We start from the raw sequence: 57,671 nt of genomic DNA on the forward strand, positions 1-57,671 counted from the left end.
GCTTTTGAAGGGAATTTTTCCGCCACCCCGTTTATGGGGTCTTAACCAGCCAGTTCAATCTTTCCAAAGTCCAGAATATTCTCTTTCGGTGACACTTTAATGGCAGCCACTTCTGCCCGCTTGTTCGCCAGGATATAGACGAAACAGCCAAAATACAGCGCAATCACCAGGGCACCAACCCACTGAATCCGCAAGAAATCCAGCTGGAACAGCATGGTCAGACCAACCATCGCCAGGAAATTGAACACCACATAGTTCACCCGCCCGAGGCGCTGGGCAGTGAGATTGAGGTTGTCGGTATAGAGCCGGATCAATGAATCCAGCGAGTTCACCACCATCAACACGCCCACCGAGATCATGGCAAGGTTGGTAAACGCCGCAATCTGCAAGCCCTCCGCATGATAGTGATAAAGCACAGTAAACCACACACCAATGGCGATGGACGGCACCACCAGCATGGCAATCAGCAACTGCCAGGTACGGATACCGCTAACGAAGCGGGCCGTAAACTGACCGATCATGATGCTCCAGGCAAACCACCAGAACAGGTAGAACTCGTGGTAGTCATTGATGGGCAGGACAAACTGATGAATGTTGGCAAAGTATTCGCCGATCAATCCGGCGGTGCCGAGGAAATCTGCCGGCGAGCCAGCCCCCATGACAAACGCCCGGAACCACATGCCCGCAATCAGAGCAATGAATAGCAGGCTCGAGCCCAGACTCAGGATACGCACATACTTGATCTTGGAGCTGGAGTAGACCGCCAGCCCAATCGCAGCAAACACGATAAAGTAGAACGCCGGTACCACGGACTCGCCGTCACCCAGCATGGGCAGATACCAGGGCAGGTTCACCAGCAACAGATAAGCGGTGAAAGCGCAGGTGCCGATGATCACCACGTTGTTCACGATCTTCACCAGCGGAATTTCAAAGAACTTCACCCGCGGCTCGATGATCGCGAAGTAAAAACAGGTCAGGAAATAGAAGCCCCAGATCAGAAATGCCCAGAACCCGAACTCAATGGCCAGCGGGTTCGCAAAACCATACTCCGGGCTGGCAGAAAGATCGCCATAACCACCAAACTCGGTGAGCGGGAACATGATCAGGCCCACATCAAGACCGGACGTGAACAGTATGGCGATAAAGGTGAAGGTGCGAACCGGCGTGACGCCAATACACTGGATGTCCCACCATTTGTACAGAATCAGGGCAATGGCGGCGAAGGTAAATATCAGACCTGCGGATAACCAGAGTGTCATAACGTCCTCCGGTTACTTTCTTTCTTTTTGATAAACAGCATGGGTGTTCCTCCTCTACTTGGTTCGAATCGGACACAAACCCAGGACTTGCCTATCCGGCGCCCGAAAACGGCAGAACACCGTCGCGCTGATAGGGAAATCCTGAGGGCTTGCAAAACCCCGGGCGCGTTGCACGCCCGGGCGGGATGACGACGCGCTATGCGAGCGCGCGCTTTGCCTGTCCCGGGCGCTGACGCACCTGCCACTGGTCGTCCATAACCACAGGGGCATCAGAAGGTTGCAGGGGCTCCCTGCCCCGAATCAGGTCGGCTGCCCGCTCGGCCACCATGATGGTGGGCGAATTCAGGTTGCCGTTGGGTATGGTCGGGAAGATGGACGAATCCACCACCCTGAGATTCCGGATGCCGTGAACCCGAGTCTCCGGGTCCACCACCGCCAGCTCGTCGGTGCCCATCTTGCAGGAGCAGGACGGGTGGTAGGCGCTCTCCACCGCCTGGCGGACAAACGCATCGATTTCTTCATCGGTCTGCACCTCTGCACCGGGCTGGATCTCCGCGCCCCGATACTCGTCCATGGCCGGCTGATTGATGATTTCCCGGGTCAGGCGCACACAATCCCGGAAGCCTTCCCGATCTGCCTCGTGCTGCAGATAGTTGAAGCGGATGGTCGGTGCCTGTTTCGGATCGGCCGATTGCACATGCACAAAACCCCGACTTTTCGGCTTGTTGTGACCAATGTGCAGCTGGAATCCGTCTCCGTTGAAGGCTTCTTTACCGTCGTAGCGCATGGCCGCCGGCAAAAAGTGATATTGCAGGTCGGGCCACTCGACGCCGGCCTTGGACCGGATAAAGCCACAGGACTCAAAGTGGTTGGTGGCGCCCAGGCCGTCCTTGCGGAGAATCCAGCGAATACCGATCTTCAGCTTGTTCCACCAGTCCAGCTTGCCGTTGAGCGACACCGGCTGCTTGCAGCGGTACTGAAAGTAAAACTCCAGGTGGTCCTGCAGGTTCTCACCAACGCCGGGTAGCTCGTGCTTTACCTCGATACCAGCCTTTTCCAGTACCTCACGCTTGCCAATTCCGGACAGCTGAAGCAGGTGGGGTGAACCGATAGAGCCCGCTGACAGGATGACTTCCTCGGCGGCTTTCGCCTCGTGCACCTTGCCGCCCTGTTCGTAACGAACACCGGTGGCGGTTTTGCCATCCAGCAACACCTTGTGCACCAGGGCATGGGTGACCACAGTCAGGTTATCGCGCTCCATGGCAGGGCGCAGATAGGCGTTGGCGGTGGACCAGCGACGACCGTTCTTCACGGTCATATGCATGGCGCCGAAGCCTTCCTGCTGGGTTCCGTTGTAATCGCCGGTTTCGAAATAACCGGCATCAGAGCCCGCCCGGATAAAGGCCTTGTAAAGCGGGTTCTGCATGTTGTTGCCGTTGTTCACACCGAGCGGGCCTTTATCACCCCGGTAATCATCGCCGCCAAACGCCCAGGTTTCGGCTTTTTTGAAATACGGCAGGACATTCCGGTAATGCCAGCCGGTGGCGCCTTCAGAATCCCATTCGTCAAAATCCCGGGCGTGACCACGGACATACACCATGCCGTTGATGGAGGAAGAACCGCCCAGAACCTTGCCCCGGGGGCAATGCATACGGCGGTTGTCCAGATACGGCTCCGGCTGGGTCTCGAACTGCCAGGCGTATTTCTTGGTGTTCATGGGAATGGACAGCGCGGTGGGCATCTGGATGAAGATGCTCTTGTCGCTGCCGCCGGTTTCCAGCAGCAGCACCCGGTGGCGTGCGTCCTCGGTCAGGCGGTTGGCCAGTACACAACCGGCGGAACCCGCACCCACAATGATGTAGTCGTATCGGTTTTCTGTCATACGCATTCTCCTCTGTGGCTTGCGGGCTTAAAACGGGGCATCCAGATCCTGCATGCCGATGTAGACGGACTTGATCTGGGTGTAATGCGCTATGGTCTCGCGCCCGTTTTCCCGGCCGATGCCGGAGAGTTTGTAGCCGCCCACCGGCATTTCCGCAGGGGAGGCACCGTAGCTGTTGATCCAGCAGATACCAGCCTGGATCTGGTGAATCACCCGGTGGGCCCGACGGATGTCGTTGGTGAACACGCCGGCCGCCAGCCCAGTGTCTGTGTTGTTGGCCCGGGCAATCACCTCGTCCTCGTCGCGGAAGGTGAGCACCGACATCACCGGCCCGAAGATCTCTTCCTTCACGATGGTCATGTCATCGGTGCAGTCGGTGAAGATGGTGGGCTCCACGAAATAGCCGCCTTTGGAATCCTCCGGCTCAAAGGCCCGCCCGCCGTGGCTCAGGGTGGCCCCTTCAGAGAGGCCTTTGGCGATGTAATCCAGAACCAGGTCCTGATGCTTCCTGGAAATCAGGGCACCAAAGTTGGTATCCGGATTCATCGGATCACCCGGCTTGATGTTCTTGCGGGTGCGCTCCAGCAGGCGTTCCATGAAACGCGGGTACAGATCTTCATGGACAAACACCCGGGTACCGTTGGTGCAGATCTCGCCCTGGGTGTAGAAGTTGCCCACCATGGCGGCAGAGATGGCGTTTTCCAGGTCGGCATCGTCAAAGATGATCAGCGGGGATTTTCCGCCGAGTTCCATGGTGACGTCTTTCAGGGTGGAAGATGCCGCAGCCATTACCTTCTTGCCGGTAGCCACTTCGCCGGTGAAGGAGACCTTGGCGATCTCCGGATGATGGGTCAGCCATTGGCCCACCTCTGCGGCGCCCTGCACCACGTTGAACACGCCAGCCGGCACACCTGCCTCGGTAAAGATCTCCGCCAGCTTAACCGCACCCATGGGGGTTTCCTCTGAGGGCTTGAAGATCATGGCGTTGCCACAAGCCAGGGCCGGCGCGGATTTCCAGCAGGCAATCTGGATCGGGTAGTTCCAGGCGCCTATGCCAGCGCAGATGCCCAGGGGCTCCCGGCGGGTGTAATAAAAGTCACCCCCCAGATCCTGCTGGTTGCCCTCGATGGAGGGTGCCAAGCCGCCAAAGAACTCGATCGCATCGGCGCCCGTTACCACATCCACGGCTTCCGCTTCCTGCCAGGGCTTGCCTGTGTCACGCACTTCGGCGGCGGCCAGCTCGTCATTCCGTTCTCTCAACAGCGAAACCGCCCGCAGCAGAATCCGGCTGCGTTCGATGGCCGTCATCGCAGACCACTCGGCAAAGCCGGCCCGAGCACTTTCAATGGCAGCCTGCTGCACGGACTCATCCGCCACTTCCACTTCGTAGATAACCTCGCCTGTGGCCGGGTTTACCACGGGGAAGGTTTCGCCGGTGCTGTTGGCCAGGAAACGGCCATGGACGAAATTCTGAACAACAGGAAGAGATGCAGACATAGTAATCAGATACCTCGGTTCGGTGTCTTCTGGCCTTGTGGGCCATTTGAATCTATCGCGGCTCAGGCGGTGGCCTGGGCCAGTGTCTCGTGGACAAATTTCTTGCAGAGCCGCTCGCCGGCTTCAAAGCTTTCTGCCGGGTCCAGGCTCAGGGCACTGCGCAGCCAGAAACCGTCAATCATTGCCGCGGTTTGCCGGGCCGCCTCGGTCGCCACAGCCGGTTCGAGCACCTGCGCAAACGAGTACCGCAGATTGCTGTAGAGCCGGGCATTGTTGATCTGCTGCAGCCGCTTCAGCCCGGGCTCATGCATCGACCGGGCCCAGAAGCTCAGCCAGGTCTTGGCGGCCAGCGCCGAGCGCTGGAACTCGGAAAAGTTTGATTCGATGATGCAGTTCAGCCGCTGCTCGGGGGAGCGGTCGGTCCTGGCCATGCGCTCCCGCAGCTCCTTGCCCAATTGATCCAGCAGATAACGCAGAGCTGCCTCAATCAGACCCTGCTTGCCACCGAAGTAGTGGCTGATAATCCCGGAGGACATGCCCGCCCGCTTGCTGATGCTCACGATGGTGGTGTTCTGCATGCCCAGCTCAGCAATCGAATCCATGGTGGCTTCAATAAGTTGCTGCTTGCGTGTGTCTTTAACCCCAACTTTTGGCATGGCGGCTTCGGCTACTCGTCTTGTTTCCGGTGTTGAAAAGCAGCGCGACTTGGCCCTGCTTTTTATTAATTGAACGTTCAATTAATAAAAAGCTTACAGAAGCAGGATAAGAAATTCAAACCTGTGTAAAAAATAGCCAATCTCAGGGCGACGCTAGCGCGACCCTGTGGTGGCTACAGGAGGGGTAAGCAAGTGTCAGCTTTGGCGGCGGTAGTCGGGATTGGTCCAGCACACAGGAAGCGCTTCACCTGAGGGAAAGGCAAGGTCCGATTTTGCAAAGGATTCCGGGTCCTGCGCCTCTTCCCCGTAATGGAGGCTGCCGCGAACCTCTTGGACATGGGGGTCAAACAGTGCCTGGGTATCCAGTACTTCAATCAGGTGCCCGGTTGCTTTTTCAGCGACAAACATGGAGGCCTCCTCGGGATAGGTTTTACCCCTTAAACGTAGCAGATGCGCCGCCATCCAGACAGGCAAGCCTGGTCACCGGGAGCCCAGGGCGCGCGCAGGAAACGCTGGAAAACTCGAAATATGAGACATTTCGCTACATTAAATATCGGTTGGCGGCTTTTCTGGCGCAGAAAGATTGATAAGCTGAACTTTGCGACAAAAAAATAAAAGCCTGCTGGCTAAATAACGGGGTCTACTGTTCGTGATCCTCAGCAATGCTCTGCGTATCCTTGTTCTGATGCTGGCCTTGAGCGTGTTCCAGTCTGTTCACGCGGATGCCGGCCCGGTTTCGGTGATCTCTGCCACACCGATTGAGAGCCACTTCCAGTACTGGGAAGACACCGGTGCCGCCGCAACACTGGCCCAGGTTCGCGCTCTTCCCGATTCCGCCTGGCAGCACAGGCCCACTGGCAAAGCGACCTTTGGCATCACAGATTCCGCCTATTGGCTGCGGGTTGAGGTGCATAACCAGACCGATCGTGACCAATTGCTGATCGCCGAGCTGGCCTACTCGCAGCTCGATGACGTGGTGTTCCACGAGCTCTCAGACGGCTCTCTGATTCGCGAATTCCGCACCGGGGATACCCGCCCCTTCTATCCGAGGGATGTTGACCATCCCAGCATGCTGTTCAGGTTCCAGGTGGCACCGGACAACCTGAAAACGCTCTACATACGGGTAGCAACACAAGGCACGATGGTGGTGCCGCTACAGATATGGCATCAGAGTGATTTTTACGAGGCCGCCGCCAACGAGCAAAAACTGCACTTTTTCTACTACGGCAGCCTGGCGGTCATCATTCTGATCAACCTGGCCGTGTTCCTGACCCTGCGTGAACGGCTGTACCTGTACTACGCGCTGGCCATATCCGGGTATTTCCTGTTTTTTGCCGCGGTTCGCGGTTACACCCTCCAGCATGTTTATCCGGAATCACCGTTTCTGCATGCCCATGTGTTGATGCTCTCCATTCCTTTCCTGGCCATGTTCTCACTGCTGTTCTGCATGGAGTTTCTGAAAGTCCGCTCACACAGCCCGCGGCTTTACCGCGCTCTGCAAGCTATGTTGGCGTTCGAGATCCTGTATTTCCTGAGCGCTCCACTCTTGAGCTACGACACCGGTATCCGGGTTGCGGCGATCTCCGCATTCGCATTCTTTTCGCTGCTGCTGGTGGCAGGTCCTGTCACCTGGGCCGCCGGTGTTCGGGCCGGCATTTTCTTCACCATTGCCTGGACACCACTCACGGTAGGAGTATCGGCAACAGCCGGTCGCGCTCTTGGCCTGTTGCCGGAGAACTTCTTTACCGAGTACGCCATGCAGATAGGATCCGGGCTCGAAGCTTTCATTCTCACGCTCGCCCTTGCCGACCGCCTTTATCGGGAACGGGAACAGAAAATCCAGGCCCAGGCCGACATCCTGCAACAGCAGAAAGCCCGCAGCGATGCCCAGACCCGGTTGAATGAAGCGCTCACCCATGACCCGGTTACCGGTCTTCCAAACCGCAACCGCTTCGAGTGGATGGTGGATGAGCAATTCCGGCAACACCCCAATGGCCGCTTCATGGTTGGCGTTACCCGGATAACCCAGCTTGAGGAAATCAACCGCACCCTGGGCCTCGACCGCAGTGAGCGCCTGCTCAAAGCAATGGCAGAACAGATGATCAAGCTGGCAGCGGAACTACCGATGGTTCACTCCACCGTCAATTCCGAAGGTCGTGAGGAGCTCGTCTACCAGCTTTCCGGAGACAGCTTTGGCCTGCTGGTGGATATCGACAAAACGGGGGACGATTTCAAGTCATTGGATAATGCCCTGAAGCAACTGGCCGAGCCGGTGTTACTGGACAACATCGCCATAGAAGCCAACCCCCGGTTCGGTGCCGCCAGCTTTCCGGAACACGGAAAAAAAGCGGCTCTCCTGATCCGCAACGCCCACGTTGGCATGGAAATGGCCCCTCACGGTCCCTATGAGACCGGTCTGTATTCGCGGAAAAACGATATCTACGACGAGAGCCGACTGACATTGATGTCTGACCTTCGAGAGGCTCTGCTCAACAACCAGACCCAACTCTACTATCAACCGAAAACCAATCTGGCCACGGGCAAGGTAGTGGGCGTGGAAGCCCTGATTCGGTGGCACCATCCGGAAAGAGGCTGGGTGCCACCGATTGACTTCGTTCCCATGGCGGAGAAAACCGGTGTGATCAAACACCTGACGCGCTGGGTGGTGGATCAGGCAATGAACGATCTCAAAGCACTCCACGAGATTGATCCGGAGCTGACCGTCTCAGTGAATATCTCCGCTCGCGACCTCGGCTCCCCAGAACTGATTGGCCTGTTTGAAACCCGCATAAAGCGATATCAGCTACAGGCGGAACAGGTCATCATCGAACTTACCGAAACCGCGGCCATGGACGATCCACACCGGGGCCTGAAAGCCCTAAATGAATTGACGGCGATCGGGCTCAAGCTCTCGATTGACGACTTCGGCGCCGGTTACTCCTCACTCTCCTACCTGAAGAAGCTGCCAGCCAGCGAAATAAAGCTGGACCGCACCCTGCTGCAGGACATCGAGTCCAGCGACAGCGCCCGGATGATTGTGGAAACCGCCATCAGTATGGGCCAGGGCCTCGGTTATCGGGTGGTTGCAGAAGGCATTGAGACCGAAAAATCGGCACGCCTCCTTGAATCGCTCGGAGCCGAAATGCTCCAGGGCTACTGGATCTGCCCACCGAAGTCTCTGGACGATCTCAAGGCATGGCTGGAGGTTGAAAGAAAGACGACGGGCCTCCAAGGACTAAGCTAAGAGTAAATTTCTTGGGAAAGGATTGTTCTTTCTATGAGCCTTGATCAGATTCAGGCCCTTATCGACACCTGGACGGGCTTGGGCATCTGGCTGGCACTCCTTGGCGCCAGTGTTGCCTGGGTGATCTACGACCTGAAAACCAGCAACAGCCATATCGCCTCCATGATGCAGTGGGTTTGGGGGCTGACCGTGCTTTACTCGGGACCGATAGGCCTTGCCATCTACCGATATTCCGGGCGCAAACAGATCCCCACGGACAGTCTTGCCCGCAAGGGTTTTCGTTCGGTGGCCCATTGCTATTCGGGCTGCGGCATAGGCGAGATTCTCGGGGTGATCATCTCGGTTGGCCTGTTTGCCATGGGCAACTTCTGGGCAGCCATCATCACCTTTACCCTCGCGTATATATTTGGCTTTGCCCTGAACATTGGCCCGATGATGCAGAACGGGATGCCCTTCAAGGAAGCCTTCAAGGGCGCGTTCGTTGCGGAAACCATCAGTATTGTGGTCATGGAGTCCGTGGCAATCACCACCGACCTGTATCTGGGCGGAGATGCAACCATGGGTGATGCCCTGTTCTGGTCATCACTTTACGTATCGCTCTCACTTGGGTTGTTTGCCGCCTGGCCGGCCAATCTGCTGTTGATCAAATACGGCCTCAAAGGCGGCATGGGCGACCCACGGGATGAGGACGCTGCTTCCCACGCGCACTGCCACTGACGGCTCCATGGCTTGGGCCTGCGTGAACCTGCCTGGGAAGCGATCAGCTTCCGGCCGCGCGCAGGGCCTGCCCCAGGGCTGAATAATAACCCTGGAATGCACGATTAACCCGTTCCCGTTGCGCGCCAACCGGATAGAGCCCCAGTTTTGCCTCTTCGGATTCCCGGGTTCCGCTTACCAGAAAGGCATTCTTTACGTCGGAATCCTGCACAAAGGCCTCAAACGCCCGGGCGCAGAGTTCTTCGGGCAGGCTGAAGTACTGAATCCCGGCCGCTTTGTCGGCCTTTATCGAGCACCGGAAGAGTTCGCTGGGCTCTGCGCCTTCTTCGTCCAGCAAAACCGCCTTGAAACACGCCTGTAGACGATCATTCAATGGATGCCTGACCGCGTCGTCCCGGCCAAGCCAGAGTTTCGAGGCAAACTGGCCTCTCTGGGCCTCACCGAACAGCTTCTCGCCGATGTAATGGTCGAAGGCGTGAAACCACTCATGGGCAATGCTGCCGGGACCTGCGTTCTTGGCCAGTGAAAAACTGCGGGTAGCCGGCGTGTAATGGGCCGACACGCCGGGCCGGCCGCCAATGCCGTACTGCAACGCCAGGGTGCCGCGCAGGGACACCAGCGACTCGGTGCCGCCAAGAATGGTCATCAGGTCGCACAGGGCATCGTAGAACAGCAACGCACTGCGTTGTTTCTCCGGCTCGGTGACCCAGCGACCAAGCTCGATTGAACGGAACTGGAAACGACGGCGGACGTCGAGAAAGGTAACCGGCGCTCCGGCACGATGGTCCGGGCCCCGACGGTAAAAGGTTTTAGCCATGGCGCTATTGTACGATGAAATTCCGGCCTGTCTTTCAGGCACCGGGAGAAACATCATTTGGCGGGATTGACCGGTTTTATGTGAATTATGACCGTCTGATTTTTCGCCGGCCTGTGCCACACTGCCAGAACCAATAATGACAATATCCCGAGTGAGTGTTTGCCATGACCGACACCCAGACCCATTACCGCACCTGCAATATCTGTGAAGCCATGTGTGGCCTCGAAATCCAGCATCGGGGTAACGAGATCCTGTCCATCAAGGGCGATAACAACGACCCGTTCAGCCGCGGCCATATCTGCCCGAAAGCTGTTGCACTGCAGGATTTCTACAATGACAAGGACCGCCTGAAAACACCCATGAAGCGCACCGCCGACGGCTGGCAGGAAATCAGCTGGGATGAGGCTTTTGAGGAAATCGCCTCCCGTTTCCGGGCTATCCAGCAGGAACATGGGCAGGATGCGGTCGGGGTGTATCTGGGCAATCCGAACGCCCACAACTTTGGCAACGCCATCATGCTACCGCGGTTCTTCAAGGCGCTGGGCACCAACAACCGCTACAGTTCCGCCTCCGCCGACCAGTTGCCACACCACGTGGCTTCCAACTACATGCTCGGCGCCGGCATGCTGATTCCGGTGCCAGACATCGACCACACGGATTTCATGCTGATCATTGGCGCCAACCCGATTGTTTCCAACGGCAGCCTGATGACAGCACCCGGCGTGGGCAAACGCCTGAAAGCCATCCAGCAACGGGGCGGCAAGGTGGTGGTGGTTGATCCACGGCGCACCGAGACCGCGAAAAAGGCCGACCAGCACCTGTTCATCCGCCCGGAAACCGATGCCCTGTTCATGCTGGCCATGGTCCACACCCTGTTCGAGGAACAGCTGGTTACCCTTGGCCACCTGGAAGACCGGATTGACGGGCTGGAACAACTGGCCGAGGCCGTCAGACCCTATTCTCCGGAATCCGTGTCGGACGCCTGCGGTATGAGCGCTAGCGCCATCCGCGAGCTGGCACGGGAGATGGCCGCTGCCAAGAGCGCCGTTTGTTACAGCCGTATGGGGGCTTCCACTCAATCCTTCGGTGGCCTCTGCCAGTGGCTGAACAACGTGCTGAACATTCTCACCGGCAACTTCGATAGCCGCGGCGGCGCCATGTTCCCCCAGCCGGCCTTTGATCTGGTGCGGGACAAAAAGGGCAAGCCCAGTTCCTATGGCCGTTACGAGTCCCGGGTGCGAAAACTGCCCTACTTCAACAACGAATTCCCCGTGGCCACCCTGGCCGATGAGATCCTCACTCCGGGCGAGGGCCAGATCCGGGCGATGATTACCATCGCCGGTAATCCGGTGCTTTCTGCGCCCGGCGGAGCCCGACTGGAAGAAGCCTTCGATGCCCTGGATTTCATGGTGTCGGTCGATATCTACCTGAACGAAACCACCCGTCACGCCGACATCATCCTGCCAGCCACGACCGGGCTGGAAGTGCCGCACTTCGATGTGTTCTTCAACTCTTTCGCCGTTCGCAATACCGCGAAATTCTCGGAACCGATGTTCGAAAAGGCGCCAAACCAGAAACACGACTGGGAAATTCTGCGGGATCTGGCCCTGCAGTTAACGGGCCTGGAAAACGATGGCGTAACGCCGGAGGTAATGCTGGATCTGAGCCTGAAACACGGCGCCTACGGAAAAGAGGGCATGAGCCTGGAGACCCTGAAAGCCAACCCTCATGGCGTGGATCTGGGACCGCTGCAGCCCTGCCTGGCGCAGCGCATCCAGACCGAAGACGGCAAGATCCGGTTAGCTCCGCAGCTGTATCTGGACGATCTCAAACGCCTGGATGCCTCAGGCCTGTTTCAGGCAGATGAGAACAGCGACTATCCGTTCACGCTGATCAGCCGCCGCCTGCCCCGCAGCCACAATACCTGGACCCAGAACTCCCACCGGCTGGTAAAAGGCAAGAACCCGTGCACTTTGCAGATAAACGCGTCAGATGCACTCAAAATCGGGCTTGAAGACGGACAACTGGCCACGGTTACGTCGGCTTCCGGGAGCATCAACCTGCCGGTGGAAATCGACGACGATATGTTCGAGGGTGTGATCAGCATGCCCCAGGGCTGGGGCCACAACCGGCCCGACACCGCCATGTCGATCGCCGAGGGACAACCCGGCGTGAGCATGAACGACGTCACTGATTCCGGGCGCATTGACGCACTGACGGGCAATGCGGCGTTCAATGGAACGAGGGTAGCCGTGCGCGCAGCCTGAAGTGAGATATGGCATGGAGAAGGTTGCGCGTCTTGCTGAATAGGGGAAGGCGGTCAGTCAGTCCTGGTTGGGACTACGGGACTGATCGGCACGCAAGTAATCGTCACTGACTTCCAATTCATAGACAGTTTTCGATTGAACCAGGCAGTCGAGCATTTGTTTGCGTGCCCTGTGATATTTTTCATCGATTACGTTGCGATCTTTCGCCCACGTTTCCCGATCAGGCCACTGAGCATAACCAACCAGGATATTCGGCTTGTCTGAGGTATGGAGTCTTGAACCAAAACTGCCACAGTGCTCATAGATCGCTTTCGTCACTTCAAGCCAGGCTTCGCGAAATGAAGTCTCTGTGCCTTCCTTGATTTCAAACTCATAAACGGCAACAAACATTCATTTTCTCTCTGAGTGCTAACGCCCGGCTCACGCGCCGGTCTGGAGCCGCGAAGCGGCGGAAAACCGGTCGCTGTGCAGCCGATGATTATGCCCTGCGCCCGATTTCTGATACAGCATTCCAGGGGCGAATATTCTTAAGCTGATCCTCCAGAGCATCTTCTGCAATCTCAGTGTCGTAGGCAGCCTGAGCTCGCAACCAGTAGCCATTGGACAAACCGAAGAAACGACAGAGTCGAAGGTCCGTGTCTGCGGTTATCGAACGCTTTCCCGCAATAATCTGGCCGATCCTCTGAGCAGGCACCCCAATCTCCTTAGCCAATCGGTATTGAGAAATACCCATAGGCTCAAGGAACTCCTCCTTCAGTAACTCGCCTGGCGTTACAGCTTCAATGTTGCGCATGAGTTACCTCCTAATGGTAATCAACAATTTCCACATCTTCCGCGCCAGCCTTGGTCCAACGGAAGCAAACCCGGAACTGCTTGTTAATTCGAATGCTGTGCTGACCTTGGCGGTCACCATGCAACGGTTCCAACATATTCCCGGGCGGTACTTTAAGATCATCCAACTGGCTTGCAGCCTGGAGTTGCCGAATTTTCCTCAAAGCAACTCGCTCATAACTGACGAAGCGTCTGACGCGGCGTCCGCTTGCCAGCTTCTCGGTATCCTTACACTTGAACGATATGATCATGAGGAAATAATGACGCAGTGCGTTATTATCGTCAAACGTTATTATTCAGAATAGTGTGTGGAGAGGGGCATAACGCCCGCAATCACGCGCTTGTCGCGTGGATTGAATTGTTATGCCAGCTGAACCAAAATATACCAATTATTGGTACTAGTGAGGTGGCACCATGCAAAAGAACACCAGCATCACTCTAGGCCATCATTTTGATGCGTTCATTGCAGAACAGCTCAAAAATGGCCGATACAGCTCAACCAGCGAGGTAGTTCGTGCAGCACTACGCCTACTTGAGGAGTCCGAAACACGCCTGACCACAATTCGTAAACTGCTCAAGGAAGGCGAGGACAGTGGTTTTGAAGACTACTCCTATGACTCGTTTATTCGCGAACTGGACAACGAAGGGCGCTGATGCCAAAGTTTAAGCTTTCCAGGAAGGCCAAAGCTGACCTCAAATCTATTGCCCTATACACGGAACGTGAATGGGGCCGTGATCAACGAAACCACTATATTCTTCTGTTTGACCAATGCTTCCACCTTCTGGGTGAAAATCCAAATCTGGGGCAAGCATGCGATGAGATAAGTCCAGGCTACCGACATTACCCTCAGGGAAGCCACATCATATTTTATCGGCTAGCCACCGAGGGTTTTGTTGAAATTATCCGCATCCTGCACAAACGCATGTTACCTGAGGGGCATCTGCTTTAGGGCATAACAGCTAATTATAAGAACGCGTTCGTATATCACCTGCTCGTAAAACTCCAATAAAAAATGCTCAAGACAAAACGAATTTATACGATAAAACAATCGTTTGAGCACCAACTACCACGGCTACCGCCGGAGTAATGCGAACGTGTTCGTATAACTCCGGCTGTTCAGGCGGGTTTACCACTCCAACTGAGCCCCGGTCTGGTATTCAATCACCCGCGTTTCGAAGAAGTTCTTTTCCTTCCGAAGGGTGGCCTGTTCGTCCAGCCAGGGCGAGACGTTCTTTGCTCCCGGGAACGGCTCTTCCAGGCCGACGGTGCGGGCACGGCGGTTGGCCACAAAGCGGAACTGTTCGCTGTGGTACTCGGCCGAATAACCGAGAATTGGGTCCCGCAGGATGTAGTCCGCATAGGCCTTCTCGGCGGCTTCGGATTCGTCCCACATCTCGCGCACGGCCTTGGGGTCGAAGGTGATGTTCTCCTCTTCCACGATCTGGTTCACCACCTTAAGGCCGAATGAGAAGTGCATGGCCTCGTCCCGCAGGATGTACTGCAGCTGCTCGCCGGTGCCGCGCATCAGGCCCCGGCGCTGGAGGGCAAAGATGGGGCTGAAGCCGTTGTAGAACCAGGTGCCCTCGAACACGGCGGCGAAGAACAGGTAAGACATGATGAATTCCTGCAGTTCGTCCTTGTTGCGCAGGTTCATTTCTGGCCGCATGGCCGCATCCAGGCGGCGGTTGGCAATCTGGATCTTGCCGTTGATAGCGGGTACCACGCGGTAGCGGTTGTAGATTTCGCTCTGGTTCAGGTTGAGGGTTTCGATGCAGTGCTGGTAGGCCCAGGTGTGCATGGCTTCCTCGTATACCTGGCGGGCCTGGTAGATTTGCAGTTCTGGCGCGCTCATTTTTTCCATCACCGCCAGGCCGATGTTGCGCATGGCCAGGATGTCGGAGGTGGTGAGGTACGCCAGTACATTTTCATACACATGCTTTTCTGGCGCGGTTAGCCGGTGATGGTAGTCATGGACGTCCTGAGCCATGTTCACGTCCAGGGGGGTCCAGTGGTTCTTGTTGGCGTTCATGAAGTACTCCCAGGCCCAGGGGTACTTGAACGGTGCCAGCTGGTTAATATCGGTTTCGCCATTGATAACGCGTTTGTCGTCCACATTCACCGGTGCCGGGGCGCCGGGATGTGCCGCTTTGGCTTCGGTTTTCGGTTCGTCGTCCCAATCGAGCATGGTTATGCCTCGCAATCGTTAAGTGAGCAGTTACTGACAGGCTTCGCAGTCTGGATCGTCGATGCTGCATACCTGCGGTTGCGGCGCGGCAACCGGGGCGGTTTTCTCGGCGCCGGTGGCACCCAGGGAACGCAGGTAGTAGGTGGTTTTCAGGCCACGTTCCCAGGCCAGCTGGTACAGGGCGTCCAGCTTTTTGCCGCTGGGTTCGGCCATGTAGAGGTTCAGGCTCTGGGCCTGGTCTAGCCATTTCTGGCGCCGTGCTGCGGCTTCCACCAGCCATCTTGCGTCGATCTCGAAGGCGGTGGCGTAGCGGGCCTTCAATTCGGCCGGGATGCGGTCGATCTGCTGAACGCTGCCGTCGAAGTATTTGAGGTCGTTCACCATCACGTTGTCCCACAGGCCTTCGGCCTTGAGGTCTCGGACCAGGGAGGGATTCACCACCGTAAACTCGCCGGAGAGGTTCGATTTCACGAACAGGTTCTGGTACGCCGGCTCAATGGACTGGGACACACCCACGATGTTGGAAATCGTGGCCGTGGGGGCAATGGCCATGACGTTACTGTTGCGCATGCCGTTTTTCGCAATCAGTTCACGCACCGGCGACCAGTCCAGCCGGGCGTTGGTGTTTACGGACAGGTCCCCTTCCCTGCGGTTCTCCTTCAGCAGGTTGATGGAGTCGATCGGCAGGATGCCCTGCTGCCAGAGAGAACCTTCGTAGCTTTCATAGGCGCCTCGCTCACCTGCCAGCGTGGCCGACGCACGGATGGCGAAGTAGCTGAGCTGCTCCATGGCCACGTCGGCAAACTCCACCGCTTCCGGGCTGGAGTACGGCAGGCCCAGTTGATAGAGCGCGTCCTGGAAACCCATGAGGCCAAGGCCGACCGGGCGATGCCTGAGGTTGGAGTTCCGGGCCTGGGGTACGGCGTAGTAGTTGATGTCGATAACGTTATCGAGCATGCGCACGGCGGTGTTCACCGTCTGTTCCAGGCGCTGCACATCCAGCTCGCCGTTGGCGATATGCGCGGCCAGGTTCACGGAACCGAGGTTGCATACGGCGATCTCTTCGGCACTGGTGTTCAGGGTGATTTCCGTGCACAGGTTAGAGCTGTGCACCACGCCCCGGTGCTGCTGGGGGGAGCGCAGGTTGCACGGGTCCTTGAAGGTGATCCAGGGGTGGCCGGTTTCGAACAGCACGGTGAGCATCTTGCGCCACAGTTGCTTGGCCGGGATTTTCTTAAACAGCTTGATCTTGCCCTGTTCGGCCAGCGCCTCGTAATGCTCGTAGCGTTCCCGGAAGGCGTTGCCATACAGGTCGTGCAGATCCGGCGCATCGCTGGGGGAGAACAGGGTCCAGTCACGGTCTTCGCGCATGCGCTCGATCAGCAGATCGGGCACCCAGTTGGCGGTGTTCATATCGTGGGTGCGGCGGCGTTCGTCGCCGGTGTTCTTACGCAGTTCCAGGAATTCCTCGATGTCCAGGTGCCAGCTTTCCAGGTAGGCGCAAACCGCGCCCTTGCGCTTGCCGCCCTGGTTCACCGCCACGGCGGTGTCATTGACTACCTTCAGGAAGGGCACCACACCCTGGCTCTGGCCGTTGGTGCCCTTGATGTGGGAGCCCAGCGCACGGACTGGCGTCCAGTCGTTACCCAGACCGCCGGCCCATTTCGACAGCATGGCGTTATCACGGATGGCGCCGTAGATGTCTTCAAGGTCGTCGCCCACCGTCGTCAGGTAACAGGACGACAGCTGAGAATGGCGGGTACCGCTGTTAAACAGCGTGGGTGTGGACGCCATGTAGTCGAACGACGACAACAGGTTGTAGAACTCGATGGCGCGGGCGTTCGGGTCATCTTCCCGCAGGGCCAGCCCCATAGCCACGCGCATGAAGAAAACCTGTGGCAACTCGAGGCGGGCCTTGTTCCAGTGCAGGAAGTAGCGGTCGTACAGGGTTTGCAGGCCCAGGAAGCCGAATTGCAGGTCACGCTCCGGCTTCAGGGCGGCTCCCAAGCGCTCCAGGTCGAAAGCGGCCAGGGCTTCGTCCAGCAATTCATAACGAATACCTGCCTCGATAAAGGCACTCAGGGCCTGTGGATAAATCTCAACCAAGGGCAGACTAATGGGCAGGTCCAGGGCGGCGGCAGTCTCCAGACGCAGCTGTTCCAGCAGTAGACGGGCGGTGACCGCGCTGTAGTCCGGCTCCCGCTCAATCCGGCTGCGGGCCGTCATGATCAGGGCCGACAGCACGTCTTCCTCGGCGATGCCGTCGTACAGGTTGGTCAGGGCATCGTCCACCAGGGAATCACCGTCAATACCCTCCAGCCCTGTGGCGGCCTGCTCCACCTGCAGTTTCATCAGGCCCAGATCCAGCGGGGCAATCTCGCCACTGGTCTTTTTCACGGTCAGGTGCGGGTGCGCCTCCACCGGGGCATGGCGGGCACGCTCGCGGGCGTGCTCTTCCCGGTAAAGCACATAGGCGCGAGCCACTTTCTGCTCCTCAGCCCGCATCAGGGCCAGTTCCACTTGGTCCTGAATATCCTCGATGTGTACCTTGCCACCCGCTTTCAGGCGGCGGCCAATGGCCTGGATCACCTGTTCGGTGACCCGATGTACGGCATCATTGATTCTGGCAGAGCCGGCGGCCTTATCGCCTTCAACAGCCAGGAAGGCTTTGGTGACGGCAACGCTGATCTTGGATGGATCAAAGCCCACGAGCGTGCCGTTGCGTTTGATGACCTGAAGGGATTCGGTGTCGGTGTGCGAGGTTGGCCGGGGTTCGGCCAGGGCTGAGGCAGACATGTGTGTTCTCCTGAATACGCGTTGAATTCCTTTCACCATCGCGTACGCAGGGGCATACCTCGCCATAGGAATGGCTGGGCATAACCGGTCTGCTCACCCTGGGTCGCGAAGGTGCAGTCAGGAGCTGTGAAGCTCCGTATCCCTGGCAGGTCTTCGGACTCAGGGGCGTGAATCGTTCGATTCGGCCTCGCTCGGCGACTTCCCGGTATCAACCAGTGTCGTAATGCCGTGCTTGTTCCCCAATACCGCTGCGCGTCAGTTCCGGAGTCTCACCGGATTCCCGATACCAGAATGTGTGGCGTGATCACGCGCCGACCGAGTTGGTTACGCACTGATCACTACATCTGGTATTTGACCAAGGATGAAAACACTATATACGGGTAACTTTTACAGGACAAGGCACTTTCCGGTAAAACATCTGTCTGCAACGGAAGTATCCGGAAAGAGGCAAGGCGCTATGAAGATAATCGCACACCGAAGATTTTGGGGCCTGCTCCTCGTTTCCCTGATGTGTTTTGTGCCGGTCAGTGCGCAGGAGTCAGTATTAACACCTTTCTCCCAGATGAAGTTCCTGAATGACGGCTGGGAACCCCTGGAATTTCCCAAGATCGATCAGCTCAGTCGGTATGAACTGACCACCGAAGACGGTCAGCAGGTTGTCAGGGCCACCACCGAAGGTGGGGCATCTGGCCTCATTGCCCGGGTACGATTGGAGCCCGCCGATTCACTGATTCTGCAGTGGCGCTGGAAGGTCTCGAACGTGTTCGAGAAGGGTGATGCCCGAGAAAAGTCCGGTGACGATTATCCTGCCAGGATCTACGTTGCGTTCGAGTTCCAGCCTGAAAAAGCAGGCTTCTTCGAACGCGCCAAACGCAAGACGGTTGAAGTGTTATTCGGAGAGTCCCTCCCGGGCAACGCTCTGAACTACATCTGGGCCAATAGCCTGCCCAAGGGCGAGATCGTGCCCAACCCTTACACCGAGAAAACCATGATGATCGCGGTGAATTCAGGATCAGATCAGGTCGGTGAATGGGTCACCGTGGAACGTGACATTATGGCCGACTACCGGGAAGCGTTTGGTGAGGAACCACCACCGGTAGTCGGAATTGCCATTATGTCGGATTCCGACAACACCGGGGAAAAAGCAACGGCCTGGTATGGGGATATCTTTCTTGATCCCGAATCGTGAAGACCAAAAGATGGCTATCGGTATTGTTCTGGAAAGCCCGGTATCACAAAGCTCTCACCGAACTTGCGTATCGGGGGCACTTCACCCTGTTCAGCCAGACGCAGGTAGGCATCGTCAAACTCTTCCCGCAAATTCGCTGCTCTGGGATTAGCAAGCGAAAACAGCCAGGTTAGGTTTCTTAGACGAATCTCTGATTCGCGAATCTTCTCGTCTTCGGACATCGCCAGAGTTTCCAGAACTGGATCCCGATGTCCGAACAAGTATTGCCCGCGGCCAAGCTTGAGCATGTCCAAAGCCGCTCGATAATTGGGTGCCTGAGTGACGTCAATTGAACTCTCGCCCTCTAGCCAATACAAAAGCCCGCCGTAGGTGTATCCAGCAATCGTGATTACTGTCTTACCCTGCAATTGATCAAAATGAGACAGTGGTTCTGTTCCCTCCAGATACCAGGCGCTCAACTGGGAAGCGAAGGGACTCACCCAGGTTTCGAGAACTTCACCCTTTAAAGCCGGGACGTTGGCTGATCCAGGCCAAACATCAATCCGGCCGTTGCGCAGATACAGGTAAACACGACTGATGGGAAGGTAGAGAAATTCCGGTTCATAGCCCGCTTCGATCGCCACTTTTCGGGTAATCTCAATGAACGTGCCCGCCGGACTGCCATCGGCTTTCTGGTATGTCATCGGTGGAAAGTCGACATAGGCGATTTTGAGCAGTTTGCTGACTGGTCCCGCTTCAGCGAGCGCGCCCGTTGTTAAAAATAATCCTGCTAGCAACGCACAAATGCGGATACTGACAAAGCGCATGGCTTCAGACATCAGGGAAAGCTGGACTGAACAGTTTCTGGGCATGGAATCCGTATTATTGTTGTGATCTGGTTAAGCCAAGATTAACAGACCCGCGCAAATCTGCACTGACACCGCCCGCAAAAATCTGAACAGAATGTCAAATATGGTTAATAACCATGTACAGGCCCACACCGCCCATTACCAGCATATAGGGAAACGCCATGATCACCATCTTGCCGTAGGACAGACGAACCAGCGGCGCAATGGCAGACGTCAGCAGGAACAGGAAAGCCGCCTGGCCATTTGGGGTCGCCACACTGGGAAGATTGGTGCCGGTGTTTATGGCAACCGCCAGTTTCTGGAAGTGATCATAGCTGATAGCACCTGCATCCAGGGCCTGCTTCACCTCACTGATATACACGGTGGCAACAAACACGTTATCGCTGATCATCGACAGTACGCCATTGGCAATAAAGAACATGCCCGGCTGCCGGGCTTCGGGAAGTGACAGAACGTAATCAATGATCGGCTTGAACAGGTGCTGTTCGTGGATCACCGCAACCACCGCGAAGAACACCACCAGCAGAGACGTAAACGGCAGGGATTCCTGGAAAGCCTTGCCAATCTGATGTTCGTCGGTGACACCGGTAAATGAGGTAATCAGGATAATCACCAGAAGGCCAATCAGGCCGACCTCGGCCAGGTGGAATGCCAGGCCCACCACCAGAACTGCCGCGGCAAACGCCTGTACCCAGAGTGCGGCCTGATCAGCCTTGGTACGCTTGGCCCGCTCGTTCTCGGCAAACTCCTCCAGCACGCGGCGCACAGGTTTGGGCAAGCGCCCGCCGTAGCCAAACCAACGCAGCTTCTCCAGAGCCCAGCAGGTAAACAACCCGGCCGCCAGCACCGGCAGGCTCACCGGCGCCATATGCAGGAAGAAACCGGCAAAATCCCAGCCCACTACCTTGGCAATCAGCAGGTTCTGCGGCTCGCCCACCATGGTGGCCACGCCACCCAGGGCTGTACCGATTGCACCGTGCATCAGCAGGCTGCGCAAAAAGGCCCTGAAGTTTTCCAGATCTTCACGGTGCAGTTCGATCACTTCGTCATCACTGCCAGCATTGTGGTCCTTGTGCTGATAGCCCTTACCGGAAGCCACCTTGTGGTAAACCGAGTAGAAACCCACTGCGACGCTGATGATTACCGCGGTCACCGTCAGGGCGTCCAGGAAAGCCGAAAGAATCGCCGCCGCGCAGCAGAACAACAATGACAGAGCCGACTTGGAGCGCACACCCACCAGAATCTGGGTGAAAGTCACCAGCAGCAGCTCCTTCATGAAATAGATGCCCGCCACCATGAACATCAGCAGCAGGATAACCGGGAAATTGGTGAGTACTTCCAGATAGACCGCATCCGGCGTGGTCAACCCGATCAGCAAGGCCTCCACCGCCAGCAGACCACCCGGCAGCAGCGGGTAGCACTTCAGGGCCATAGCCAGGGTAAAAATAAACTCCGCAATCAGAAGCCAGCCGGCCGTTCCCGGCCCCAGGGTCCACATGACAATCGGGTTGGCGACAAGAAACAACAGGATGACCTGCTTGTACCAGACAGGCGCCTTGCCAAGGAAGTTGTGGGTAAAGCCGGAAATAACGGTAGTGGGCATTACGGAAATCTTCTGAGAAAACGGGTTATTGGTATTGTGTGGCAGCAGGCCCGAATCTTCCTTGATATTTGCGTACCGGGGTATGGTCCAAAGGTACAAATCTGAGACCACTTTTGGTCTTAATAGCAAAAAGAAAAGCTCAAAGGTCTCGCCAACACGATTATTTTCGTAACATTACTTAAATTAAACCCCTAATGCGACGGCATTTTAACCGATTTCCGCGGTCATGCGGTGATTTCATTAAAAATTTACCGTGTCATTTCTGTTCAAAACCACTGCATCTAAATGATATTGGTTTGCATTACGATTTATTTAAGAATAATATTCGGCGGATTTGATGACTTTCACCACTTAACCACTGTCCGCTATGAAGGTGTTCCCATTATGCCCGCCGTCGTTTTACCCAAGCCTTTGGCCCTCGCAATCCGTCTGACCCTGAGTATTGGTATTGCGACGGCGTCAACGCCACTTCTGGCGCAGGACGAGGCCGAAACCAGCCTGGATGCACTCGTGGTCTCAGCCACCGCACTGAAAGTTGAAACACCGCTGGTTGAAACACCAAGGCCAGCTTCCGTGGTCGATGAAGAAGAGCTTCGTGAGCGCAACGTACAATCCCTTGATGAAACATTCCGCTATCGCGCCGGCGTGGTTTCCGGCCACTATGGCGCGGACAACGACACTGACTGGTTCAAAATCCGGGGTTTCGACCAGGCCACCTATCAGGACGGCTTGCGCATCTATCGCGAGGGCTTCTATCAGTGGCTGCCGGAAACCTATGGCCTTGAACGCGTGGAACTCCTCAAGGGACCCGCGTCCATTCTTTACGGTGAGGCGCCCCCTGGCGGCGTAATCAACGCCATCAGTAAACGCCCGACCGATCAGGCGCAGGGAGAACTGCAGATTCAGGCTGGCACCAACGAGCACCGCCAATTGGGTCTGGACACCTCAGGCCCGATTGGAGACAGCGATTCGGTCAGCTATCGCCTGGTTGGCCTGTACCGTTCCGCCGACGGTGATATTGACTACACCGAAAACGAGCGATATTACGTGGCGCCCAGCCTGCGCTGGGATGTGTCCGAGGATACCTCCCTGACGTTCCTGGCGAGCCTTCAGAAGGATGATGCCGTACCCTACAATGGCTTCAAGCTGGCTTACGGCACGATACAGGACACGCCCTTTGGCAAGGTTGAACCTTCCACCTTTTATGGCGAACCCGGATACGACACCAACGAACGTACCCAGTCCTCTGTCGGTTACAGCCTTTCGCATCGCTTGAACAACACCTGGGAGTTTCAACAGGACACCCGTTACAGCGAGCTTGACCTGCTACTGCGCAGTATCTACATGTCGTTCCAGAGTGGCCCGAGAGAAGGGACCCGCGGCATCGTCTATCGCGATGGGGATCTGTCCAGCTGGACGGTGGATAACCGGCTGGTGGGCACCTGGTTTACTGACCGCACTGAAAACACCCTGTTGATTGGTGTGGACTATCAGGACCTCGAAACCAACGGTCTGGAACTGGATAATTTCGCCTTTTCCACGATCGACATCTTCGACCCGACTTACGGTAATTTCACGCCGGTATCGCCTGCAGACCTGACCCGCCGAAACATCACCAAGGAGCAAACCGGCCTTTATCTCCAGAATCAGCTCCGACTGGACGACCGCTGGATTTTTCTCGCGGGCGCGCGGTACGACCAGGCTGAAGTGGTTGATCGCAACCTGACCGCGGATTCCCGGCAGAGAGCCGATGACGATCAGATATCTCTCTCCGGTGGGGTTATGTACCTGGCGGATAATGGCTTCTCGCCATACCTTTCGTGGACCGAGTCGTTCCAACCGATTGCCGGCGTGGATAACAACGGCAACCTTTACGAACCGCGGGTTGGTGAACAGTTGGAATTCGGCGTCAAATACGCTCCGAACAGTCTGGACGGCTATGTGACGGCGGCCATCTATAACATTGAGGAAGAAAACTCACTGGTCACCAGTCCTTCCGGCTTTCAGGTTCAGGAAGGCGTCAGGGAAACCCAGGGCTTTGAACTTGAGAGTGTCGCCTATCTGACCGAACAGCTCGAATTGACAGCTGCCTACACCTACAACGACGCGACAACGGACAACACCTCCGACAACCAGCCCGCGGCCGCTGCGAATCTGATCCCCCGTCATTCCGCGTCGGTTTGGCTGGACTACGCCTTCCTGGATTTTGCGCCGGGTCTGAAGCTCGGTGGTGGCGCCCGGTACGTTGGCAGTACCGACGACAGCTTCACGGGCACCGAGGTGCCTTCTTACACGGTGGTGGACCTGATGGCGCAATACCAGTTCGTGGACAACTGGATCGCACAGCTGAACGTGAACAACGTTGCTGATCGCGAGTACGTCGCCAGCTGTGAGTTCTACTGTTACTACGGCGAAGAGCGCAGTGTGGTCGGCACCCTGAGCTATCGCTGGTAAATCCCCTGCCCGGTAACAGGAGTCCCCGATGACCCCGTCAAGCCGGCAAACACAGCTGGGCAGGATCGGGAAGGTTCTGGATTACATCCACCTGAACCTGGACAAGCCGCTGGCCGTTACCAGCCTTGCCAGGATCGGGGGATGGTCCCGCTGGCAATTCAACCGCGTGTTCGCCTTCGAGACCGGTCAATGCGTCGGGCAGTATGTGAGGGAACTGCGGCTGAGCCTGGCGGCGGAAATGCTGCTGTTTACCGATCAGCGCATCATCGATATTGGTCTGGCCTGCGGCTTTGGCTCCGACATCAGCTTCAGCCGCAGTTTCAAACAGCATTTCGGGTGTCCACCGGCCCAATACCGGCGCCGCGGACTGCCGTGCCTGCTGAGCACGCCTTTATGTCTCGATCCGGCCCTTCTGCCGGATGCCTCCCTCCGGTCCCGGGTCCCTGCCATCCGGCTTGATTCAAGGCCCGCGTTCACCGTGGTCGGTCGCTCCGAGAAGATACGGGGACTTTTCTCATCCAATCCTGATTTCAACGTCAAGGTCCCTGCGCTCTGGGGTTCGTTATCGGCCGCCGGGCTGCTGCCGGAGGAGCAACCCAGGTTTGGCGTAATTGATCTATCCGGGGGAGCGGGTCCCGAATTCCGCTATCTGGCTGGTGTTGAAACCGGTGAAGCCGACGCTTCTCACGGCCTGGAAGTGCTTCAGGTCCCTGCCCAGAATTACGCTGTGGTCTCCTTTCAGGGTCCTATCCGATCACTGGCTGAAATCCTGAGATGGTTTTTCAATGCCTGGCTTCCACATGCCGGCTGCAAGGCGGTCTATGGATTTGATCTGGAGGTCTACCCTCCGGAATTCGACGCCCAGGCGCCGGAAGTGAGCATGGAATACTGGATTCCAGTCGTGCTTGAGACACCATTAATTACCGGCATGCACCAATCGGTTAAGTCCTGTTCAACCAGATAAATATAATGGGAATGATTCGCAATTAATTATTCGAGGTTTAACAGGACCCATTATGCATTCGCACGTTATCAAACCCTCCACACTGGCTGTTGCCATTGGCCTGGCTGTCAGCCAGATGGCTGCCGCGGACTCAAATGAACCCTTGGAACTGGACACCATGACGGTGTACGGCGAGACCTACCGAAACACCGCCACCAAGACGGCACTGGAACCAGGCGAAACCCCGCAAAGCATCTCCGTTCTGGACCAACAGGCCCTGGAAATGCGCGATGCGGACTCGGTTGCCTCAGCGCTTCGTTATGCGCCGGGTGTGAACACCGAGTTGCGAGGCGGAGCTGTGGGCCGATTGGATCTGTTCAGCATCCGCGGTTTTATCAACTACCAGAATTATTATGACGGCCTGCAACTGCTCTACAACGACTGGAATCTCCAGCCTCAGATTGACCTGAAAGCCGTGGAGCAAGTTGAGGTCTTCCGGGGCCCTACCTCGACGCTATACGGGTCCATGCCGCCGGGCGGGATGGTGAATCTGATCGGCAAACAGCCCTCCACCGAGAGCTTTAACAAGATTGAGGTGGCGGGTGGTTCCCGCAATCTGGCGGAAGCCTCCGTTGAGAGCCGGGGTCAACTGGGCGATTCCAGCCTGTCCTACAGCCTGGTGGGTCTGACCCGTACCCGGGATGGTCAGGCCGAAACCTCCGAGGAGGAGCGCCACATGATCGCGCCGTCCGTGGATTGGCAGGTGAGCGAGGACACACTCATCAACTTCAACCTTTACTACCAGAACGATCCGGCCATGGGGATTTATACCACCCTGCCCGCTTCCGGTCTGTTCCTGCCCAACCCCAATGGCGAACTGCCGCAGGATGCCTTCTCCGGCGACGCCAACTGGAACGAGTTTGAAAAAGAGGTGTTGCTGGCCGGCTACAAGGTCAACCACAACATCAACGACAACTGGAATTTCCTGCAAAACTTCCGGTACACCGACGCGGAAGCGTTTCAGACCAACACCTACGGAACGGGTCTGGCCGCGGATGGCAGGACTCTCTCCCGACAGGCCTATCTTACAGATGAAACGACCACCGGCTTCACCGTGGACAACCAGTTTTCGGGACGCTTTCAGACCGGATCGGCCCGGCACAATATACTGGTGGGCCTGGATTACCTCAGTCTCGACTCAGACGTAATCTACGAGGATACCGCAGCCCCCGCCATCGATCTGTGTGATCCGGACTACTACCAGATCACTCAAGACAACATAAATATAGAGAACACCGCACTGTCTTCTGACTTCAATATTCGCAAGAAGCAGCTTGGCATCTATTTCCAGGACCAGATCGAACTGAACCGGTTCGTAATCATTGGCGGCGTCCGCTGGGATGATTTCACCGGTGAGGAAAAAGGCAGACAATACGGTGGCACGGTCGACAGGAAGCTTGACCAGGACAACGTTTCCACTCGCGCGGGCGTGATGTATCGGGGTGCCAACGGCCTCTCACCTTACATCAATTATGCCGAAAGCTTTGAGCCACAAACCGGCAGTGACCGCAATGGCAATGAGTTTGATCCGTCGACAGGCGACCAGTGGGAACTGGGTTTGAAATACCAGTCCCAGGATCAGCAAACATCAGCCAACCTTGCGTTTTACCAGATTACCAAGGACAACGTGCCGACTCGCGACCCCAACGGTGGCCCTTATGATCAGATCCAGGCCGGGGAAGTACGTTCCCAGGGCATCGAACTTGAAGCCCGGGCACAGCCCATCGACAGCCTGTTGGTGACCGCCAGCTACACGCTGCAGGATGTTGAGGTCACCAAGGACAATACCGGACTGAAAGGTCAAACGCCGGTCTGGGTACCCGAGCACCTGCTGTCTGTGTGGGCCGATTATGGCTTTTATGACGGACCTTTGAACGGCCTGGTTGCAGGCATTGGTGCCCGGTACATCGGCGAAGCTGAATACGACGCCGCCACCAATGAGGGGAAAGTACCAGATACAACACTGGTGGATATCGCCCTGCGTTATAGCCTGGGCCGAGTCTCCCACACGTTGCGAGGTACCGAACTGGGCCTGTCAGTCAACAACCTTACCGATGAGCGCTATTACAGCTGTTTCGACAGTTCCAACTGCTGGTTTGGCGAGGAACGAACGGTAGAGGCGTCTGTTTCCTATCGCTTCTGAGGTTCTGCGGCTCTGACTGAAAAGCCCTGTGGGATGCAAATAAAGTTTCATCCTAACCCTAAAAACAGAGAGAAACGTCGCGCGCTCTCCTATTCATAAAAAATCCCTTTTATATCAGTATGTTGTGAGCACTTACACCCGAGACTGGATCGTTTTGCCTTTCATGGGAGAATGATTAAGGGCGCTAAAGTATCATCCTAATTTTCGCCCAGGCTCGAAAAATACGGTAAATGGTGAAAATAAAGATTCATCCTTTTCCGATGTTGCCCGTTCCAACACGTAAGCAGTCAGTCAGAAAAAACACATAGATCCAATCCCTAGCGAGCATTGAGCTCTCTCATCCGTGCCAACTGCTCCAACCCTTGGACGCCCTAAATGCTTACCCAAAAAAATCAACACCTTCTTTTAAAAACACAATCAAAAATGACACCCTTATATCCATTTAACCTAAACAGCCTTCCCCCCACTGCACTAGCTAGGGCTCGTAGTTCGGCGCAAGGCTGAAGTCGCTTGGCTGCTTCGCTGTGCAGATCCATGACCCACTTTCCATCAAACTCCCGGTTGTAGTTCCACAAGCATCTCGCGAGTCTTGCCGGCCCGCTCCACTAACAAGACCACAACATCTCCAACGTTCTTGTCGTCTAGCCGGGCCTGTAATGTGGTGACGTCGTCGACGGCGATACCGTCGATGCTGATAACGCGATCGCCGGGCACGATGCCGCCTGCGGTGACCTCGACGCCGACGAGCCCGGCCCTGTGCGCCGCCGAGCCCGGCGTCACGCGCAATACGAATACGCCCTTACTGCCGGTCAGCGCCTGCAGACGCGCGTTGAGCTGCTCATCCACCTCGATGCCCAGCGCCGGACGGATGTACTTGCCGGTCTTTATGAGTTGCGGCACCACGCGCATGACGGTATCGACCGGCACCGCAAAGCCGATGCCGGCCGAGGCGCCAGACGGACTGTAGATGGCGGTATTGATGCCGATCAGCCGCCCAGCCGAATCGAGCAGCGGGCCACCGGAATTGCCGGGGTTGATGGCGGCATCGGTCTGGATCAGGTGATCGATGGCCGGGCCGCCCGCTTCTCCGGGTAACGAGCGGTCGAGCGCGGAGACGATGCCGGTGGTGAGCGTCCAGTCCAGGCCGAAGGGGTTGCCGATGGCGAACACCTTTTGTCCCACCTTGAGGTCTGCGCTGGTGCCGACCGGAACGGCGGGCGGGCGCTGGAAACCGACGCCGATTTTGAGCACCGCGATATCGTGGGCCGGACTCACGCCGACCAGCGCGGCTTGGTAATCTCGGCCGTCGGCCAGTTTGACAGTGGCCTCCGACGCCCCCTGAATCACATGAAAGTTGGTAACGACATGACCGGCGTCATCCCAGATGAAACCCGAACCCGTCCCGCGCGGCACGGAAAAGACGTTGCGCGTCCAGACATCTCGTACCAGTTGGGACGTCGTGATGTAGACCACCGATGCCCGGGATTTCTCGAACAGTTCGATGGTGGCCTGTTCGTCAGCGGCCAGATCGCCACGCGGCGTGACGGTGCGCTCAGCGGCTTGGCGCGGGCTGAACCAGGCCTCGATGGCGGGCAGGAACTGCCAGAACAGCATGAGTGCGGCAACGCAAGCGGTGATGAAGAGCCACCGCCGGACGAATTGATCCGGAGCTGGGCGTTGTGGGTAAGGATCGTGGTAAGCCATGACGGGGGTTCCTTTCGAGTGATTTAGCGCCAAAGGCCGCTCAGGCCCCGGCGTGGTGGGCGCATCGGGTCGAACGACCTTGGCGCGAGATATTCCGTTTGGAACGGCAGGGTCTGCGATGGCTGGGGTGCCAACGCCATCAGGCGCGCGATACGATCCTCTGTCGCCGGATGCGTGCGCAACCAGGACGGTTCGGGATTGCCCCAACCGGGCAACATCCAGGCGCGCCACGAGCGGCTCACCCGCTCGATCTTCGCCAGCGCCGAGGCGAGCCCGTGCGGATCCCCCGTCAGCTCTACGGCCATCCGGTCGGCATCGAACTCTCGCACACGTGACAGACCCAACTGTGCGAGCAGTGCCAGTTGCGGCGAAGCGGCCAACAACAGTAAGCCAATCCAGTTAATTTCTGCTGCACCGACCAGCAAGGCTGGAATGCTGATCAGGAGCGCGACCTGACCCAACAACGCCAGCAGGTTCGTGAGCCGGCTGATCGAATCGGCCAAGCCCATGACACGAAGATCTTCTTGAGCGATGTGCGCGACTTCATGCGCCAGCACGGCTTGCAGTTCGCGCATACTCAGGCTGCGGAGCAGGCCATCGGTGAGGGCAATGGAGGCAAGGCGCCTGGAGCCGGTGGCAAAGGCATTGACGATGTCGCTGGGCACATAGTACGGAACCGGCGTGTTCGGCAATCCTGCGCGAGCTGCGAGCGCTCGCAGCAACGACCAGATTGCGGGGGCTTCATCAGGGCGCAAGGGACGGGCGCCATACAGACGCAAGGTCATCGCGGAGGCGGCGACAGGTTCAATCAGCAGGGTCAATGCACAAGTTGCCAGTGCCAGCCAAAGGCCCATCTCGCCGAACAGCAGACTGCCAGCGGCAGCTGCGATCCCCACCAGGGTCAAAACCAGCAGCGCGGTTTGAAAGCGATTGAGCCAGCGGTGCCTCGTCCTGGCATCGTGTCGGGCGGCTAAACCAGTAAGGGCCATGGTCCAGTTACTCGCTCTTCCGGTCGTCGCGTTCACGCATGAGCCAATAGGTCAGCCCCAACGCCAGTACCGTCCCCGCCAGCACGGCCACTTTGGCAGGATCAACGTCGGGTTCGAGGATGATCAACTTGCGGGCCAGTGCCAGGATCGCGATCAGAATGACGGTCTTGACCTGGATGATGCTTTCCTTGCGCAAAGCCACTTTGACGATCGAATGCTTGAATTCCATCGCGATCAGCAGCGTCATGGTGGCCCCGAACACCAGCTGGAAAACCTTATGATCCAGTGGATTCAGCGCATCCATGACGAGCAGCGTGAACACCAGCCGAATCAACTGAATCAGCGAGATCACAATGACCACCGCGATAAGGCCCGAAAGCGTGATGGCAACGACCTGCTCGAAGCGCTCGTAAACCGTCATCAATCGCCACTGGGAGCGCATCTCGTCAAGGGTCGTGTGGCCAGATTCTTTATGCATAAGCGCTGTGCTCTCTCTTTCAATGAAACGTTAATGGAACGGGGTGTCCGATAAGACGACTCGATTACACCTGCATCACCGGGGCAATTGCGAAGCCACCCAGCGCATAATGCCCTGCGCGCCCGTGGCGCCGCCGTTGGGTGGATCAGCCTCCTGCACGTCAACCCTTCGTCCCATGCACGGCATCAATCCGGCTTCTGGTCCGGCGGCAGCAATCCCAGCAGATCTGCCTGCAAATGTTGCAACTTGTCGATGCCAGCCCTCAATGCCTCGACACGGCCGGCTTTTTTCATTTCACTCAGGGTGTGAGCCAACTGCTGGATGCTCTGATGCAGGACATCGACCTGATCATCAGGATCCTTGCCGAAGAACGTAGGGCGACCACTTTGATCCCGCCAGTATTGGAGTGTTTCGGATTGAGGAGGCACTTGGGTCTTACCTGACAGATAGTCGATCATCTGGGAAATCCAGACCCGGTGGTCAGCGTATGTGAACGGCACGGGCAGCGCGGAGCGACTGTCAGGTTTGAATCCCTTCCAGGATAAAGGTACCTGCCAGGTGTGTAGCCATTGCTCGAATTCATGCGCCGGCATCGGATGCCCGATGGCATAACCCTGGCCCCACTCGCATCCCAGACGCAGCAGCATTTCACCATGCTGAATGGATTCGACTCCCTCCGCGATGCAGTTCCTGCCAAACGACCTTGCCAGTGCCAGTAGCGCATCCAGGATGGCGATATCGTCCGGATCCTCGAGCATGTCGCGTATAAAACCTTGGTCGATCTTGAGCAGGTACGCGGGCAGGCGCTTCAGATAGGTCAGCGATGAATAGCCGCTGCCGAAATCGTCGAGGGCAAAACGCAATCCCATCCTCTCGCACAGCGCCATCAACTGAGACACTTGAACGAAGTCCTCCACGGCGCTGGTTTCGAGGATTTCCAGTTCAAGGTCTTGCGGCTGGACACCGGGATGTCGTGACAACATACCCCGTAGATGCATGATGAAGTCCGGTTGCAGCAAGTGCCGCGCACCGATATTCACGCTGATCGGGACATGAAGGCCGGCCTTGCGCCAAACTTCGATCTGGGTCAGCGCAGCCTCGATGGTCCATTTCCCCACGTCAATCCCGAGCGGATGATTCTCAATGAGGGGTAGGAAGGAGGCAGGAGATAACAAGCCACGCGTCGGATGTTGCCAGCGGATCAAGGCTTCGGCGCCCAGCACCTCACCGGTGCGCATGTTGACCTTAGGTTGGAAGTAAAGCAGAAACTGCCCATTGGCAAGTGCATTCTCTATGCTGTCCAATCCTTCGTGACGGGTGCGCAGCGTACGATCCTTCTCCGTATCGAAAACGTGATATCGATTCTTGCCAGCTTGCTTGGCGAAATACATGGCCTGATCTGCCTGCCGCAGTAGTTGGTCGGCGTCGATGTCTTCGCCTTGCGGGTAGTAGCTCACACCGATACTCGCGCTCACTTCGCACAGTGCGTCACCAATCGGTACGGGCTGTGCCGCTACCTCGATCAGGCGATCAAGAATTGGTAGGCTGAAGGAGTTTTCCGGCAGATCGACCAGAACGGCGACAAACTCATCACCTCCAAGACGGGCCAAGGTATCGTCTTCGCGCAACACCTGCGTCATACGCCTGGACAGGACGGACAGCAATTTGTCGCCGACTGCGTGGCCGTGCTGGTCGTTGACCTCCTTGAATCCATCCAGATCGATGAAGACAACCGCCAGGTGCATGCCACGCCGACGTGTCTGACGAATGGCCTGCTTAAGGCGGTCTCCAAGCAATAGTCGATTGGGCAAGCCGGTGAGCAGGTCGTAATGAGCAACGCGTTCAAGCTGTTGCTGGTTCTCCTTCAGCGCCGTGATGTCGGAGAACATGGCTACGTAATGCTCGATATTGCCCTGCATATCCGGGACTGCACTGATCGTCAGCAGCGCGGCAAACTGACTGCCGTTCTTGCGTCGGCACCAGAGCTCTCCGTGCCAATAGTCGTGCTCACGCAGAGCCTGCCAAACGGTCTGATAGAACTCATCGTCATAGCGATCGGACTCGAGCAGACGAGGTGTCTGACCCATTACTTCCTCCCGCGCATAACCAGTGATCACGGAAAACGCCCGATTGACGTTGACTATGTGGCCTTGAGCGTCCGTAACGAGGATGCCCTCTCCTGCGTGCTCAAAAACTTTAGCCGCAAGGCGAAGCTCTTCCGCGGATCTTCTGCGTGAGGTGACATCATGGATATAACCGTGCCAGAGGATGCTCCCATCAGGCATGGCTTCAGGCGACGCCTCGCCTTCGACCCAGATCACCCGACCGTCTGGAAACTGCACCCGGTACTCGTCATGCCAAAGCGCGAGTGACTGCCCCGACGCCTGTATGGTTTCATGCACACGGTCGCGGTCTTCAGGATGGAGCGCAGCGAACGCAGGAGTGGCATCTTCGACAACATCCTCCGGTGCAACCCCGTATATTTCCCGCATCTTCGCGCTGGCATAAGGGAAGTGCGAGCTGCCGTCCGGACGAAGACGGTATTGGTAAAGCATACCGGGAACGTGGCTGGCCAACTCTTCTCGCTGTAGGCGCATAGAGTTCAGCGCCTGCTCGACCCTCTTGAGATCGGTGATGTCCTCTACCGTCGCTGTGGTCAGCTCGATGGGTTCTCCGGCGAACAGCGGGTACTGGCACCGCCCGCAATTGGGCTGCTCAGCCAGTTTGTTGGCTGGAACGCGATTGATGGATTGGCAGTGTGGGCAGACGATATGAAGGCTGTCACTCATGAGGGGCTCCCTGGGACACAGAGGAAGCAATGGCTCCGGCAGTTGGACCACTGTGACATGGGGATTCGAGCTGTAGCCCCTGCGTCAGTTGCCGGATGCTGTATTCATCCAGCGTTTCCCGTGCGAGCAGTTCGCGCGCGCACCGCTCCAGCACTTCTCGGTTGATTTCGAGAATTCGGTATGCACGATCAAACACACCCATCACGATGTCACGGATGGCTTGGTCGATGCGTGTCTGAGTCGATTCGGCTACCCGGCAGCCACCCTGTACCAGTTCAGGCGCATCAAGAAAACGCGGCCTCTGCGCCTCAAAAGCAACGTACCCCAAGCCCTCATCCATGCCGAAGCGCGTAATCATGTCGCGGGCAATGTCGGTGGCCCGCGCGAGATCGTCTGAAGCCCCTGTGGACAGCTCGCCAAACACGAGCTTCTCAGCCGCGCGCCCTCCCAGGAGCACGGCGATCTTGTGCTCGAGGTCAGCACGTGTCATCAGAAATCGGTCTTCGGTGGGCCGCTGCAGGGTGTAGCCGAGTGCACCGATGCCACGCGGCACGATTGAAATCTTGTGTACCGGATCGGTGCCGGGCAGCGCCAGCGCCACCAGCGCATGCCCCATCTCGTGATAGGCCACGGTTTCCCGCTCCTTCGGATTGAGCACACGGTTCTTCCTTTCCAGGCCGGCCACGATGCGCTCGATGGCGGCGGTGAAGTCTTGCAGTTCCACAGCCTGCGCCCTGCGCCGCGTCGCGTTCAGCGCTGCTTCGTTCACGAGATTGGCCAGATCAGCGCCGGAAAAGCCGGTGGTCAACGCCGCCACCTGTTCCAGATCTACACCGTGGGCCAGGGTGATCTTCTTGACATGGACCTTCAGGATATCCAGGCGCCCCTTCTTGTCGGGGCGGTCTACCAGCATCTGACGGTCGAAGCGGCCGGCGCGCAGCAAGGCCTGATCCAGGACCTCCGGCCGGTTGGTGGCTGCGAGGATGATCAGTCCGACCGAGCTGTCGAAGCCGTCCATTTCAGTAAGTAACTGGTTCAGCGTCTGCTCACGCTCGTCGTGTCCACCGTTCGGTCCTCCGACACCGCGTGCACGGCCCAGGGCATCCAGCTCATCGATGAAGATGATCGCCGGTGCCTGCGCACGCGCCTGTTCGAACAGGTCGCGCACACGGGCCGCACCCACGCCGACGAACATCTCGACAAACTCCGAGCCTGAGATGGAGAAGAAGGGCACCGCCGCCTCGCCGGCAACAGCCTTGGCCAGCAATGTCTTGCCGGTGCCCGGTGGGCCGACCAGCAACACGCCCTTGGGAATGCGCGCCCCGAGCCGTCCATACTCCTGCGGATTCTTGAGGAAGTCGACGATCTCAACCAACTCCGCCTTGGCTTCATCGACGCCAGCGACATCGGCAAAGGTCACGCCGGTGTTCTTCTCCATGAATACCTTGGCGCGGCTCTTGCCGATGCTCAGGAAGCCACCCATGCCCTGCTTCTCGGCGAAGCGGCGGAACAGGAAGAACCAGACGCCGAAGAAGGCCACCGCCGGCAGAATCCAGGAGAGCACATCACGCAGCCAGGTGTTTTCCACCACCCGCGCATAGGGCACCTCGTACTTGGACAGCCGCTCGGCCAGGTCGGGTTCGACGCGGGTGGCCACGATGGTGGTCTTGCCCCGGCTGTCCGGCGATTTCAGGCGCCCGGTCACCGTGCGGTCCGCCACCAGCACATCGGCGACGCGCCCCTCGGCCAACGCTTTCTCGAATTCGCTGTAGGGTACGGGCTCGACGGTCTTGGCCGCCTGCCAGTAGTTCTGCAGCGTCAGCAGCAACAGGGCGGCGACGATCCAGTAACCAATGTTCCATTGATCTTTCTTTTCCATGGGCAATGTTCCTCGCAAGTCGTGTCGCTAGAGAATGGGGGTGAACAGACGGGCCAACCCGTCGCGTAAGCGGATGGCCAGCGGGCGGGCGCGCAACGCCTTCGCCGATATCTCGCCCGACGCATCACGGGCGGCATCAAAAAGGGATGACAGCCGCGTAGACAACGCGGTGTCGTACACCTCCACATTGAACTCGAAGTTGAGGCGCAGGCTGCGCGCGTCCCAATTGGCCGAACCCAGGCAGCACCACGCTCCGTCTACCAGCATCAGCTTGCTGTGGTCGAACGGGCCAGGCCGTTCGAAGATGCGCACACCGTGCTCCAGCACCTGCCAGTAGTGGGCGCGCGCCGCCCATTGCACCGTGGGATGGTCGCCGTTTGCGGGCGTCAGCACGTCGATACGCACGCCGCGCAACGCGGCCGTACTCAGCGCCGCGATCATCGGCTGATCGGGCACGAAGTAAGGTGTCCAGATGCGCACCGAATGCTTCGCCGCGCTCAAAGCGCCCATGAAGGTCCAGCGCATCCGGTCCAGGGCCTCGTCGGGACCGGCCTCGATGCCGCGCGCCCAACTGGTTCCCGGCTCATCAGCCGTTACGGGCGGTTCGCCCCAGAAACCCTTGCTGAGCCGCTCGCCCGTGGTATCGCACCAATCATCGGTGAAGCTCCGCATCAGATGCTCTACCACCGGCCCGCGCAGACGAAAGTGCAAATCGTGACAGGCCTGGCCCGGCGCACCGGGCCGCCAATACGTGCTGAAGATGTTCAATCCGCCGGTGAAACCCGTCTCGCCATCGATCACCAGCAGCTTGCGGTGATTGCGCAGATGCGCGGCATGCAGGCGCGCGGGAATCAATGTCGGGTTGAACGTCGCCACCGGAACGCCGGCGCGCTGCAAGGCGCGGTAGGCGCTGCGGGGCGTCCAGCGGGCATACACGTCGTCGATCAGCACCCGCACTTGCACGCCGCGCTCATGAGCCCGGCGCAGCGCATCGACGAACTGCGCCCCGATGCCTTGGCTGTCGAAGATGTACGAGGCCAAGGCGACGCTGTACCGCGCCGATTCGATGGCGGCGAGCATGGCCGGGTAGGCCTGCTCGCCATCGACAAGCGGCTCGATGCGGTTGCCGCCGGTCAGCGACTGGCCGGTGGCGCGTCCCACCAGGTGGGCCAGACCGGCAAGTGGCGGCGATACAGCCTCGGGCATCGTGGGCGAGAGATCCTGCCGAACAGCAGGATGATCTGCCCCCGGGAAGAGCCGCCGCGCCCGCCGCTGGTAACGGTTGATGCCGAACAGCACATACAGCAGCGAACCGCCCAGCGGCAACAAGGCGATCAGCAGTACCCACAGCGTGGCCGATCGAGGGTCACGCTTGTAGATGACCGCGTGCCCCGCTGTGGGGACAGCGACCGCCAGCGACACGAGGGTGGCTGCCCATGTCAGCCCATTGGGGTCGGACACGACAGCCTCCCATCGCTCAAGATTCGCCGTCCGCTGACTTCTTCTTGCGCGCAGGCTTGCTCGCGTCGCTAGGCGGCGTCTCGGCCACGTTCGCGGCATCGGGCTTTTCAGGCTCAGCCGGCTTCGCGGGTGGCTCCTGGCGCTCGAAGACCACCCGTTCGGCCTTGTCGTCCCAGCGGGCGCTGGCGTGATCGCCCTTGCCGATACCGCCACCCAGCATCTCGCGCGCCAGTGCCGTCTCCAGCTCGCTGCGGATCAGCCGCTTGAGCTCACGCGCGCCGAACTCGGGCTTGTAGCCTTCCTCCGCGAAGTGGTCGATCAAGGTCTGATCGAAGGTCAGCGTCACGCCCTGGCTGGCGGCGTTGCGGGCCACACGATCGAGCTGCAGGCCGACGATATGGCGGATCTCCTCCTTGCCCAGCGCATGGAAGACGATGATCTCGTCGATGCGGTTGATGAACTCGGGGCGGAAGTGTCCGCGCAGCACGTCCATCACCTCGGACTTGGTCTTCTCGTATTCCTCGCCGGCGGCGCTACGGGCCTTCAGCCGACGCTGGATGATGTCCGAGCCCAAGTTCGAGGTGGCGATGATGATGGTGTTGGTGAAATCCACCACCCGGCCCTTGCCGTCGGTGAGCCGCCCGTCGTCGAACACCTGCAGCAGGATGTTGTAGACGTCGGGGTGAGCCTTCTCGATCTCGTCCAGCAGCAACACGCTATAGGGCTTGCGACGCACCTTCTCGGTGAGCTGGCCGCCCTCGTCATAGCCCACATAACCCGGAGGCGCGCCCACCAGGCGTGCCACGGTATGGCGTTCCCCGTACTCGGACATGTCGATGCGCAGCAGCGCACCTTCATCGCCATAGATGGACTCGGCCAGCGCCTTGGCGAGCTCGGTCTTGCCCACGCCGGTCGGCCCGAGGAACAGAAAAGTCGCCACCGGCTTGCCGCCTTCGCGCAGCCCCGCGCGCGACAACCGCACGGCATCGGCCACCGCGCGCACCGCTTCGTCCTGGCCCACCAGGCGCTCGTGCAGCCGCTGCTCCAGATGCAACAGCTTCTCGCGTTCCTCCACCGTCAGCTCGTTGACCGGAATGCCGGTCAGGCGCGAGACGATCTGCGCGACATGCTCGGCCTTGACTTCGGCGCTGCCCGAGGCGCGCTCGCGCTCCCAATCTTCGATGAGCTTCTTGAGTTCGGCCTCTTTTGCCTCGATGCGCTTGCCCAGCTCGGCGGCCTTGTCGTACTGCTTGCGCGAGGCCATGTAGTCCTGCTCACGCCGCAACTGGTGCAGTTCGGACTCCAGCTCTTGCACCGCCACCGGGCGGACCGTGGCTGACAGCTTCACGCGTGCGGCCGCCTGGTCAAGCAGGTCGATGGCCTTGTCAGGCAAAAAGCGCGCGGTGATGTAGCGGTCCGACAACTCGGCGGCGGCGATGATCGCATCCTCGGTGATGCTGACCTTGTGGTGCGCCTCGAAGGTGTCGCGCAGGCCGCGCAGGATCATCATGGTCTGCGCTACCGTCGGCTCGGGCACCATCACCGGCTGGAAACGACGCTCCAGCGCGGCGTCCTTCTCGATGTACTTCTGATACTCGTTGAGCGTGGTGGCGCCGATCAGGTTCAGCTCGCCGCGCGCCATCATCGGCTTGAACACGTTGGCCACGTCCAGCCCGCCTTCGCCGCCACCCTGGCCGGCACCGACGATGGTGTGCACTTCATCGATGAAGAGAATCATCTCGCCCTGGTGCTCGGTCACTTCCTTGAGCACCTTCTGCACGCGCTCCTCGAACTCGCCGCGGTACTTGGCGCCGGCCACCATGGCGTTGATGTTGAGTTCGACCAGACGCTTGTCGCGCAGCGTCTCGGGCACTTCACCGGCGACCATGCGCTGCGCCAGCCCTTCGACGATGGCGGTCTTGCCGACGCCGGGCTCACCGATCAACACCGGGTTGTTTTTCTTGCGCCGGGCCAGCACCTCGATGGTGGTCTCGATCTCCTGCGCACGGCCGATGACCGGATCGAGCTTGCCCTCGCGCGCCATCTTGGTGAGGTCGCGCGAGTATTTATCCAGCTCGGGCGTGTTGGTCGGCGTCTCGGCGCGGCCATCCTCGGCCCCTTTGCCGACCACCTTGCTTACCTGCTGGCGCAGCGCTTGCGGCGTGAGACCGTAACGACGTAGCAGGTTGGCCGCCAAACCTTCGCCTTCCTCGGCGAGCCCGATCAGGAAATGCTCCGGCCCGACATAAGAGTGGCCGAGTTCATTGGAGGCCACGAAAGCACGGCTGAGCGCGTCCTTGACCCGGGGCGACACGCCGATCTCGCCCTCGAACGGCTTCTCGCCGCGCTTGGCTTCGGATTCGATCTGTTGCTTGAGGTCATCGACCTTGATCTTGAACTGCCCCAGGATGGTCTTGACCACATCGCTGTCGGATAGCGCCAGCAGCAGGTGTTCGGTATCAACTTCGGCGCGCCCGAACTCTGCAGCGTGTCGGGCGGCCTCCTGCAATAGGGCCTCGGACTGTTCGCTGATACGGCTGGCGAGCCCACTGCCGCGACGGCGCGCAGTGCCCGTACCGGCCGGGGCGGGTTCGCCGAACGAGGCATCGACCACCTCGTCGGTATCGGCCGCCATGGACGGCGAATCGTCACCGATGCGGAAGAAGTCGCTGCCGAGGAAGTCTTCGAACAAGCCGCTGCGCGAGCCAAACAAGGCTTCCAGCGGCGAGACGGTGCGCTTTTGCTGGCGCACCAGTTGGCGATAGTGATCGTCACACAACAGCATGGTGCTGTGACGACCATTGAGATTGGCTTCCACCCGCACCGTGGCGGGCTGGCCGCAGACCTGGCATTGTTTTCTGGCCATGCTCATGCTCCTTGAGAGGACTGATTTGACGAGGCGCCGAAGGTCACGGCGCCTCGCCATTCACTTGGTTTTTCTGTAGAGAACGAGCCGATCGGCGTCAGCCGTTGATCGGGATCGAGCGGCCCTGCTTGGGGGCGCTGGCCTCGCGCTTTTCCATCGTGATCGTGAGCACGCCGTTCTTGAAAGCGGCCTTGATCGTGTCCTGGTTGGCATCGGTCGGCAGGTTCAGAGCGCGCTGAAAGCTGCCGTAGGAGCGCTCCACCCGGTGGAAACCGCCGTCTTTCGTTTCCTGCTCCTGACGCTTTTCACCGCGAACCAGCAGCACGTCGTTGTCGAGCGTGATCTGGATGTCTTTTTCCTCGACGCCGGGTACTTCCAGGGCGATCTTGTACTGCTTGTCGGTCTCCTGGATGTCCAGCGCCGGCTTCAGCAGGCCCGGCCAGTCCGACGGCCAGCGTGGCATGGCCAGCGCCGGAAAGCCGAAGCCTCGAAACGCGTCGTCGAAGAGGCGATCGATCTCGCGATGCAATTGCAGGATGGGACTGACGGGCCCACCCGCTACCGGCAGGTCATTGCGCTGCACCGGTAGCGAGGCAGTGCTCTGTTGTTCTTCCTGCTCCTTCTTGAACCAGTTCCAGGGAGCCAACTTCTTGAAATCAATGTCCATGTCACACCTCCAGAAGAAAAATTGAAGACTCTCGCTCACTCCGTTTGCCTGCGGCGACGGACAGCGCGCCCAGACGATACGGAGTGTTCCGCTGACTTCGGCTGCTCATCTGTGCGTATCACCTCCTTCTTTCTGCCTGCTTGGATCTGATCATTGATCCATTGATCGATTTCACTTTGACGAAACCGCCACGTCCCGCCGAGCTTGAAGGCCGGAATTTCCCCGTGCGCGGCGAGCCGGTAAAGCGTCCGCTTGCCGACCTTTAAGTAGGTAGCCAACTCGTCGAGTGTGAAGATCGCCTGCTGGCGCGCTGTCATACCACCCCCACAAGTTCCGTCGTCACGCGGCCTCGCTCGAGGAAATTCTTGCAAGACTTTGCAAGATATTGCGCCTAACATGCCGAAAGTCAAGAGTCAACATCCAGCGACCTGCTGGCCGATTGATGTGACTCAAATCTTCAAGGACGGTATGCCAGGGCGGGCCGGTCCGGCGCAGGGGACGGTGGGTTGATCGGGACCTTGCGGGCGCCGCCCACGGCCGCAGATCAAACACCGATCCTCACGTTGTAACCGAGCGCCCGCAGCCCCTTGCTCGTCCGCATGTTCCTTGGTGGATACTCGTCTGGGCGCGCCCAGCCGACAATTTCCCCGAGGCTGCTCAGACCAATGCGTGGAATTGCCCAGTCGTCGCTGCGGATCGCGTTCCAGAGTCGGGCCGAAACACTTCCGTTGCCCCAGACAGCGTAGTTCAACAGTATCCGTCCGGCCAACACACCTTCCCGACACCGCCGCCGAAGGCCATGGCCCATCAAGCGGATTTTCCATGCCCCCTCAGCGCCGTACCTACAGCAAATCTTTCAAGGCCCAGGTCATTCAGGAGTGTTCTGAACCCGGTGCCTCCATCGCAAACATCGCCTTGGGCTACAGCCTCAATGCCAACCTCGTCCACAAATGGATTCGGCTGCATACCCAGAAAACCACGGCTATCCAGCCAGCGTTCATCCCGTTGCCTTCTCAAATGCTCGGCGCGGGATCGCATGCTCAAGTGCGCTGCTGCGATCATGAGTTTGATCCAGTCGGCCCGTAATAATGGGCACGATCCGTATGCCTATCTCAAGGATGTGCTGACACGGTTGCCGACGCAGCGGGCGAGTGAGATTGCAGAGCTGCTGCCGCATAGGTGGCATCCGGCATAGTCGCGCAAGACGGTTTGCCCGCACGCTTACGTTCAACAGCTCAAGCACCGTCCGCCCTTCGCGGGATCGTTGCCGCCAGAGCCACACGCCGAACTTTTCCACCTTGTCGTCGCCGGCCTGCGGTCAGTCAGGCAAGCCCAGGTGCTCGTTTTCCTGCTTGATCGCGTGGTCTCGGATCGCGTGCACCCGGGAAACGGCATCCACGAACTGCCACCATCTCTTAGCTTGGCGGGGTCAAGCCAGCCGGGATGCCCGGACGGTTACGCTGGTCCGCGCCCAGTTGCAGCACCAAGGTCGGCCGCAGTGATGAAGCGGGTCTTGATGCCGCACTGCGCCGCCCGATAGCGCAGTGCGATGGCCAGATGCGTCTTGCCGACTCCCAAGGGGCCTATATCGCCTTGGCACGGCTCCGGGCAGTTTCGGGGAGGCTGCACGCAGTGCGCGACAAGATGTATCGCAGCCGAACTGCGGTGTATTCTGCAATCAGCCTAGGGCCGCGCGTATCCGCTGCTTCCAGTCGAACACCCGGGCATGGTTGGCCCCAGGTGAGCTTTCTTTCGGGTGATGCACAGAGTGCAAAGGCTCACAGTACTTCGCCATGGTGCCTGGCCAACGCAACGAGCCTTTCACTGTCTCCCTCAAGATCCTGTCTATGCATTTTCCTGCCTCAACACCTGCTTTGAAGCCCATGATCCGCGTTGACATGGTCTTCCGGTTGTCTGAGGTATCTATTTCTAGAAGGTAGCGTTGATCGCCGTTTTGCAGCTTGAACCTTGCCAGCAGATAGCAGCGTGATTTTTCGTGATCAATCATGTGGTAGCTGCAACGTGGAACGGGCGGCAGAGGCCTCACTTCCAGTGCTACCAGCGCAACTCCAGACTCTTGGGTGATTTGTTCAAGAATCTCTCGGAGCAGCGAGAAGCGATCTGCAAGCCGTTCATGCTCGTCCCCATCACCCTCTCCCTCACCCAATTGTTGGAATTCTCCTGACGCTATGCTGCCCTCGCTCACAGGATCAGCCACGCCGAAGAGTTGGCTTTCTCTGCTCGGGCATTGCTCGTCGTCGACCTTCTTGCCATGACCGTTGGCACGCTCCCCGTTGTAGGCGATCTTGGTGCGCAGCTGAGCATCAAACGTGACTCCCTCAACGGGCAGATGAATCAACCTCTGCTCCTTGGCAGCAGTCGGCTCTTCGTCAGCATCCACCTCCAACTCTTTCGCTCCCGATGGCACGGATACACAGCCTGTGTTCTCTCCCCTGACGGGTAACTTGAGAGCAGGGTGATGGAAAAAAATATCACCGCGATGGCTAAACCGGAGCCCCTGAAGCTTTTCGATCTCCCAGACCAGCAATTCGTTGCTTTCCGGATCAAAGGGGCCTCGCACATCCATGGTGGTACCCGCGAGGGAAGTGGGTGCCTGAAAGTCGAACTGCCACCTGGCATACGCCGACTCTTGCAGTACCCGCTCTTGCCTTTGATTGAGGCTTTGCCAGATTGACTCGAAGGATCGCCTCACATCCTGATTCAGCAGCAGCCAACTGAAATGGTCTCTGTATCCCTTGATTTTGAGAAGCTGACTTGGGGCCCCCGTCTTCGGGGGCGTATGGATATGAACAACATCACCCTCTCTGTAGATCGTGAAGGCCATGTCCAAGCCATTCGGTGCGAAGGCTGCACGAACGATGAAGGCTGCGTGGAAGAACATTTTTCGTGCCAGCTCGAATTTCGGCAGCCAGACGGTCAGACCATCGACCTCGAACACAAAGCATCGCTGTCCAGATATCTCAGGATTTGCAGCAAGCCTTCTGGCCAGACGTGGGCACTCACCCAACTGCCTTTCCCGCCAGGTATCTATTGCAGGAAGCACCACCGTCTTCTTGAAACCACTGGGACGATAAGGAGCCCCTTCTTCGCCAAGAAACTCGCGACCAACGGCCAAGACACACGACATCTCCTGTGCGAACCGCTGCAGCTGCAGCTGACCGTTACGCTCAAAGAGAGCCGCCAACTGCCACTGGGCCGCCGGAGTCTTGGCCCTGAAAAAATTTCCAACGGCCAGCAACCTGGATCCGTTCGGGATCTGACGAAATACTGTCCTATTCAATCCATCTTCCTATCAATCGAATGAACGCAGTGGTCAGTGGTGCCACCCTGCTTTTTTCCAATCCACAACGCTTTTCCAGCTCCCAGCGCCTAGACGTTATGCCTGTCTGTACATCCTTCAGCATCGCTGCAGTCAGGCGACGGATCTGATACTCGCCGACGGACTCGGCATAGCGATCCAGGAAGGTGCAGCAAAGAGGCAATTGATCGAGACGGTGCTCGACTGATGCCCGATGGGGTAGCTGCTGCAGGAACCAGTTGCGACTCCTGCGCGGAAGGCCCAGGTCTTCTTCGCTACCTCTACCAATCCGGATCAGCAGGCGCACCAACCTTATGTCACGCGCTCGCCAGTCGATGTGGCTGTTGTTGCCCTGTCGGCGCTGCCTGACCTGGTTCGCAACCATCAGCCAGTGTCGGTCATGACGATAGAGCCAGGCGTAACATGCCCCTGCTCCGTCTTGCCTGGCTGCCTTGGCTCCACCGTGATTAGCCAGTGCTTGCAGCCAAATGGCTCGGTACTGCTGCTTTTGCTCAAACTCAGCAGGGAGCAGCTGCACTGACCGCTCGGAGGCAAGGTCGACCTGGCGAGTCTTCGCCTCGCTGATCAGCTCGCCAGCATGCTGGCCAGGGCGCAGGCTGGTCCAGACGATCAGATGCTGCAGCGCACTGAATCCCTTGCGATGCTTCCTGAACATCGCCAACAGCCAAGGTGGAGGCTCTCCGGATGTCAGCAGACCGTTCGCAGCAAGCCAATCCCTTTGATGGGATGCCAGGATCTTCTCCCAGATGACTTCAGCCCTGACCTGCCGGCCTCGCCTGGCGCCGCACTCTGTAGCCAGGTACCGGTACAGGTTGGTCCAGCGTCCGTAGCCAGGCGATTGCACCTCTTCGAGCGCCAGCAGCTGCATAGCAGCCTTGGCGAGCCTGATAGCCTCTTCGCCCACGGGACTCACGCGAAGATCACGGGGCAGAAACAGTGGAGAGGCTGTATGAAACTCGTGCCGCTGCGCTCGACGGAACGGGATAGGTGAGTTCAGGAGCTGACAGCCATGCTCGGGACAGGCATCTATCCCTTGAATCTGCCAGCTACGCCGCCAGTAGGGTTCACCGTAGCGCGCAGCCATATCTTCAAAGCAGATCGGGCAGTAACGCAGCCAATCGGGCCACTTGACCAAGGCCGTCGAGGCCCCAGACAGACCAATCGTCGGCCGGTCGGGAGCAAGCATGGCCTGAAAAAGATCGGTACGGCGCTCCGGCGGAATGAAAGGGGCATAGAGCGGGAACAGCGTGTGATTCAGGATCATGCCTTCCGCATCCAAGCCCGTGTTGTTCGCCAACGCAGTCAGGTGTGTGGGCAGATCGGTGATCGCGGCAACCTTGCTGTCACCGAAAAGCATGTGCAGCAAGGTCTTGTGGCTGCCTATCCCCAGATGTACCCGGCACCGGGCAATACCGCTGTAAAGCAGTTCGTCCGGGTAGAGCCTGGGGAAGTACATGTCAGCTCGCTCTCAGCAGAGGCCGCAGATCGAGGATCAAGCCAGCCTGCTTGAATCTGTCATAGGCCTCGCTTTCAGGCCCATCGGCATAACGTCGGCGCAGATCCTCCTCGGATAGGCACCCCCACTCCGTCCGCTTAACTCTGGAAATGCCGGGCCTCTTGGGAGCGTCCTGCGCGAGGTAGGCCGTGGCCTTGTGAATCAGGGCCGCCAGCGGGATGTCCGGATTCTCCGCCAACAATTCATCGGCCATGGGAATGGCGATGTCCCTCGGGATTTCCATACCTTCGAGCAGGGCGGCCAACCGCTTTGCCTTGTCATCAGCCGGAGGGGCCGGTGGTTTAGGTTGGGGGACGCTATCCAGAGAGCGAGTCAGGGTCAGCAACCGTCCCTCGATCTCTGGCATCAGCAGGTCGTCATATTTGGCGATCAGCTCGGGCCTACCGCTCCGCAAGGCCGCCAGCATCGGATGGACCGGTTTGAACTCGTCCTCGAAAACCCTGCGCAGCAACAGCGGCTTAATGCACTCGACACCTGTCACTATCGCCCGGATCTGCGCCAGCGCGAACAGCTTGATGACGATGTCCATGACCCCTTGGGTGAGGTCGTACATCGTAGCCTCCAGTTCATCATCCAGCGGCGCCGCATTTCGCAGCCACTGATACTTCCAAAGCCGCTTCAACAGACGCTTCCAATGCTCGTCCCGAGGCAACCTATCCCAGCGGATGCTGCCCAACCCGGAGACCCGCCGAGCAGCCCGGAACGTGCGCTGGAAGAATTTGCTGGCCCGGTGGGTGCCGACCTGAATGATCGGAACACCGATGGTGTTCACCAGCGACACGAAGAAATTGTGCATTTTTTCGGCACCACCGGAGCGTGCCTCGTTGAGGTTCTGAACCTCGTCGATGATCAGCACTCCGAGCGTGTGCAGATTGGCCACCTGGCACATGGATGCCAGCAGACGTTTGGTACCCAGCTTCTTGCGTCCGTGGCTACGGCTGTAGTGGGTACCCAGGATCTTGTCTACTTCGTTGAAGAAGCTCAGGCACAGCTCATCCAAGTCACCGTCAATTGGGCAGTCGATCTTCAGGTAGACCAGTTGGGTGATGTTGTAATCAGGGTGATGGAGAGCTTGGGGGTACATGCCCAGAATCCGCTCCAGCGTGCGCGTCTTGCCGCAACCGGAGCAGCCGAACAGCGACAGGCTGTTGGCCGTAGAGGAGACACTCTGGTACACCGCCGCATCCAGATCCTCCTCCTCGACACGGCGATAGCCATTCTGCAGGTGCGCATACCAGGCACCGCTGGCCGGATTCCGACCGATGTACCCTTGACGGATCATCAGGCTGATCTTGCTCTCCAGCTCCAAGTGATGGCTCAGCGGCTGGAAGAAGCCGTGCAACAGGCGGGCAATCGCATGTGCCCTGAGTCGACCATCCAGAAGCGCCTCCTGCGGCTCGAAACCGGGAAGCTGCTGCAATAGATCGACCACCTCCTGCAGATCAGGAATCGGAGGCAATGCGCTGATGAGCGGATTGTCCTGATACTCGGGAAGCTGCTGCTCCTGGTAACGCGCCAGGGGAATGACTCCGCGCTGGAATTCTTCAGTCATCCTCTTCCTCCTTGAATATCAGGTCACTGAGATCTGGGAAGGCATAATCTTCCTGCTTCTCGCCCCGCAGTGGGATCACCTCGGCTGGCTTTTCCTGCTGTGCTTTATCCGGTTTGAATGCTGTTTTCTGGCGTTCCTGGCGCTTTTCCTGCTGCTTGTTCTCGCGGATCTGGGTTCCCAGATCCTTCGTGGTCATACCCGTTTTGACCGGACTGGCATCCTCTGCCTGGGCAACGATGGACTCGATCTGCTTCAGAAGATTGCCTCTCTCTACCAAAGCTTCCGCCGCCGCGTTGGTATCGCTACGCCGTTCCTCTCTGGACAGCAGCCAGACATCCCAGAAGGTCATCCCCCTGAAGCGTCGACTGCGGTCGGCAAGATCGCAAACCCAGTAGTCCTTGAGACTATTGGACGGCCGCAGGTAGATGTGGTCGGCGCTACGCGGATCGTATGCGACCGTTACCCCTGTCGGCCGGCGCCCCTGGCCTCGGTGAAACCAACCCTCCCTGATTGCTTCCTGGCAGGTGTAGAAGCAGCCGAACAGCCTGATTCCCAGCTCCGAAACCGTGGCCGACTCATGGGGCAAGAGATTTATCCGCACCAGCTCCTCGGGCGCAGTACGTAACCGGCCGGTCAAGTTGGCCAAGCCCCAGTTCCACAGCATGACCGGGATGGCTGGCAGATCGCCCGGCATACCAGAGGTTCTGTCGTATTTGCTCAAGGTATGAAAGTTGTTGTGGTAGAGGATGCCGGCAATGATGATCTGGGTGAACTCGGGCAAGGTCAGACTGGCATCAAGTCTGTAGTCGTGGCCACCCCGCTTCCGGCTGGTGGTGTCCTCGACCACACCGCTGGCATAGGGCTTGAAACGCTCCTGCACCGTCCGGAAATAACGCTCGACGATCCCCTTGGCATCTCCTCGCCTGGCCGGTGCATTCTCGATGCGAACGCCGAAGGCTTGGGAAAATGCTTCCACCTTGGTGCCATTCAGTTCGCCCTTATCGGCCAGCACCACATCCGGCAAGCCTTTGACCGGCCAGTCGCTGGCATCGATCTCCACGCTATACTGGCGGCAATACTCAACCTTGTCGGCGACCGTGCTGGCCAATGCCACCATGGCACTGACCCAGGAAGGTCCCTCGAATCCGACGTACATACCAACGACCATGCGGCTGAACACGTCGATCACCATGTAAACGACAGGCCTGCCGACGATAAGGCTGCGATCATGTTCTGAAACCAGATAGATATCGGCGATGGTGGCATCGATCTGGTAGCGGTATCCGGGCCCCAGTGCCTCGGTCGTCGATGTACTGCTGAGCGGTCGGAAGTCCTTGGCAAAATCCACTGCGGACACCCTGCATGGCAAGGTGTCGGTGAAGTGATATTCGCGCCCATAGAAGTAACGGAACTGCCCCAATGTAGGCAGTTCGAAGGTCGGCAGCTCCGTCAGAACAGCACGGAGCAGATTCAGCCCGGCGGCGTAGGCATCAGGAATGGACGGATGTTTTTCCTTGAGCAAACGTTCCTCGATGACCCGGCGAAAAATGCGCTCGATGTCCGGCGTGACATTGCTCCCTTTCCCCTCCATCACCACTCTGGGCCTGCCCAGCTTGGCCTGGTTCGGCTTTCTGCGCTTGCCACGGGCGCCCGAGTTGACATAGTCCGGCAAGAGGGCATTCCTGCACATGCCTCGCTGCCAGTAGCGCCTCAGTAACCTATACACCGTCTGATTGGTGACACCATGGCGCTCCATGATGCCTCTGACAATGAGCCCTCTGGGGCGCCGCACGAAAAGCTGGGGGTCGTGCACAAAATCCGCCAGCATTCCCCAAGCTTCATCACGCTTCTGCTGATCAAGGGAACCTTCCTCAACCTCCCGTAGGACTGTTTCCTCGAAGGGATCGGCAATGCTCTCCAGCTCCCGCTCCATGATCAGACGCTCCAGCTCTACAATCGATATCGGTTCGGGCAACGCCGTGTCCGAATCGATATCGATCCAGATTGCCTGCTCGGTACCGGACCAAAGCAGGCGCTTTCGCAGTTCCCCCATCCGGAACACCTGATTAACGGGCAACACTGCTCAGCTCCTGATGCATTTGATGAGAGTTGGCAACCAGGTCTTTCGGCTTCAGCTCCCGGTAAGGAGTGTCAAGATCGAAAAGGAAACAGTGCCGGGCCAGCAACTGGCGTAGCCAATAGAGCGCCTGACCGGCCTCCAGCTGGCCGTAGGTATCCAGTCCTTGGGCAATAGCGGTCAGCTTCCGGTCTGGGTGACGCTGAAACTCGAGCAGAAACAGCTGCTGGTAATGGGCGAGATCGTCCTGAGCGATGTCGCCTTCAGCATGGGCAGGATAGAGCCATTGGATATTGGCAAATGCCACCTTGGATACCTCGCGCTCAGTGACGATGACCCAGGGAATACCTTTTTCCTGCCAGTAGCGCCTTTCAAGCTCAAGCCTCTCGATAACTTCAGGCTTCTGCAGGTCGGTACTGTACTTGGCCTGAATCGCGATGCTCGGGCGCTGAGGATCTTCGAAATCCACCAGAAAGTCGCTGGTCAGTACCTGCGGGGTACCCTTGTAACAACCGTGGGGCAGGCCAAGCTCCTCGGCGATGCGCACCGTATCTTCGACCCGCATCGGAAACTGTTCACGGATATCGGTGACATGGGGAGACCGATCCAAGGTCAGGAAGATGGCCAGTTCAAGATCGGATAGAAGATGGTGTAAACGCCGGGTCTTGCTGCCAGGCAGGCGGTGGGAGCGACCCAGCGAGGACACGTCCCTGGTGTAGATGAACGGCTTGTAGTCTGATCCCTGGCCTTGGCCACGCCCGTCCTTGAGCCTTCTATCGATCTGGGCCTGGGTCAGCCCCTTGAATGTTCCAGACATGAGAAAGCCTGCCCCCGCTGTGTCGATGACCTCAACATAGCGGATGCAGGCTCAGAATGAAACTTTATTTATACGGACGATACTTTATTTATACGGATGAACCTTTATTTGCATCCCACAAGCCCCGCGTGTGCGGGGCTTTTTTCATTCAACGGTAACGCTTTTCGCCAGATTGCGGGGCTGGTCCACATCGGTGCCCTTAAGCACCGCTACATGATAGGAAAGTAGCTGCAGTGGCACGGTGTAAACAATCGGGGCCGTAATCGGATGCACAGAAGGAATCTGCATCACGTGAAGGCCCTCTTCGGCTTTCACATCGGCCTTCTTATCCGCAAAGACAAACAGCTCGCCGCCGCGGGCCCGCACTTCTTCCAGGTTGGACTTCAGCTTCTCAACCAGATCATTGTTGGGCGCGACAGTGACCACCGGCATTTCGCTGTCGACCAGGGCCAGAGGACCATGCTTCAGTTCACCGGCCGGATAGGCCTCGGCGTGAATGTAGGAGATTTCCTTGAGCTTGAGGGCACCTTCCAGGGCAACCGGGAACTGGGAACCGCGGCCCAGGAACAGGCTGTGGTTCTTGTCCATGAAGGCTTTGGACATCTCGGCAATCTCGGCATCCAGGGCCAGGACATCACTGACCTGGCCAGGCAGCAGATGGATGGCCTCAACGATCTCTGCTTCCTGCGGTTCCGGCAGCCCGTTGTGACGAGCAAGAGCCAGGGTGAAAAGGAGCAGTGCGGTCAGTTGGGTGGTAAAGGCCTTGGTGGAGGCCACGCCGATTTCCGGTCCGGCCTGGGTCATGATCACCAGGTCGGATTCCCGCACCAGGGAGCTGCCCGGCACGTTGCAGATGGCCAGCGCCGCCCGGAAGCCTGCTTTCTTGGCCTGGCGCAGAGCCGCCAAGGTATCGGCGGTTTCGCCGGACTGGGAGATACACAGGAACAGGGTGTCCTGCTGGATCACGTGCTTGCGGTAACGAAACTCAGAGGCCACTTCCACCGAGCAGGCAATACCAGCCAACTCCTCAATCCAGTAACGAGCCACCATACCGGCATGGTAACTGGTGCCGCAGGCAATGATCTGTACGTGACGAACGTTCTCAAGCAGATTTGCTGCCTCGGTACCCAATGCCTGTTCCAGCACCCGGGTTTTGGTGACCCGGCCTTCCATGGTGGCCTTGATCACTTTGGGCTGCTCATAAATTTCCTTGAGCATGAAATGACGGTATTCGCCCTTGTCGGCTGAATCGGCGCCATGTTCGAAACGGGTTACTTCCCGCTCCACCGACTGACCCTCGCGATCGAGAACAGTGATGGCATCCTTGCGGATGTCCGCAATGTCCCCTTCTTCCAGGAACATGAAGCGATCGGTGACCGGCAGCAGCGCGAGCTGGTCCGACGCAATGAAGTTCTCACCGATACCCACGCCGATCACCAGCGGGCTGCCCTCACGGCACACGACGAGATGGTCGGGTTCATCGGCGTGAACAACGGCCAGGGCATAGGCGCCACGAAGACGGGCAATGGCGGCCCGCACCGAATCATGGAGATTCCCCAGGGTCCGGTAGTTCTTCTCGATGAGGTGGGCAACGACTTCAGTATCGGTCTGGGAGGAAAACTCGAAACCATCCGCCCGCAGCTCTTCGCGCAGCTCCTGATAGTTCTCGATAATGCCGTTATGGACGATTGCGAGCCGCTCGCCGGACATGTGCGGGTGGGCATTGATCTGGGAGGGCTCACCGTGGGTGGCCCAGCGGGTGTGAGCAATGCCCAGATGACCTGCAAGCGGGTTGGCTTTCATGGCGTCGCCGAGCGCGGCAACCTTGCCCACCTCCCGCGCGCGTTGAACCTTGTGATCACCACCGATCACGGCCATGCCCGCGGAGTCATACCCGCGATATTCCAGACGGCGCAGACCCTCAAGAAGGATGCCCTGAACGTCCCTTTCCGAAACCGCGCCTACAATTCCACACATGCTGCTATACCTGTCTGTCGATCGTTTAAATCAGTGTTTCTTCGGCTTTTCCCAACCGGAGATATTCCGCTGTCGGCCCCTGGCAACGGCCAGTTCGCTCTCGGCGACGTCCCGTGTAATGGTCGAGCCAGCACCAATGGTGGCCTCGGGCGCTACCGTGACTGGCGCCACCAGCGAACAGTTGGAGCCCACGAAGACGCCGTCCCCTATAATCGTCTGGTACTTGTTCGCCCCATCATAATTGCAGGTGATGGTTCCTGCACCCACATTCACACGAGCACCGAGGGTGGCATCACCAACATAACTGAGGTGGCTGATTTTGCTCCCTTCACCAACCACGGATTTTTTCAGCTCTACGAAATTGCCAACTTTTGTATTGGCGGCCAGTCGGTTACCGGGACGGAACCGGGCGTACGGTCCGATCTGCGCATTCTCCCCGATGGTGGAGCTCTCAATCACACTGTAGGCCTTGATCTCCGTTCCGTCACCAATATGGGCATCCTTGATAACGCAGCCCGGGCCAACATGAACGCGATTTCCCAGCGTCACCTCGCCCTCGAACACGGCGTTTACATCAATATACACATCACAACCAACCGAGAGATTACCCCGGACGTCGATTCGGGCCGGGTCGGCCAGGGTAGCTCCCTGCAGCATGAGTTGCTGCGATTGCTGGAGCTGGAACCAGCGTTCAAGCTCGGCCAGCTGAACGCGGTTGTTCACGCCCTGAACTTCCATGACATCCGCGGGTTGATTGGAAGCCACTTCCACGGAATCTTTAGCTGCCATGGCGATGATGTCAGTCAGGTAGTATTCCCCCTGAGCATTGTCGTTCGACAGTTGCGGCAACCAACGCTTCAAATGTGCAGCACTCACACCAAGAATCCCGGTGTTAACCTCCCGGATCGCCTGTTGATCGACACTGGCGTCTTTCTGCTCGACAATGCGAGTGACGTTGCCGTCGGCGTCCCGAACGATCCGGCCATAGCCAGTTGGATCGTCCATCGTAACCGTCAGCAGACCCAAGCTATCGCCGCTAACATGATCCACCAGAATCGCGAGGGTCTGCTTACGGATCAGTGGCACGTCGCCATACAGCACAAGCACACGGGCGTCGTCCGGTAGATGATCCAGAACCTGCATCACAGCATGGCCGGTACCCAAGCGCTCACGCTGCTCCACCCAGTGTATGGTGTCGTCGCTGATAGTCTGGCGAACCTGATCGGCACCATGCCCGATGACGGTATGGATCGTATCGGCACCGAGTTCGTGTGCCGTATCGATTACGTGCTGAAGCATGGGTCGACCTGCGAGGGTGTGGAGAACCTTCGGTAATGTCGATTTCATGCGCGATCCCTGGCCGGCGGCCAGAATGACGACGTGTAGCGGGCTCATGGAAAAGTCAGGCTCCCGGAGTGTTGAGTCTCTGAATACTGAAAATAAAAAAACCGCACCCTTCAGGGCCGGATGGCCAACGTAACACGTTGGTCTTCCAGCCGCTCAGGATGCGGCTTCGGTGTTCGGCAAACCCGAAACGGAAATGCTTATCGCATTTTGTTACGCAGCTGCTGGATGGTACGAAGCTGAGCAACAGCTTCGGCCAGCTCTGCAGCGGCACGGGAGTACTCGAATTCACCGGTCTTGTTGGCAAGTGCTTTCTCGGCTTCTTTCTGAGCTTCGAGCGCGGCTGCTTCGTCCACATCCTTTGCACGAACCGCGGTATCCGCCAACAAAGTGACCAGATTGGGCTGAACTTCCAGATACCCGCCGGACACGTAAAGAATCTCTTCTTCACCGCCCTGCTTGATGATCCGAATAGGGCCCGGCTTCAGCTGGGTCAGCAGCGGAGTGTGACCCGGGGCAATACCCAGGTCACCTTCAGAACCGGCTGCGATCAGCATTTCCACCAATCCGGAATAGATCTTTGTTTCGGCACTTACCACATCACAATGCACGGTCATACCCATGTCAGTTGCCTCTTTGATCGATCCGGAAACAAATGCGTCGGCTCAGATTAGCTCTTTGCCTTGCTCTTCATTTCCTTCGCTTTCTCGACCGCTTCCTCAATGGTACCAACCATGTAGAACGCCTGCTCGGGCAATTCGTCATAGTCACCATTCAGGATGCCCTTAAAGCTGCTGATGGTTTCCTTGAGGGAAACGTACTTACCGGGGGAACCGGTGAATACTTCAGCAACGTGGAACGGCTGGGACAGAAAACGCTCGATCTTACGGGCACGGGCAACGGTCAGCTTGTCTTCCTCTGACAGTTCGTCCATACCCAGGATGGCGATGATGTCTTTCAGCTCCTTGTAGCGCTGCAGGTTAGTCTGCACGCCACGGGCCACTTCGTAGTGCTCCTGGCCGATGATCAGCGGATCCAGCTGACGAGAGGTGGAATCCAGCGGATCGATCGCCGGGTAGATACCCTTGGAAGCGATGTCACGGCTCAGTACCACGGTCGCATCCAGGTGCGAGAAGGTGGTTGCAGGCGACGGGTCAGTCAAGTCATCCGCCGGTACGTAGACCGCCTGGATGGACGTGATGGAACCGTTCTTGGTGGAGGTAATACGCTCCTGCAGCTGACCCATCTCTTCAGCCAGAGTCGGCTGGTAACCTACCGCAGACGGCATACGGCCGAGCAGTGCGGATACTTCGGTACCGGCCAGGGTGTAACGGTAGATGTTGTCAACGAACAACAGTACGTCACGACCTTCGTCCCGGAACTTCTCAGCCATGGTGAGACCGGTCAGGGCCACACGCAGACGGTTTCCAGGGGGCTCGTTCATCTGGCCGTAAACCATGGCAACCTTATCGAGAACGTTGGACTCCTTCATTTCATAGTAGAAGTCGTTACCTTCCCGGGTCCGCTCACCAACACCTGCGAATACGGAGAGACCGGAGTGCTCTTTCGCGATGTTGTTGATCAGTTCCATCATGTTTACGGTTTTACCAACACCGGCACCACCGAACAGACCAACCTTACCACCCTTGGCGAACGGGCAGATCAGGTCGATAACCTTGATGCCGGTTTCCAGCAGGTCCGCAGACGCTGCCTGGTCGGCATAGCCCGGGGCCTTACGGTGAATCGCCCAACGCTCTTCTTCGCCGATATCGCCGGCTTCGTCGATGGGGCGACCCAGAACGTCCATGATACGGCCCAGAGTCTGGGTACCAACCGGTACCGAAATCGGGTTACCGGTGTTTTCTGCTTTCAGGCCACGCTTCAGGCCTTCGGTGCTGCCCATGGCGATGGTACGAACAATGCCGTCACCCAGCTGCTGCTGGACTTCCAGAGTTGTTTCGCCACCTTCAAGCAGCAGTGCGTCATATACTTTGGGTACGGAGTCACGTGGGAATTCCACGTCGATAACCGCGCCAATGATCTGAACGATTTGTCCGCTACTCATGCTCGGTTCCTCGTTATCTTGATAGTCAATAAAACCAGTTGGATTGTGGGCTGGATCAGACCGAAGCGGCGCCGCTCACAATCTCCGATATCTCTTGGGTAATGGCTGCCTGACGCGCCTTGTTATAAGCCAGCTGAAGCTCGTCGATAATGCTACCGGCGTTGTCAGTTGCGCTCTTCATGGCGATCATCCGGGCTGCCTGTTCACATGCCAGATTTTCTACCACACCCTGGTACACCTGGGATTCAATAAAACGTGGCAGAAGGCCATCGAGGATCTGCCTGGCATCGGGCTCGTAGAGATAATCCCACTGGTTCTTGATCTCTTCCTCGTCTTCGCTCTCCGGCAGGGGCAGAAGCTGCTCCACCTTCGGGCTTTGGGTCATGGTGTTAACGAACTCGTTGCTGACCACGTACAGGCGATCAATCTTTCCTTCCGAGAACGCATCCAGCATAACCTTGACGTTGCCGATGAGTTTTTCAGAGCTCGGGCTGTCCCCCAGATGGGTCAGCGCCGCGACGACATTGCCGCCGTAGCTCCGGAAAAAGGAAGCCCCTTTCTGCCCGATGGCGCACAGATCGGTTTCCACTCCTTTTTCTTTCCACGCTTTCATTTCACGGACAAGCGCTTTGAACAGGTTAATGTTCAGACCACCGCAGAGGCCACGATCAGTTGACACCACGATATAGCCCACGCGCTTGACCTCGCGCTCGACCATGAACGGGTGCTTGTACTGAGCATTCGCCTTGGCAATGTGCCCGATCACCTGACGCATCTTGTCGGCATACGGGCGGGTTGCCTGCATGCGCTCCTGAGCCTTACGCATTTTACTCGCAGCCACCATTTCCATGGCGCTGGTGATTTTCTGCGTGCTCTTGATGCTTGATATCTGGTTACGTATTTCTTTGCCGACGGCCATAACTCACTGCCTTCTCAAGTTAGACACTCGTTGCTACGAAAAGCGGCCCGCGACAGTTGCCGCAGGCCCGTTTTCTTACCAGCTCTGAGTGGTCTTGAATTTCTCAAGTGCAGCTTTGAGGCCGGCAGCGATTTCGTCGTTGTAATCGCCTTTCTCGTTGATCTTGTCGAGGAGGTCTTTCTGCTCGGAGCGCATCCAGTCGAGCATCTGCGCTTCAAACTTCACTACCTTGTCGACATCAACGTCGTCCAGGAAGCCTTCGTTGGCTGCGAACAGAACCGTACCCATTTCAGCCACAGACATCGGGCTGTACTGGTTCTGCTTCATGAGTTCCGTTACACGCTGACCGTGCTCAAGCTGCTGACGGGTTGCTTCGTCGAGGTCGGAAGCAAACTGTGCGAAAGCGGCCAGTTCACGATACTGGGCCAGAGCCAGACGGATGTTACCGCCGAGCTTCTTCATGATCTTGGTCTGGGCGGAACCACCTACCCGGGATACGGAGATACCGGCGTTCATCGCCGGACGGATACCGGAGTTGAACAGGTTGGTTTCCAGGAAGATCTGACCGTCGGTAATGGAGATTACGTTGGTCGGTACGAACGCGGACACGTCACCAGCCTGGGTTTCGATGATCGGCAGGGCGGTCAGGGAACCGGTCTTGCCTTTCACTTCACCATTGGTCAGCTGCTCAACGTAGTCAGCGTTTACACGGGACGCACGCTCCAGCAGACGGGAGTGCAGGTAGAATACGTCACCCGGGTAGGCTTCACGGCCTGGCGGACGACGCAGCAGCAGGGAAATCTGGCGGTAAGCCACGGCCTGCTTGGACAGATCATCATAGATGATCAGGGCGTCTTCGCCACGGTCACGGAAGTATTCACCCATGGAAGTACCGGAGTACGGAGCCAGGAACTGCATCGCTGCAGGATCGGCGGCACCGGCGGCAACCACGATGGTGTGATCCATCGCACCGTGCTCTTCCAGCTTGCGCACAACGGCAGCGATGGAAGACTGCTTCTGACCGACGGCAACATAGATACACTTGATGCCGGTGTCTTTCTGGTTAATGATCGCGTCGATGGCGACAGCGGTCTTACCGATCTGACGGTCACCGATGATCAGCTCACGCTGGCCGCGACCGATCGGCACCATGGTGTCGATTGCCTTCAGACCAGTCTGAACCGGCTCATCAACGGACTGACGTGCGATAACGCCCGGTGCAACCTTCTCGACCGGAGAGGTCAGGTCGGTACCGAGGTCACCCTTGCCGTCGATGGGGTTACCCAGCGCGTCGACAACGCGGCCCATCAGTTCCGGACCAACCGGCACTTCCAGGATGCGACCGGTGCAACGAACTTTCTGGCCTTCAGCCAGATCTTCGTAGTCGCCCAGCACGACCGCACCAACGGAATCACGCTCCAGGTTCAGAGCCATGCCGAACGTGCCGTTGGCAAATTCAATCATCTCGCCGTACATAACGTCGGCAAGACCGTGGATCAGCACGATACCGTCGGAAACCGACAGGATCGTACCTTCGTTCTTTGCTTCGGAAGAGATATCGAGTTTTTCGATTCTCTTCTTGATGATGTCACTGATCTCGGATGGATTCAGTTGCTGCATGCCAATATCCTCAAACCTTGTGCTGAAATCAGGAGCCCAGAGCGTCGGCCAGCTTGGTCAGCTTTCCGCGTACAGATGCGTCAATGACCAGATCGCCGGTGCGAATAATCACGCCGCCAATCAGAGACTTGTCCAGTGACGCTGCGAGTGACACTTGCCGCTCGAGTTTCTTCGAAAGTGCCTGGGCGAGCTTCTGTTGCTGTTCGTCCGTCAGCTCGA

The 57,671-nt window shown here is 58.1% G+C and carries 45 protein-coding genes, 2 pseudogenes and 1 riboswitch (1 of these 48 running past the window's edge); of the genes and pseudogenes, 11 read left to right on the top strand and 36 right to left on the bottom strand.

The annotated features are described in order from the left end of the window. Window positions 1-41: 41 nt before the first annotated feature. The 5 genes from SIC15_RS19770 to SIC15_RS19790 form a co-directional block, all read right to left on the bottom strand. Window positions 42-1,259 (bottom strand): BCCT family transporter, encoded by a 1,218-nt coding sequence (locus SIC15_RS19770; RefSeq protein WP_412536760.1) that lies wholly within the window; start codon window positions 1,257-1,259, stop codon window positions 42-44. Between the two features lie 196 nt (window positions 1,260-1,455). Next, entirely contained in the window at window positions 1,456-3,141 is a 1,686-nt protein-coding gene (gene betA / locus SIC15_RS19775) for a choline dehydrogenase (protein ID WP_136630129.1), read from the bottom strand. A 27-nt stretch (window positions 3,142-3,168) separates the two neighbouring features. Next, window positions 3,169-4,638, bottom strand: coding sequence for a betaine-aldehyde dehydrogenase (gene betB, locus SIC15_RS19780; protein WP_136630128.1), 1,470 nt, complete (start codon window positions 4,636-4,638; stop codon window positions 3,169-3,171). Between the two features lie 62 nt (window positions 4,639-4,700). Further along, window positions 4,701-5,294, bottom strand: coding sequence for a transcriptional regulator BetI (gene betI, locus SIC15_RS19785; protein ID WP_136630127.1), 594 nt, complete (start codon window positions 5,292-5,294; stop codon window positions 4,701-4,703). 195 nt (window positions 5,295-5,489) lie between these two features. Further along, window positions 5,490-5,702: an acetyltransferase gene (locus SIC15_RS19790; protein WP_069182366.1), complete on the bottom strand. Its 213-nt coding sequence runs from the start codon at window positions 5,700-5,702 to the stop codon at window positions 5,490-5,492. Window positions 5,703-5,943: 241 nt separating this feature from the next. Between SIC15_RS19790 and SIC15_RS19795 the strand changes: the two genes are divergently transcribed. Both SIC15_RS19795 and SIC15_RS19800 read left to right on the top strand, forming a co-directional pair. After that, window positions 5,944-8,538, top strand: a complete 2,595-nt coding sequence (locus tag SIC15_RS19795; RefSeq protein ID WP_412536761.1) for an EAL domain-containing protein — start codon at window positions 5,944-5,946, stop codon at window positions 8,536-8,538. 33 nt (window positions 8,539-8,571) lie between these two features. Beyond that, window positions 8,572-9,255 carry a DUF4396 domain-containing protein gene (locus SIC15_RS19800; RefSeq protein ID WP_412536762.1) on the top strand — a complete coding sequence of 228 codons (684 nt, stop codon included), beginning with the start codon at window positions 8,572-8,574 and terminating at the stop codon, window positions 9,253-9,255. Between the two features lie 43 nt (window positions 9,256-9,298). On the opposite strand, the gene SIC15_RS19805 is transcribed toward SIC15_RS19800, so the two are convergent. Next, on the bottom strand, window positions 9,299-10,072 hold the full coding sequence (locus SIC15_RS19805; protein WP_412536763.1) for a CLCA_X family protein: 774 nt from the start codon (window positions 10,070-10,072) through the stop codon (window positions 9,299-9,301). Between the two features lie 164 nt (window positions 10,073-10,236). Here SIC15_RS19805 and SIC15_RS19810 point away from each other — a divergent pair, with 164 nt between their 5' ends. Beyond that, window positions 10,237-12,339 (top strand): molybdopterin-dependent oxidoreductase, encoded by a 2,103-nt coding sequence (locus SIC15_RS19810; RefSeq protein WP_412536764.1) that lies wholly within the window; start codon window positions 10,237-10,239, stop codon window positions 12,337-12,339. A gap of 57 nt (window positions 12,340-12,396) precedes the next feature. Here the strand turns inward: SIC15_RS19810 and SIC15_RS19815 are convergent, their stop codons facing one another. The 3 genes from SIC15_RS19815 to SIC15_RS19825 all read right to left on the bottom strand — a co-directional run bounded on the left by SIC15_RS19815 (window position 12,397) and on the right by SIC15_RS19825 (window position 13,421). After that, window positions 12,397-12,729, bottom strand: a complete 333-nt coding sequence (locus tag SIC15_RS19815) for an antibiotic biosynthesis monooxygenase family protein (RefSeq protein ID WP_136630124.1) — start codon at window positions 12,727-12,729, stop codon at window positions 12,397-12,399. An 88-nt stretch (window positions 12,730-12,817) separates the two neighbouring features. Beyond that, complete coding sequence (locus SIC15_RS19820; RefSeq protein WP_136630123.1) at window positions 12,818-13,132, bottom strand: HigA family addiction module antitoxin; 315 nt, start codon at window positions 13,130-13,132, stop codon at window positions 12,818-12,820. A 10-nt stretch (window positions 13,133-13,142) separates the two neighbouring features. Beyond that, window positions 13,143-13,421, bottom strand: a complete 279-nt coding sequence (locus SIC15_RS19825) for a type II toxin-antitoxin system RelE/ParE family toxin (protein WP_136630122.1) — start codon at window positions 13,419-13,421, stop codon at window positions 13,143-13,145. A 163-nt stretch (window positions 13,422-13,584) separates the two neighbouring features. Between SIC15_RS19825 and SIC15_RS19830 the strand changes: the two genes are divergently transcribed. Both SIC15_RS19830 and SIC15_RS19835 read left to right on the top strand, forming a co-directional pair. After that, complete coding sequence (locus SIC15_RS19830) at window positions 13,585-13,824, top strand: type II toxin-antitoxin system ParD family antitoxin (protein ID WP_136630121.1); 240 nt, start codon at window positions 13,585-13,587, stop codon at window positions 13,822-13,824. Continuing rightward, window positions 13,824-14,120, top strand: a complete 297-nt coding sequence (locus SIC15_RS19835) for a type II toxin-antitoxin system RelE/ParE family toxin (RefSeq protein ID WP_136630120.1) — start codon at window positions 13,824-13,826, stop codon at window positions 14,118-14,120. The genes SIC15_RS19830 and SIC15_RS19835 overlap by 1 nt, the downstream gene beginning before the upstream one ends. A 177-nt stretch (window positions 14,121-14,297) precedes the next feature. Here the strand turns inward: SIC15_RS19835 and SIC15_RS19840 are convergent, their stop codons facing one another. After that, window positions 14,298-15,356 carry a ribonucleotide-diphosphate reductase subunit beta gene (locus SIC15_RS19840; RefSeq protein ID WP_136630119.1) on the bottom strand — a complete coding sequence of 353 codons (1,059 nt, stop codon included), beginning with the start codon at window positions 15,354-15,356 and terminating at the stop codon, window positions 14,298-14,300. 30 nt (window positions 15,357-15,386) lie between these two features. Further along, on the bottom strand, window positions 15,387-18,152 hold the full coding sequence (locus tag SIC15_RS19845; protein ID WP_412536765.1) for a ribonucleoside-diphosphate reductase subunit alpha: 2,766 nt from the start codon (window positions 18,150-18,152) through the stop codon (window positions 15,387-15,389). A gap of 126 nt (window positions 18,153-18,278) precedes the next feature. Next, window positions 18,279-18,487: riboswitch (cobalamin riboswitch) on the bottom strand. Window positions 18,488-18,660: 173 nt separating this feature from the next. Between SIC15_RS19845 and SIC15_RS19850 the strand changes: the two genes are divergently transcribed. After that, complete coding sequence (locus SIC15_RS19850) at window positions 18,661-19,341, top strand: DUF3047 domain-containing protein (RefSeq protein ID WP_412537640.1); 681 nt, start codon at window positions 18,661-18,663, stop codon at window positions 19,339-19,341. Between the two features lie 14 nt (window positions 19,342-19,355). On the opposite strand, the gene SIC15_RS19855 is transcribed toward SIC15_RS19850, so the two are convergent. Both SIC15_RS19855 and nhaB read right to left on the bottom strand, forming a co-directional pair. Further along, window positions 19,356-20,159 carry a substrate-binding periplasmic protein gene (locus SIC15_RS19855; protein WP_412536766.1) on the bottom strand — a complete coding sequence of 268 codons (804 nt, stop codon included), beginning with the start codon at window positions 20,157-20,159 and terminating at the stop codon, window positions 19,356-19,358. A gap of 127 nt (window positions 20,160-20,286) precedes the next feature. Beyond that, a complete protein-coding gene (gene nhaB / locus SIC15_RS19860; RefSeq protein WP_153637121.1) occupies window positions 20,287-21,792 on the bottom strand; it encodes a sodium/proton antiporter NhaB in 1,506 nt (501 codons plus the stop codon). Between the two features lie 384 nt (window positions 21,793-22,176). Here nhaB and SIC15_RS19865 point away from each other — a divergent pair, with 384 nt between their 5' ends. The 3 genes from SIC15_RS19865 to SIC15_RS19875 are packed head-to-tail and all read left to right on the top strand — an operon-like array spanning window position 22,177 to window position 27,392. Continuing rightward, entirely contained in the window at window positions 22,177-24,246 is a 2,070-nt protein-coding gene (locus SIC15_RS19865) for a TonB-dependent siderophore receptor (protein ID WP_412536767.1), read from the top strand. Window positions 24,247-24,274: 28 nt separating this feature from the next. Further along, a complete protein-coding gene (locus SIC15_RS19870; RefSeq protein WP_412536768.1) occupies window positions 24,275-25,210 on the top strand; it encodes a helix-turn-helix domain-containing protein in 936 nt (311 codons plus the stop codon). Window positions 25,211-25,262: 52 nt separating this feature from the next. Further along, the gene (locus SIC15_RS19875; RefSeq protein WP_412536769.1) at window positions 25,263-27,392 is read left to right on the top strand and encodes a TonB-dependent siderophore receptor; all 2,130 of its coding nucleotides are present in this window, start codon (window positions 25,263-25,265) and stop codon (window positions 27,390-27,392) included. A gap of 549 nt (window positions 27,393-27,941) precedes the next feature. Here SIC15_RS19875 and SIC15_RS19880 read toward each other — a convergent pair. The 10 genes from SIC15_RS19880 to SIC15_RS19925 all read right to left on the bottom strand — a co-directional run bounded on the left by SIC15_RS19880 (window position 27,942) and on the right by SIC15_RS19925 (window position 41,033). Further along, the gene (locus SIC15_RS19880) at window positions 27,942-29,096 is read right to left on the bottom strand and encodes a S1C family serine protease (protein WP_412536770.1); all 1,155 of its coding nucleotides are present in this window, start codon (window positions 29,094-29,096) and stop codon (window positions 27,942-27,944) included. A gap of 23 nt (window positions 29,097-29,119) precedes the next feature. Further along, on the bottom strand, window positions 29,120-30,085 hold the full coding sequence (locus SIC15_RS19885) for a zinc metalloprotease HtpX (protein WP_412536771.1): 966 nt from the start codon (window positions 30,083-30,085) through the stop codon (window positions 29,120-29,122). 7 nt (window positions 30,086-30,092) lie between these two features. Further along, window positions 30,093-30,563, bottom strand: a complete 471-nt coding sequence (locus SIC15_RS19890) for a phosphate-starvation-inducible PsiE family protein (RefSeq protein ID WP_412536772.1) — start codon at window positions 30,561-30,563, stop codon at window positions 30,093-30,095. A 185-nt stretch (window positions 30,564-30,748) separates the two neighbouring features. Continuing rightward, on the bottom strand, window positions 30,749-33,352 hold the full coding sequence (locus SIC15_RS19895) for an EAL domain-containing protein (protein ID WP_412536773.1): 2,604 nt from the start codon (window positions 33,350-33,352) through the stop codon (window positions 30,749-30,751). Beyond that, a complete protein-coding gene (gene ftsH, locus SIC15_RS19900) occupies window positions 33,345-35,231 on the bottom strand; it encodes an ATP-dependent zinc metalloprotease FtsH (RefSeq protein ID WP_412536774.1) in 1,887 nt (628 codons plus the stop codon). Before ftsH ends, SIC15_RS19895 begins: the two co-directional genes overlap by 8 nt. Window positions 35,232-35,258: 27 nt before the next feature. Further along, complete coding sequence (cls, locus tag SIC15_RS19905; protein ID WP_078468261.1) at window positions 35,259-36,692, bottom strand: cardiolipin synthase; 1,434 nt, start codon at window positions 36,690-36,692, stop codon at window positions 35,259-35,261. A 16-nt stretch (window positions 36,693-36,708) separates the two neighbouring features. Further along, window positions 36,709-39,558 carry a heat shock survival AAA family ATPase ClpK gene (gene clpK / locus SIC15_RS19910; protein WP_412536775.1) on the bottom strand — a complete coding sequence of 950 codons (2,850 nt, stop codon included), beginning with the start codon at window positions 39,556-39,558 and terminating at the stop codon, window positions 36,709-36,711. A 97-nt stretch (window positions 39,559-39,655) separates the two neighbouring features. Beyond that, window positions 39,656-40,225, bottom strand: a complete 570-nt coding sequence (locus SIC15_RS19915; RefSeq protein ID WP_155684583.1) for an Hsp20/alpha crystallin family protein — start codon at window positions 40,223-40,225, stop codon at window positions 39,656-39,658. A 35-nt stretch (window positions 40,226-40,260) separates the two neighbouring features. Continuing rightward, window positions 40,261-40,542: a helix-turn-helix transcriptional regulator gene (locus SIC15_RS19920; protein WP_033872270.1), complete on the bottom strand. Its 282-nt coding sequence runs from the start codon at window positions 40,540-40,542 to the stop codon at window positions 40,261-40,263. A 227-nt stretch (window positions 40,543-40,769) separates the two neighbouring features. Then, window positions 40,770-41,033 (bottom strand): hypothetical protein, encoded by a 264-nt coding sequence (locus SIC15_RS19925; RefSeq protein WP_412536776.1) that lies wholly within the window; start codon window positions 41,031-41,033, stop codon window positions 40,770-40,772. Between the two features lie 14 nt (window positions 41,034-41,047). Here SIC15_RS19925 and SIC15_RS19930 point away from each other — a divergent pair, with 14 nt between their 5' ends. Both SIC15_RS19930 and SIC15_RS19935 read left to right on the top strand, forming a co-directional pair. Beyond that, on the top strand, window positions 41,048-41,311 hold the full coding sequence (locus SIC15_RS19930; protein ID WP_001446199.1) for a transposase: 264 nt from the start codon (window positions 41,048-41,050) through the stop codon (window positions 41,309-41,311). Next, window positions 41,268-41,420, top strand: a pseudogene (locus SIC15_RS19935) (transposase domain-containing protein); the annotation flags it as partial. The gene SIC15_RS19930 and the pseudogene SIC15_RS19935, both read left to right, overlap by 44 nt. Window positions 41,421-41,710: 290 nt before the next feature. Here SIC15_RS19935 and SIC15_RS19940 read toward each other — a convergent pair. The 13 genes and pseudogenes from SIC15_RS19940 to SIC15_RS20000 form a co-directional block, all read right to left on the bottom strand. Beyond that, window positions 41,711-41,812 (bottom strand): annotated as a pseudogene (locus tag SIC15_RS19940) (ATP-binding protein); the annotation flags it as partial. A gap of 91 nt (window positions 41,813-41,903) precedes the next feature. Next, window positions 41,904-43,526: a Tn7-like element transposition protein TnsE gene (locus SIC15_RS19945; RefSeq protein WP_016782884.1), complete on the bottom strand. Its 1,623-nt coding sequence runs from the start codon at window positions 43,524-43,526 to the stop codon at window positions 41,904-41,906. Then, window positions 43,519-45,021, bottom strand: a complete 1,503-nt coding sequence (locus tag SIC15_RS19950; protein WP_000273849.1) for a TnsD family Tn7-like transposition protein — start codon at window positions 45,019-45,021, stop codon at window positions 43,519-43,521. Before SIC15_RS19950 ends, SIC15_RS19945 begins: the two co-directional genes overlap by 8 nt. Window position 45,022: 1 nt before the next feature. Next, window positions 45,023-46,633, bottom strand: coding sequence for an ATP-binding protein (locus tag SIC15_RS19955; RefSeq protein WP_016782883.1), 1,611 nt, complete (start codon window positions 46,631-46,633; stop codon window positions 45,023-45,025). Continuing rightward, window positions 46,626-48,686 carry a Mu transposase C-terminal domain-containing protein gene (locus SIC15_RS19960; RefSeq protein WP_412537641.1) on the bottom strand — a complete coding sequence of 687 codons (2,061 nt, stop codon included), beginning with the start codon at window positions 48,684-48,686 and terminating at the stop codon, window positions 46,626-46,628. Before SIC15_RS19960 ends, SIC15_RS19955 begins: the two co-directional genes overlap by 8 nt. A gap of 13 nt (window positions 48,687-48,699) precedes the next feature. Next, on the bottom strand, window positions 48,700-49,527 hold the full coding sequence (locus tag SIC15_RS19965; RefSeq protein ID WP_095041107.1) for a TnsA endonuclease N-terminal domain-containing protein: 828 nt from the start codon (window positions 49,525-49,527) through the stop codon (window positions 48,700-48,702). Between the two features lie 144 nt (window positions 49,528-49,671). Beyond that, window positions 49,672-51,504 carry a glutamine--fructose-6-phosphate transaminase (isomerizing) gene (gene glmS / locus SIC15_RS19970; RefSeq protein ID WP_412536777.1) on the bottom strand — a complete coding sequence of 611 codons (1,833 nt, stop codon included), beginning with the start codon at window positions 51,502-51,504 and terminating at the stop codon, window positions 49,672-49,674. 30 nt (window positions 51,505-51,534) lie between these two features. After that, entirely contained in the window at window positions 51,535-52,899 is a 1,365-nt protein-coding gene (glmU, locus tag SIC15_RS19975) for a bifunctional UDP-N-acetylglucosamine diphosphorylase/glucosamine-1-phosphate N-acetyltransferase GlmU (RefSeq protein WP_412536778.1), read from the bottom strand. A gap of 149 nt (window positions 52,900-53,048) precedes the next feature. After that, a complete protein-coding gene (locus SIC15_RS19980) occupies window positions 53,049-53,471 on the bottom strand; it encodes a F0F1 ATP synthase subunit epsilon (protein WP_008172596.1) in 423 nt (140 codons plus the stop codon). A gap of 47 nt (window positions 53,472-53,518) precedes the next feature. Continuing rightward, window positions 53,519-54,913, bottom strand: a complete 1,395-nt coding sequence (gene atpD, locus SIC15_RS19985) for a F0F1 ATP synthase subunit beta (RefSeq protein ID WP_069182392.1) — start codon at window positions 54,911-54,913, stop codon at window positions 53,519-53,521. A gap of 55 nt (window positions 54,914-54,968) precedes the next feature. After that, the gene (gene atpG, locus SIC15_RS19990) at window positions 54,969-55,832 is read right to left on the bottom strand and encodes a F0F1 ATP synthase subunit gamma (RefSeq protein WP_008172593.1); all 864 of its coding nucleotides are present in this window, start codon (window positions 55,830-55,832) and stop codon (window positions 54,969-54,971) included. 75 nt (window positions 55,833-55,907) lie between these two features. After that, complete coding sequence (gene atpA, locus SIC15_RS19995; protein ID WP_136630338.1) at window positions 55,908-57,452, bottom strand: F0F1 ATP synthase subunit alpha; 1,545 nt, start codon at window positions 57,450-57,452, stop codon at window positions 55,908-55,910. A gap of 28 nt (window positions 57,453-57,480) precedes the next feature. Beyond that, window positions 57,481-57,671: the 3' portion of a F0F1 ATP synthase subunit delta gene (locus tag SIC15_RS20000; protein WP_069182394.1), read on the bottom strand. 346 nt of this gene lie beyond the right edge of the window; only the last 191 of its 537 coding nucleotides appear in the window; its start codon lies off the right edge, out of view; the stop codon is at window positions 57,481-57,483.

The sequence above is a fragment of the Marinobacter sp. MIT932201 genome (assembly GCF_047123295.1).
Lineage (GTDB): Bacteria > Pseudomonadota > Gammaproteobacteria > Pseudomonadales > Oleiphilaceae > Marinobacter > Marinobacter salsuginis.

Excerpts from the sequence above, each read along its gene's own strand:
- atpA (WP_136630338.1), bottom strand. The coding sequence starts at position 57,452 with ATGCAGCAACTGAATCCATCCGAGATCAGTGACATCATCAAGAAGAGA.
- SIC15_RS19885 (WP_412536771.1), bottom strand. The coding sequence starts at position 30,085 with ATGGCCCTTACTGGTTTAGCCGCCCGACACGATGCCAGGACGAGGCAC.
- betA (WP_136630129.1), bottom strand. The coding sequence starts at position 3,141 with ATGACAGAAAACCGATACGACTACATCATTGTGGGTGCGGGTTCCGCC.
- SIC15_RS19820 (WP_136630123.1), bottom strand. The coding sequence starts at position 13,132 with ATGCGCAACATTGAAGCTGTAACGCCAGGCGAGTTACTGAAGGAGGAG.
- SIC15_RS19890 (WP_412536772.1), bottom strand. The coding sequence starts at position 30,563 with ATGCATAAAGAATCTGGCCACACGACCCTTGACGAGATGCGCTCCCAG.
- betB (WP_136630128.1), bottom strand. The coding sequence starts at position 4,638 with ATGTCTGCATCTCTTCCTGTTGTTCAGAATTTCGTCCATGGCCGTTTC.
- SIC15_RS19870 (WP_412536768.1), top strand. The coding sequence starts at position 24,275 with ATGACCCCGTCAAGCCGGCAAACACAGCTGGGCAGGATCGGGAAGGTT.
- SIC15_RS19950 (WP_000273849.1), bottom strand. The coding sequence starts at position 45,021 with ATGTACTTCCCCAGGCTCTACCCGGACGAACTGCTTTACAGCGGTATT.
- SIC15_RS19895 (WP_412536773.1), bottom strand. The coding sequence starts at position 33,352 with ATGAGTGACAGCCTTCATATCGTCTGCCCACACTGCCAATCCATCAAT.
- SIC15_RS19880 (WP_412536770.1), bottom strand. The coding sequence starts at position 29,096 with ATGGCTTACCACGATCCTTACCCACAACGCCCAGCTCCGGATCAATTC.
- SIC15_RS19960 (WP_412537641.1), bottom strand. The coding sequence starts at position 48,686 with ATGGGGGAACTGCGAAAGCGCCTGCTTTGGTCCGGTACCGAGCAGGCA.
- betI (WP_136630127.1), bottom strand. The coding sequence starts at position 5,294 with ATGCCAAAAGTTGGGGTTAAAGACACACGCAAGCAGCAACTTATTGAA.
- SIC15_RS19815 (WP_136630124.1), bottom strand. The coding sequence starts at position 12,729 with ATGTTTGTTGCCGTTTATGAGTTTGAAATCAAGGAAGGCACAGAGACT.
- SIC15_RS19965 (WP_095041107.1), bottom strand. The coding sequence starts at position 49,527 with ATGTCTGGAACATTCAAGGGGCTGACCCAGGCCCAGATCGATAGAAGG.
- atpD (WP_069182392.1), bottom strand. The coding sequence starts at position 54,913 with ATGAGTAGCGGACAAATCGTTCAGATCATTGGCGCGGTTATCGACGTG.
- SIC15_RS19790 (WP_069182366.1), bottom strand. The coding sequence starts at position 5,702 with ATGTTTGTCGCTGAAAAAGCAACCGGGCACCTGATTGAAGTACTGGAT.
- glmU (WP_412536778.1), bottom strand. The coding sequence starts at position 52,899 with ATGAGCCCGCTACACGTCGTCATTCTGGCCGCCGGCCAGGGATCGCGC.
- SIC15_RS19915 (WP_155684583.1), bottom strand. The coding sequence starts at position 40,225 with ATGGACATTGATTTCAAGAAGTTGGCTCCCTGGAACTGGTTCAAGAAG.
- SIC15_RS19800 (WP_412536762.1), top strand. The coding sequence starts at position 8,572 with ATGAGCCTTGATCAGATTCAGGCCCTTATCGACACCTGGACGGGCTTG.
- SIC15_RS19845 (WP_412536765.1), bottom strand. The coding sequence starts at position 18,152 with ATGTCTGCCTCAGCCCTGGCCGAACCCCGGCCAACCTCGCACACCGAC.
- SIC15_RS19770 (WP_412536760.1), bottom strand. The coding sequence starts at position 1,259 with ATGACACTCTGGTTATCCGCAGGTCTGATATTTACCTTCGCCGCCATT.
- SIC15_RS19850 (WP_412537640.1), top strand. The coding sequence starts at position 18,661 with ATGTGTTTTGTGCCGGTCAGTGCGCAGGAGTCAGTATTAACACCTTTC.
- SIC15_RS19925 (WP_412536776.1), bottom strand. The coding sequence starts at position 41,033 with ATGGGCCATGGCCTTCGGCGGCGGTGTCGGGAAGGTGTGTTGGCCGGA.
- SIC15_RS19805 (WP_412536763.1), bottom strand. The coding sequence starts at position 10,072 with ATGGCTAAAACCTTTTACCGTCGGGGCCCGGACCATCGTGCCGGAGCG.
- SIC15_RS19930 (WP_001446199.1), top strand. The coding sequence starts at position 41,048 with ATGCCCCCTCAGCGCCGTACCTACAGCAAATCTTTCAAGGCCCAGGTC.
- clpK (WP_412536775.1), bottom strand. The coding sequence starts at position 39,558 with ATGGCCAGAAAACAATGCCAGGTCTGCGGCCAGCCCGCCACGGTGCGG.
- glmS (WP_412536777.1), bottom strand. The coding sequence starts at position 51,504 with ATGTGTGGAATTGTAGGCGCGGTTTCGGAAAGGGACGTTCAGGGCATC.
- SIC15_RS19855 (WP_412536766.1), bottom strand. The coding sequence starts at position 20,159 with ATGTCTGAAGCCATGCGCTTTGTCAGTATCCGCATTTGTGCGTTGCTA.
- SIC15_RS19825 (WP_136630122.1), bottom strand. The coding sequence starts at position 13,421 with ATGATCATATCGTTCAAGTGTAAGGATACCGAGAAGCTGGCAAGCGGA.
- SIC15_RS19830 (WP_136630121.1), top strand. The coding sequence starts at position 13,585 with ATGCAAAAGAACACCAGCATCACTCTAGGCCATCATTTTGATGCGTTC.
- SIC15_RS19865 (WP_412536767.1), top strand. The coding sequence starts at position 22,177 with ATGCCCGCCGTCGTTTTACCCAAGCCTTTGGCCCTCGCAATCCGTCTG.
- SIC15_RS19810 (WP_412536764.1), top strand. The coding sequence starts at position 10,237 with ATGACCGACACCCAGACCCATTACCGCACCTGCAATATCTGTGAAGCC.
- ftsH (WP_412536774.1), bottom strand. The coding sequence starts at position 35,231 with ATGGAAAAGAAAGATCAATGGAACATTGGTTACTGGATCGTCGCCGCC.
- nhaB (WP_153637121.1), bottom strand. The coding sequence starts at position 21,792 with ATGCCCACTACCGTTATTTCCGGCTTTACCCACAACTTCCTTGGCAAG.
- SIC15_RS19840 (WP_136630119.1), bottom strand. The coding sequence starts at position 15,356 with ATGCTCGATTGGGACGACGAACCGAAAACCGAAGCCAAAGCGGCACAT.
- SIC15_RS19875 (WP_412536769.1), top strand. The coding sequence starts at position 25,263 with ATGCATTCGCACGTTATCAAACCCTCCACACTGGCTGTTGCCATTGGC.
- SIC15_RS19955 (WP_016782883.1), bottom strand. The coding sequence starts at position 46,633 with ATGACTGAAGAATTCCAGCGCGGAGTCATTCCCCTGGCGCGTTACCAG.
- SIC15_RS19835 (WP_136630120.1), top strand. The coding sequence starts at position 13,824 with ATGCCAAAGTTTAAGCTTTCCAGGAAGGCCAAAGCTGACCTCAAATCT.
- SIC15_RS19920 (WP_033872270.1), bottom strand. The coding sequence starts at position 40,542 with ATGACAGCGCGCCAGCAGGCGATCTTCACACTCGACGAGTTGGCTACC.
- atpG (WP_008172593.1), bottom strand. The coding sequence starts at position 55,832 with ATGGCCGTCGGCAAAGAAATACGTAACCAGATATCAAGCATCAAGAGC.
- SIC15_RS19980 (WP_008172596.1), bottom strand. The coding sequence starts at position 53,471 with ATGGGTATGACCGTGCATTGTGATGTGGTAAGTGCCGAAACAAAGATC.